The following is a 57,671-nucleotide window of genomic DNA, read 5'->3' as shown; positions in this document are numbered from 1 at the left end:
TACAGCCAATGCCTTGAGCAGCAAGCGGCCGTTAGCGGGCCAGCCTAGGGCAGTGGCATAGAGCGTTTTGCCTTTGACAACGTAGCGGATGTCCTCGGCCCCAAAAGGCTTGCCTTTGCCCTCGTTGAAACCCTGGGCGCTGAGAGCGGCAGCATTCTCCTGGGCGGGGCCTTCGCCGAAAATTTTCCAGGGACGCGTGCCGTAGATGCTTTCACTGTTGACTTGCATCCAGGCGGCGATACCCTCCACGATGGCGCGCTCCTGATCGTCGATGCTGCCGTTGCCACGAATAGGCACGCTCAGGAGCAGGTTGCCGTTTTTGCTCACCACGTCGATGAGGGTATGAATGACCGTCTGAGCACTCTTGTAGCCATGATGATCGTAGATGCGGCGGTCGTAGTGCCACTGGCCCAGGCAGGTGCAGGTTTGCCAGGGCAGGGGCTCGATTTCGTTGCTTTGGCCGCGCTCAATGTCCCAGACCATACACTTGCGCTGCTCGGAGGTCAGGATTTTGCCGGTGATAACGGCCTCATTGCGTCCGCCATGGCGCTGAGTGCTGGTGTTGTACATGTGTGCTGCAATGCGCAGGCCAGCGTCGTTGACGGGCCAAAGCGGCAAAGCCGTATCGTCGAAATACACTAGGTCGGGCTCGTATTTGTCGAGCAGCTCGATGGTGCGGTTGTAGAACTTCTCGCAATACTCTTTGCTGGGTGGCGTCACGCCGTTGCCCCAATCCCACTGCCGATGGATCATGCCATTGTCTTGGCTGTTCTGGCTCAAAGGGTGGTTTTGGGCGTAGAGGGCTTGTGGGTCGTAGCCCTGCCACCACTTACCTTGGCCCTCGGCAGTGGTTATTTTGCCATCGTAGGGTACGCCGGCTAACGGGCCATTTTTGTCGGCGCGCTGGCTGGTTTCCAGCCAGCTCCAGGTATGGGCGGCGTGCACACTCACCCCAAAACGCAAGCCCTGCTTTTTGGCGGCTTTAGCCCAGCCGCCTACCAGGTCTTTTTTGGGCCCTAGGCGGGTTGAGTTCCAAGGCTGGTGAGTGCTAGTGTATAAGTCAAAGTTGTCGTGGTGGTTGGCTAGGCACACGAAGTACTTAGCGCCAGCTTTCTTATACAGCGCCAGTAACTCGTCGGGGTTCCACTCTTCGGCTTTCCACTCGTTTATCACGTCCTTGAAGCCAAATTTGGACGGATGGCCATACTTTTCCACGTGATACTTGTACTGGTCGCTACCCTCTTGGTACATGCCGCGGGCGTACCAGTCGCCGCGCTCGGGTTGGCACTGCGGCCCCCAGTGCGCCCATAACCCAAACTTTGCATCACGATACCACGCGGGAGTTTGGTACTGAGCCAATGAGGTCCAAGTAGGCTGGAAAGTTCCGGCAGCTACCCCACGGGTAGGGGCCAACGGGCTCCAGTTGAGGCCCGCTACTACGCTAGGTAGCCACGCGGCTGGCGCGGCTAGGGCTAGGTTTTTAACCAGCTTTCTTCTATTCATCGTCGGGGAGAGGGAGTAGAAATAAACGTATATGGCTCAGCCAGCACGCCTTGCCTTGTTATGCTGGCAGAAGCTTAGCTGACTAGTGGTCGTTATTAGACCTACGATAAGACAGACCAAACTCCTTAGCGCACGACTGTCGCTTCTCCAACTACGTTGATAACTTGTTAAAACGCAACCCTGACGTAGGTTGCCGTACTCTATCTCTCCGATATGATAGCCGACTGTCCCAGAAGCTGCTCCAACGGCCTCGAAGCTAGCTTGCTTATTATTTATAGGCCATCAATTCAGAAGTAGCTAGCTCCTTGGCATTTACCTGTAGGATTTCTAACGTCAGCGCCCACAGCTCCTCGTAGGGAATAATCTCTATTTCCGCAAAAGCTTCTCCAGGTGGCGGGGTTTCCCGCAAACGAGTGAGCAACGCTTGCCCTTTTTTCTCGCAAGCCTGCACATCAAAGTTTTCCTTAATAGTAAGCATGAGTAGGCGCAGAAAAAGCTGACTACGCAACGTTTCAGCTTCTCGCAAATGGCGCTGCTGGTACTTTCGTAAGCCCTCCATCCGGGTGAGCAGCCCCTCAGCATCGTGGTTGCGCAGGTAGTGCAGAAACTGTAGAATCAGAATGGCAACGTTGTGGCCGCGCTTGTCGCGGCTATAATCCGGTACGGTCAGGACAAACTGCGAGAAATGCAACCGCCGTAGCGGCGACTGTTCGGGCTGCACAAAGTGTAGGTACGTTTCAAATAGCTCCCAACGCTGCTGCGCGGCTACACGCTGCTTGCGATAATACGGATTTTGGCGAGCGAGCTTTAGCAGCTCTTGCGCTCGTGTATAGTTCTTCGCATGAATGGCAAGCAACAGGTAATATTCCAAGAAATAAAACCAGTTGCCTGAGGAAGGGTGAAATTCTTTGAAATACTCCTCAGCCAGCTTCAGGCCTTCCTCCACTTGTCGGCTCCGCAAGTGGGCATAAACCGTCATGAAATGATTGAACCGCTTATCAAAACGCTTTCGGTTGATCTTGCCTTTAGCTGCCAAACGTGCGGCATCCATCGTTAGACGGATGATGCCCGCGTAGTTTCCAATCATACCTTCATACATCAGCTGCGTAGTATAATGGTAGTGGAAAGTAGCGTAGCTTTTTGCTTGCTTATGCAGCGTTTGCAAGCGTTGGAGGTAATCTGGAAGCTTATTGAGAAGATTTCGGCTGCTGCGTACAGTGTGCGTCTGAGTCATTTTTGTTGCCCAGTACAAGTGCCCTGCTTCCTCCTCTAGCTCTAATTGCCGCTGATAGTGCGTAAGCTGTACTGAAGCAGCTTTGTAAAGTGCGGGCTGCCGTTGCTGAGCGTACACATTCCGCAGTAGGCGCGCAGCCATTACGGTATACTGCGTAAACTCACCATCAATAGCGAGCCGCAAGCACTTACGCAGCAAACGCTCAGACATCTTGTACTCTCCTTCACTTTGGAGCACACTTATTTGATGCAGAAGTTCAATGCACTGCAATTCGTACTGCCTGGACACCAAATGCCGGGGGTCCGATTGATCTAGAAAGTATAAGTGATGTAGCAGTTTCTGCTGCACGCGCGATTTCAACTTGCGCAAAGCGGCTTGATTAGCCCCGCTTACCGACCCATACAGCGTTTTTGTCAGTTGCAGTTGGGTGCTATCTGGCGCTTTTTCTAAAAGTCGCACGAGTTCGACTTCCTTGTTGGAAACATTTTTACTTCCAAAATCCAGTAACGGAGTCGCTTTCAGACGACGATCGGTCACAATGCGGGCTAAATTGGCTAGTTCATCCATAACAAGAAGGGCTTTTCAGCATCATAAAACGCATCTTAAAGAGCCTAGGTCTATAATGAATCTATGTCACAAAAAATCAAATTTCTTCCTTTTTATTGATTTTAGCACAGCTCTACTTTGCATCGTGGATAATTGAGTAAATATAGAAATTGTAATGTCACAATTTTAGATAAAAATCATACTATTCATGAGATAAAAAACATTAGTGCTCATGCATAAAAGTGTTCAGTTATCTTAGAATCGTAATAAAGTTTAATAATTTATTCGCATTATACAAGTCATAGAACGAATCAAAGCTTCCTTTACATGAGGTGCGCAATGAGCCAAATTTGTGTCATTCAAACGCCTGAAACACAAACCCAACTCTCATAAATAAATAACATTATGTTCGAGCTCATCGCCCTCGCCCTTTTCCAATTCGCCACCCTTACTGGCAACCCTACTACAACTATCACGCCTGCCCAGCAAACCTCATTGCAAACTGGCGGCGGTGCTGGTGGCTGGGGTGATGGTCACCTCACGAGCGAAACCGGTGGTGGCGCTGGCGGCTGGGGCGATGGTCACCTCACGAGCGAAACCGGCGGCGGTGCTGGCGGCTGGGGCGATGGTCACCTTGTTACAGGTGGCGGCGCTGGCGGCTGGGGCGATGGTCACTAAGCCATAGCGTCTGCTTGATCTGACGACTATTTCAATTATTGCCTAACTTGCCTGGTAGCCGCCGTTTCGTGTGGTTACCAGGCAATGTTGCGAATAGCTAAGTTTATATTCATCCTATTTATTATCACGGAATGCATTGCTTGTTCGGGTCCGAAGAAGCATTCCGGTACTATTCGTATCCGCTGGGCACAAGACCCAGAAACCCTGGACCCGTTGGCAATGGCCAACATTTATGCAGACGAAGGCTTAAATTTGCTGCACACTAGCCTCCTAGCTTTCGATAACCCGAAAGGACAGCTGATTCCGTGGCTAGCGAGCAAGACTCCCGTCGTTCGCTACAAGGATTCGCTGACGCTGATAACATACACCTTGCGTGATGGAGCAACCTGGGATAACGGTCAGCCAGTGCAAGCTCACGATGTGGCCTTTACTTTGAAGGCAATGAATTGTCCGGGGTTACCGAACGAAGGCATAAAAGTTAGGCTCGATTTTATTCGGGATATCCAATTTGATCCACACGATTCACGGCGTTTCACGCTTGTGTGCAAGGGCAAGTCGCCAGACTACATCAGGGAATCCGGCAACTTTTTCATTTTGCCTGAGTACGCCTTGGATAAAGTAGGGACCTTGCGTCCGATTAGCTTAACCTACCTCCAACACAGTGATACGGTTACGCTTGCCCGCAACCCTGTGCTGTCGGCTTTTGTAAGCCGTTATCAGGCCGCCGACCTAGCTCACCACCCCGACCGGCTGCCTGGCTGCGGGCCATATCAGTTAGAGCAGTGGCAAAGCGGACAGTTCCTGCGGTTTCGGCGCAAGTCCAACTGGTGGGCTACTCAGCTACGTCCTTTTCCTATTCAACTGGCAGCTCATCCTAAAGCCATTGAGTACCGGATCATTCCGAACCCAGGCACTTCCCTACTGGCGCTCCGGGAAGGTACGCTTGACGTTTATCCGTTAATTCCGGCCAAAGACTTTAACAGCTTACGCGCGTCGGCAAGTGCTAGGCAGAAGCTAAACTTCTACACGCATCCTTCCTACGAGATTGTAACGCTCGGCTTCAACACCAAGCAACCTTTGCTGGAGGATCGGCTGACGCGGCAAGCACTGAGCCATCTGTTGAACATTCCTGGCTTAATCCAGGCAACTGAGTACGGGTTGGCAGAGCGTACCGTTGGCTTAATCAGCAAACGAAGCCGACCTTACTACAATGATAGCCTACCGCTGCTTTCGTATGATCCGGCCCAAACAGTAGTCCTGCTGCAAAAGGCAGGTTGGCTCCGGCAAGCTGATGGTAATTGGTTCCGGCGTACCGTTAATGGCGCAGCACAGAAGCTAGCTTTTACCATTAACTACCGCGCCAATGACCCCCTGTTCGAACAAATTGGTCTTCAATTTCAAAATGCGGCAAAGGCTATAGGCATTGCAATTAATCTGAAGCCAACAGAAAGCTCGCTCCTATCGGCACGCTTGCGTGAAGGGAGTTACGATGTCTATATCCGGACGATAGCTGGCAACCCGTTCATCTTCAACTTTGCCCCGATCTTGCACACGGCCAGCATTGGTGTACTCAATTACACGCGTTTTGGCACAGCTAACAGCGACAAACTGATTGAAGCAATTTCTGCGGAAGCAGACCAAAAGCGCAAGGTGCTGTTGCTGCGTAAGTTTCAGCTCCTGCTCCAACAAGAAAGCCCCTTAGTACCGCTTTTTTTTCTTCCTTATCGGTTAGTTGCTTCCAATCAAATTGCAAACTTGCAGCCTTCAGGAATAAAACCTGGTTATGAGGTAAAAGCCATTATTACCCAACCAGCCCATAATAGCCAATAGGTTGGTTGATGCTACGTTTATTGCTTACTCGCCTGCTGCGGCTGCTTCCGGTTACCTGGGGCATTGTCTCTGTCTTTTTCTTGCTGAGCCGGGCGCTGCCTGATGATCAATTGCTGGCACGTGCAATCGAAAGTCAGCTTGATACGGGTAGTAGAGCCATTACAGCACCTCAACGCCAAGCTCTAGAGCTACAACTACGCCGACGCTTGGGCCTAGATAAGCCTGTTTTTTATTTCTCCATTCAGCGCTCCGCCACAGGTGGACAGAGCCACTGGCGTTGGCACGGCCTACGGAATCAATATCACCTGTGGTGGCTCGATGTCGTGCGCGGCGAGCTAGGTCGCTCCTATCGCGACAACAAACCCGTAGCTAGCCTACTTATCGAAACCTTGCGCTTCACGTTACCATTTACCGCAGCGGCTGCTTTTCTGGCTATCGGAGCAGCCTTGTGGCTATCGTTGTGGATGACACGGCACTCGCGTTGGCGCTCTTATTTGTTGACTATTTTATATAGCCTTGATGCGTTGCCCTTGTTTGTGGTAGCGCTAGTGTTGCTGTATTTATTGGCCAATCCGGATATGCTGGCGCTATTCCCAGTTTATGGCTTTGATAACCCAGAACCCACCGATACGTGGCTTGCGAACGTAGGAAGCTACTTGCACCACCTAGCTTTGCCTGTCTTTAGCTTAGTGCTGATCACTCTACCAGGCTTGGTTACGCAGCTAGATGCCTCCTTACAGCACGAATTACAGACGGCTTATGCTGTCACGGCGCGCGCGAAAGGGCTAGCGTTTCGGCAGGTGGTACGCCACCACACCCTCCGGAACGCCTTGTTGCCAGTTGTCGCTCTGGTCACAGACTTATTGCCCGCTATGGTTGCCGGCGCGGTCGTTGTAGAAGTAATTTTTGCGTTACCTGGCATGGGGCGGCTTTTAGCAGATGCCGCAGCGGCGCGCGACTACCCAGTGCTACAAGGAAGCGTTTTGCTGATAGCTTCCGTACGCCTGCTCTCTCACATTGTAGCCGACGGGCTTTATTGGCAGCTTGATCCGCGCCTTCGTTCGCAGCTATGAGCTTTTCAAGCTATTTCAGTAATCGCCGGAAGTTAGTTGCGCTCGGCTGGTTGGCTTTTTTGCTTCTCGTAGCTGCGCTGGCAGACTGGCTACCGCTCCCCTATGCTCCCGGCGACTCGGACCTAACGCATCTGTCTGAGCCGCCTTTTACAGCATTAGCTGCGTCAAGGCACTGGCTCGGTACTGACCCCCTAGGTCGTGATTTGCTCGCGGGTTTGGTTTTTGGTGCTCGTACCACGCTAATAATTAGTATACCAGCTGCTTTACTAGCGGTGGGGGTTGGGATACTACTAGGTAGCGCGGCCGGCTTTTGGGGTAACACGAGTCTGCGCGTTTCGCTAGGTCACTGCTTCGGCGTCGGTGGTCTTTTGCTCACGGGTTTTCTCAGCATCTTTCGTCTCTGGCCAGCGCCTGAGCTAGCTTGGCCCCTTACGGCCACGAGCTTTGCTCTTGTTAGCCTCTTAGCTACTAGACACGTGGAGCTATTGCAGCGAGTAACGCTGACCTTTCCCGTCGATCAGCTTGTAATGAGCGCTATTGCTTTGCTGGAGTCGATTCCCCGATTGATACTGGTGCTAGTAATTGCATCTGTGCAGGAGTCATCCGTTTTTACTTTACTACTTGTGCTAAGCCTTACCTACTGGACAGGCCCCGCCCGTCTGATTCGGGCAGAAGTTATGCGGATACGAGCACTGCCATACATAGAGGCTGTGCGGGCAACAGGCCTCACAAATATGTCTATCCTCATCTATCATGTGCTGCCCAACGCTAGCCGAAGTGTCCGTACGGCTTTCCCGCTTAGCATAGCTGCCCTCATTGGCTTAGAAACCACGCTATCCTTCCTAGGTATCGGTTTGCCAACAGAAATAGCGAGTTGGGGACGCCTAATGGCCACTGCCCGCCTGGACTCCGCGGCTTGGTGGCTAATAGTTGAGCCTGGCTTGCTGCTTCTCGGTACAATGCTGGCCCTTCGTCAGCTGGCGCGCCCTGATGAGCACACAGGTAAATAATGAATATTACACGCGTCACAAATCGGGTGAACTTTACCAACGCGTTGATCAATGTATCCTATTCGGATCAGGAATTATCTAAGTTCCTACAAAATTCAATCCTCTGATCATTAGAACTTTACTTATATACGTTGAATTTTGCGACCCTATTTACTATTGATATAATTCTAAATACTCCTTTGTCAGACGAAGTCACAATCCCTCTGTTTATGTCCTTTACATCCCTTCGCGTATGCAGTAATATTGTAATGTAAACTAACAGTTGGCGCTACAACAGCAGGACTTACTACTACTTCAAAAATCGCCAGCTGCTATTTGTTTATGTCTCGTCTTTTACTCAAACGCCGTCAAGGAATCGCGCTACGTTACTTGCTGCTAGAAATGGCCGCTCGGTACAAGGCAACGATGAAGCCGGCTGATTATCAGACAATTTGTGGAGAAATGGTTGCTTACTCAATCGGAGAAGCTGCACTAAAAAATGGTTCAGCGGTGTTAGTAGGTGGGTTGCTCGTCGGAGTACTACCACTTCCATCTGAAATTGACAGAGCATAAATATAGAAATTAAAGTGGAAGATGCTGCCAAAAAGAGCAGCTATCGTGAAGCTTGATAAATGTTGCAAATAGGTGTGTAAAAAACCCGCAGGCATTGCCTCCGGGTTTTTTGCGTTTTGGACATGTCACAAACAACTCATATTAAGTCCCCCTACTCAGTTGACCATCGTCTGCTGATTGAGCAGGGCAATACCTTGGGCAAAAGAATGCGGCTGGAAACCTAGGTCGCGCTGGGCCTTACTGATAATAAATCCCGTGCGCAACGGCCGCTTGGCTGGTTGGCTGAAACTGCTCGCATCTACCCTCGTGATGAGAGAGGTATCTAATCCGAAAAAATCAGCGACCTGAAGCGCCATTTGGTAGGGCGTGAGCATCTCATCACTGCTAATGTGGTAGATGCCAGTTGCGTTGTGCTTAGCTGCTAGCCAGCAGCCCTGAGCTAGGTCTTCGGCCAACGTAGGCGTACGAAATTGGTCATCGACCACGTTGATGGGTCTACCAGCCCGTAGCGAATCTCGTACCCACAGCACAATGTTTGTGCGTCCATAGTCGTGGGCAGTTCCGTACACGAGCACCGTCCGCAAAATTGCCCAAGCACCTTGGCTAGCTTGCACCAAGCGCTCAGCAGCTAGCTTACTTTCCCCGTAGAAGTTAACTGGCCCTGGTTTGGCGTTCTCTGTTAGCGGCCCCTCTTCCCCACTGAAGATGAAATCGGTGCTCACGTGAATGAGGTGTACCTGATGAGCAGCGCAGGCTTCTACCAAGTACTTTACTGCCGTCACATTATGCTGCCAACACTGCTCCTGATTCAGTTCACACTCATCCACGTTGGTCATGGCGGCGGTATGGATGAGGTGGGTCGGCTTTTGGGCAGCAATGACTTCTTGCACCTGCCGTTGGTCACTCGCATCAAGCGGCACAAAGGGTAAGCTTGGGTAGCTACTGGCGAGCTTATTCGGGCCGCGAGAAGTGGCGATGAGCTCAATGTCCGGCTGCTGGGCTAGCAACCCGACCAGTTTCTGGCCTAGTAGTCCATTGGAGCCCGTTATGAGGATGCGCATCTTGTGAGAGCCGATTTGACGAGGGAAGCGTTATTCGTATTTATACCCGTAGAGTGCCGTAATTTTTTTCTTCTTCAGCTTCTCCACTTTCATCGTCATCTTGATGTCGGTTTGCGGACGATCCATCATGTTCTTGGGCTGAGCGGCAATTTTATCAACGACGTCTAAGCCGTTGATCACTTGCCCAAAAACCGTATAAGCGCCATCGAGGTGGGGCGTACCACTGTGGTTTTCAACAATGTAAAATTGCGACCCGCTGCTAGCTTTCGTTGGGTTCACAAAGTCGCCCTGACGGGCGGCTGCTACGGCGCCGTACTTGTGGTATAAATCGGGCCGGATTTCGGCTGGAATGGTCTTTTCGTTGGCAGGGCCCATCCCATCGTTGCCGGGGTCCGCATCTTTGGTATTTGGGTCACCGCCCTGAATCATAAAATTCTGAATGATGCGGTGGAAGGTGGTACCGTTGTAGAAGCCACTTTTGGCTAGCTTCAGAAAGTTTGCCTTATGATTCGGAGTTTGATCGAACAGAATCAGCCTGATGTCGCCGAGCGAAGTATTAATGGTTACAACTTCGTCCTTTTTGCTCTTCTTAGGCTTTTTCGCGGCTTGCCCACTGAAAGCCAGCAACCACAGAACAGCCCACAACAACACAGAAATACGAATACTAGACTTCATTTCGGAGAATAGATTGATAACAAGAAAGCGCGAAAGTAAGCGGGCAAAATGAATTTGGGAGCTAGCTAACGACGACCTAGGCTTCAGTCCGGTGGCTGCGGATTTCGTCGAGAATCTGGCGCCCCCCTCGCTGCAACACAGCTTCGGCTACCCGTACGCCGAGAGCCTCTATCTGCGAGAGGTCGGTCGTGGCTTGTATTTCTTCCACGTACTCCTCACCATCCAAACTAATAAGGCCACCATGCAATTGCAGCACAGCATCGTTGTAAGTAGCTAGAGCGAAAGAAGGAATGCTACAGCCGCCTTCCATCGTGCGTAAGAAGGCCCGCTCGGTTTGCACGCACAAATGGGTAGTGGGGTGGTCGAGGATGCGCTGGAGGCTAGCTTTTAGCGCTGGCTCCAAGCTGCGGACACACTCAATAGCAACGCTGCCTTGCCCAGTGGCCGGCACAAATTTCGTTTCGGGCAGCATGTAGCGGATCAGTGCGTCGTATTCCATGCGGTGTACGCCGGCGTAGGCGAGTACCAGCGCATCGTACTGGCCTTCCTCTAACTTGCGCAGACGCGTTTGCAGGTTGCCACGCGCTTCGGCCGTTGTAGCAGCCGGGTAGTAGCGCTGCAACATAGCCCGCCGACGCGTGCTGCTGGTCCCTAGCACGATGCCCGGCTTGTCGAGCGAAAAGTCGGGGTCGTAGCTAACCAACACATCGTTCACAACCTCGCGCTCCATGAAGGCGAGCAACTCCAAATCCTGCGGAATGGAGCTTTGCACGTCTTTGGCGCTGTGCACGGCAATATCAATGTGCCCCGAGCGCAGGCTTTCTTCCAACTCAATGGTGAAAACGCCCTTGGAGCCGATCTTCGCCAGCGAGCGGTCGAGCACCATGTCACCGGTGGTCGTGATGATGACGATTTCGGTTGTGTATTGCTCACGCTCCAAACAAGCCGCTACGTGATTTGCCTGCCACAAAGCCAGTCGGCTGCCACGGGTGCCAATGCGAATATTCTTCATGTACCAAGTATCCTTTACCAATTAATAACAGGCTTCGACGGCCAACAGCCTAGCTTCTTTTTCTGCTTCGCGAAGCTAGGTTTTAGCAGATACAACAAGCACGAAAGCTTCGTTTCTTGTGCCTGCACAAAGCTAGGATTGTCTGCCGGATCGTGCCAGCTATAGCTCATTTAGCAGTAGCTATAGCAAATTAGCAGATCGTATTTTCTGCTTTTAAACGCTCAGGAAGCCATTTTCAGGTAGTTGGCCACGCGCAAAGAGGTATCCACGAACGTCATGCGCGGATTGGCATTGCGTTCGATGTGATAGTGGGCATCGTTGATTTCGCGGGTGAGTGGATCGGCGTTACGGAGCGTCACGAACCGGCTGAAGCCATTAATAAATTGCTGCTCTGCTGCGGGCAGATGCGGTACAAATTGCGGGTCGATGCCGAAGAGCAGCACCTTACGCAGTAAGCCTAGGGCGTATTGCAGAAACTCCTTCTGGTTTTCGCGGCCCATCTTCTGAAACTCGTCGCTTTGGGCCAGGAGTTTGTCTACTTTGTAGCCGTAGCAATGCCGCATCCACTCCGCAAAAAAAGTGAAGTAGTCGTTGTCGGAAGCGGCTTCGCGGGCGGCCAGGGCAGCACCTAGGTTGCCGTCGGCGACTTGTGCAAGCTGACGCGCTTTCACTTCCGGCACTTGGTAATGATCGCGCAGATATTCCGTTATCTCGTTTTCCGCGAAAGCACGCACCACAACCGGCTGCACGCGGCTCACGATGGTAGGCAGCAACTGCTCGGGTGCGTAGCTTACGAGTAGGAAAACGGTGGCGGCAGGTGGTTCTTCCAGCAGTTTGAGCACCGCATTGGCGGCTGCCGGGTGCATCAGCTCGGGCAGCCAAATGATGACAATCTTGAATTGTCCCTCGAATGCTTTCAGCGATACTAACCGCAACAGCTGCAAGCTCTCTTCTTTTGAGATACTACCTTGCTTGTTGTCGGCGCCGATGTGTTGCATCCAATCGTTCAACCCTTGATAAGGATTCTCGAGCACGAAACTGCGCCATTCCGCCGCAAACTTGCTGCTGACCGCATCCTTCGACACCTGCTTGGTGGTGGTGACGGGCAAAATAAAGTTCAGATCAGGATGGATCAGCTTATCAATTTTCTGGCAGCTAGCACACTGCCCGCACGAATCTTCTGCTTCTAGCCCACGCGCTTCGCAGTTCAAAAAAGCTGCATACGCTAGGGCCAAGGCCAAAGCAGCCGAGCCTTCTGCCCCACGGAAGAGTTGCGCGTGCGCCACGTGCTGCCGCTGCACCGATTGTGCTAAGAGTTTTTTGACGCTGCCTTGACCCGGTATTTCAGAAAAACGCATTGCTCTTCAATGAGCAATGAGCCATGCACAAGGAGCAAGTTTTTAGTACTACTTGCTCCTTGTGCATGGCTCATTGTTAACTATTAATTGATTTCTCCCACACCCGCTCTTCCTTCGTTTCCTCGAAGATATGCGTCATAATAGCCTGCTCTGTGGCATCGTAAGCTAGGCGCCGGCGCGACATAACACGCTCCACCATCTCCCCTACTTTCGGCAGCTTGAAGGTTTCGAAACCGGCCGCACCGCCCCAGCTGAACGATGGAATGAATGTGCGCGGAAAGCCCGCCCCGAAGATATTTGCGGCCACGCCTACCACCGTACCGGTGTTGAACATCGTGTTGATGCCGCATTTGCTGTGGTCGCCCATCATGAGACCGCAGAACTGTAACCCCGTATTCACGAACCGTTTCGCTGTGTGACTCCAGATCTTGACCGGCGCATAGTTGTTCTTCAGGTTCGATGAGTTTGTATCGGCACCTAGGTTGCACCACTCGCCAATGACGGAATTACCGAGGTACCCCTCGTGGCCTTTGTTGGAGAAGCCAAAGAAAATGGTGTTGGCGACTTCCCCACCAATTTTACAGTGGGGCCCTACAGTATTGTCGCCGCGCATCTTTGCACCCGCGTTGATATGTGCGCCTTCGCCGAGCGCCATCGGTCCGCGCAAGATAGCCCCTTCGTGCACCTCGCTATTTTTGCCTAAGTAGATGGGACCGTTCTCGGCGTTCAGGATAGCTGCTCGAATTCGGACACCTTCCTCAATAAAAATATTTTCTGACCCGTACACGATAGTATGCACGTCATTCACCGGCTGCGACTCCCGGCCATGCGTAATCAGCTCAAAGTCTCGGCGGATTTCGGCGCCGTTGTGCAGAAATAACTGCCATACCTGGCGAATGGCCAACACTGGCTCGGCTACTTGCTTTGTAACGGCAAAGCCATTTTGGATGAGTTCGGCTACCGCAGTGGCGTCAGGCAGGTGAGCGGCCACTAGCAGCTCAGCATCCATCAGGGCTTCGCCGGGTTGCAATGCTTGCACTTGCCGCGTTAGCAAATCGTCGGGGCAAATGGCACCATTGATCACCAAGGCAGGACCATCAATTGGGCCTGTTGGGAATTTGGGTTGCAGGTACCCCTCTGTAAGGTAACCAACGGTGGTTCCTAGGCGCTGCTGCCACTTTTCAGCAATGGTCAGGATGCCGCAACGAAGCGCCGCCACGGGGCGGGTAAAGGTAAAAGGCAGCAAATGCGGCCGAATAGCAGGATCATCAAACAATAAAACGTGCATCATACAAGGGATTCAAGTTGCAAGCTACAAGGCTTGCCGTAGAATATACCGGAAAGATTAAGAGAGCTAGGCCGATTAGCCTAGGCCAAAAGTAGAAAACAAAAAAACTCCCACCGGCTATACCAATGGGAGTTTTAAGAAGCAGCTGGCAGCTTGTGGCTACTAGCTTATAACATTACAATTACTTCTTCTTGTAACGGTTCATGAACTTCTCTACGCGGCCAGCCGTGTCGATGAACACGTTTTTACCGGTGTAGAAAGGGTGCGACGCGCTGCTAACTTCAAGCTTGATAACAGGATACGTCTTGCCGTCCTCCATCGTGATGGTCTCGTTAGAGGACATCGTCGAGCGGGTTACGAATTTGAAATCGCTCGAAGTGTCCTGAAACACGACTTCGCGATACTGGGGATGGATGTCTTTTTTCATGGTCTGATGCCGTTTTTACCTTCGGTGCCTGCCGATTTTGCGGAAGGGACTGCAAAAGTACATGTTAGCCTCGAAAATTAAAAATAAGCGCATCTTCTTTTCTACCTAGCTTCCACTAGGCAGGGCGCCCTAGGGTTGAATCGGTCGGCTAGTACCTTTGTGCCACCTAGCCTGCCGACGCCTGTTTGGCTCAGCTAGCACGAGCCGTTGAGCTAGTATCTCAGCTTTGATTTCTGCCACAACTCATTAGCCATCCTTTACTCACCTTTACTATGCGCCTTTGTTTCGCCACGAATAACGAGCACAAGCTAGCTGAAGTGCGCCCGCTGCTGCCAGCGTCCATCGAGCTCCTGAGCTTACAGGAAATCGGCTGCCACGAAGAACTGCCCGAGACCCAGGAAACGCTTGCTGGCAACGCCCGGCAAAAAGCCGAGTACGTGTGGGAACACTACGGCATTCCGTGCTTTGCTGATGATACGGGGCTAGAGGTAGCCGCGCTTAATGGCGCGCCCGGCGTCTACTCGGCCCGGTACGCTGGTCCGCAGCGTAGTGCCGCTGATAACGTGGAGAAGCTGCTGCGCGAGTTGCAAGGTGCCACTGACCGTAGTGCACAGTTTCGCACCGTCGTTGCGCTGTTCTTGCCCAGTGGCGAGTACCACGAGTTTGCGGGCGCCGTAGACGGCAGCATTACGGAAGAAGTACATGGCCACGAAGGCTTTGGCTATGATCCGGTTTTCCGCCCTTCAGGCCACACCCAAACGTTTGCCGAAATGAGCCTGGCGCAGAAAAATACCATGAGCCACCGGTCGCGCGCCGTGGAACAACTCGTTGCTTTTTTGCAAAAGCTAGGGTAATAGGTACTACTTTCCAACGGCAGGAAAAGGCGAGGATAATTTCTTCGCCCCTTAACAGGCCTAATTTGCTAAATTTGCACGGTTGGCCCCGCCGGTACGGGCTGCATTCTTACTCCATGCAACATCCTTTCATCGTCGGTATCACGGGCGGCAGCGCCTCCGGCAAGACGACGTTCTTGCGACGGCTGCTCGCTTCTTTTCCTCCGGAAGACATCTGTCTGATTTCCCAGGATAACTATTATCATCCTCGTGAGACCCAACAAGTCGACTCGAATGGGGTAACGAACTTTGACCTACCCTCTTCTATCGACTCGGCTAGCTACGCGGCCGACGTGCAGCGCATCAGTCAGGGTTTGGAGGTACGACGCCAGGAGTACACCTATAATAACCCCAACATCCAGCCGCAGGACCTTGTGTTTCTACCAGCGCCCATTGTGGTGGTGGAGGGCATTTTCGTTTTCTACTTCGAAGAGGTAGCCAAGCTCCTCGACTTGAAAGTATATATCGACGCCCGCGAGCATGTGAAGCTGCAACGACGCATTGTGCGCGACCGGGATGAGCGCGGCTACGATCTGGAGGACGTGCTGTATCGCTACACCAACCACGTAGCCCCCACGTACGAGAAGTACATCAAGCCGTTCAAGCACGATGCCGACATCATTATCCCGAATAATCACCACTTCGACCGGGGCCTAGAGGTGTTGGTTTCCTTCTTGCGAAGCAAAGTAACGGCTAGCAAGCAGGCTGCAGAGTAGGCTACCGGCCGCCACTAGATACCTAGGGTAGGGCTTGGACCTCGTTTTGAAAGGGCCATTCATTTAGAGTGGCCCTTTTGCATTTGCTTAGGGCCTACTCCTATTAATATGTAGAGTTGGGCAACTAGAGCAGGGGCAATTTGTTTTCTGGCCCGACGTAATTGGTTATCTTTGTAGCCCTTGCTTTTCTAATGCGGCTATTTATCCCTCCCGTTTTGCCTCGTTTGCGTTTTGCGTTGCTCACAGCCACGTTGCTGTTTGTGCTCTCGCTAAACCACCAAGCGGTTGCCACGTTGCGGGTACCGGTTGGGAAGACAGCGCGCGTAGGCGCCACCGCCAAGGCCACGGTTGTCAAGCAGAAAGTAACCTTTGAAGCCACGGCCTCTCTAGGCCCGTGGCTCGTGCCAGCCGCCGATGCGTGGCTGCCCGCAGCTGAGCCGCTGCTAGGTTTGCGGCTGATGAGCCAGTACACGGCGCCGCGCCCTAGGCCCTGCGCCGTCCCGGATTTATTCCGCGTCCGTTTGCTCTTGGCGGCCTTATCGCCGCACGCCCCGTAGCTGATTTGCACATTTTTTGTGGGCTAGTGAGCTATTTTTCCTGGAATAGCTGTTCACGGATTTCCTGATTTGTAGCAGGTTCTGAGATCTTTAAAGCTAGCCTATACGAAGTAAACACACCGGCAAATCACCCGATCAGCACATCAAAAAACTTATCAATTAAATGCGTAATAAAGGACTCATTATTGCCCTCACCCTCATTGTGTCGGTGTTGTGCATCTATTTCCTCACCTTCACCTTCGTGTCGCGGGGGGTGCAGCAGAAGGCCGTGGTATACGGTACCCGCAACGGCAAGCTCGACGAGCGGCTGCGCCAACATTATTTGGATTCGGTATGGCGGGCACCCGTGTTTGGGTCTTATACCTACCGCGACGTGCGTCAGAGTGAGCTAGGCCTAGGGCTAGACCTAAAAGGTGGCATGCACGTAACGCTGGAAGTTTCGCCGGTGGAAATCGTACGTGCTATGTCGGGCAACTCGAAAGATCCGGCATTCAATACCGCGTTGACTCGGGCTCAAGAGTCACAAAAAACAAATCCTTCGACGCCTTTCACGGCACTGTTCGCGCAAGCTTACCGCTCGACTTCGCCCGATGGCAAGCTAGCTCGCATCTTCGCAAACACGACTAACAAGAGCCGTGGCATCGACATCAACTCGTCGAACGATAAAGTAATCGGCGCCATTGATAAGGAAGTAGAAGAAGCTATCGACCGCTCTTTCAACATCCTCCGCACGCGCGTTGACAAGTTCGGCGTAAACCAGCCCAACATTCAGCGCGTGAAAGGCACCGGTCGTATCCAGATCGAATTGCCCGGTGTTGATAACCCCGACCGTGTACGCAAGCTTCTCCAAGGCCAGGCGAAACTAGAGTTCTGGGAAGTATGGCGCCAAGATGAGTTTGGCCCCTTCCTAGCGCAGCTCGATCAGGCCTTGACGGCCAAAGAAGCTTCCGAGAAAACTACCACTACCGGAGCAACCGCTACTACGGCGACCGATACTACTAAAGCTACCACTGCCGCCGCTGCTGGCGACTCTACTTCGCTAGCTAGCCAGCTCGCTAAAAAGAAGAGCGTTACAGACACAGCCAATAAAGCTACTGCCGCTGCTGCAAAGCAAGGTAGCCCGTTGGCTCGTTTGTTCACCATGCCTGGCACCCTAGGTGCCAACGTGCGCGACACGGCTCGCGTGAATGCTTTGATGGCTAGCCAAGAAGCACGCGCAGTACTGCCCCCCAACCTAACGTTCCTGTGGGACGTGAAGCCAAAGGCAATCGATGGCCAAGAATATCTAGAGCTTTATGCTATTCGCAAGAGCCGCGAAGGTGTAGCTCCCATGGGTGGCGAAGTTGTCAGCGATGCTCGTCAGGACTACGACCAAGGTGGTCGCCCTGAGGTATCGATGCAGATGAACCCCACAGGTGGCCGCAAGTGGCAGAAACTCACGGGCGCTAACATTGGCCGTCAGGTAGCCATCGTGCTCGACGACAACGTGTATTCGGCGCCAGTAGTGCAGTCGGAAATTGCTGGCGGCAACTCTAGCATTTCGGGTAACTTCTCCATTGAAGAAGCGCAAGACCTAGCCAACGTCCTGAAGGCAGGCAAGCTACCCGCTCCTACGCGCATCGTGGAAGAAGCGGTAGTAGGTCCATCGCTCGGTCAGGAAGCCATCAACCAAGGCTTATATTCGTCATTGGCTGGCCTGGTTATCATCATGATCTTCATGGCGTTGTACTACGGCAAAGCTGGTCTGGTAGCTGACGTGGCGCTGCTCTTCAACATGTTCTTGATTTTGGGCGTACTCGCTCAGTTTGGTACGGCCCTCACGCTGCCCGGTATTGCTGGCATGGTACTCACCATCGGTATGTCAGTGGATGCCAACGTGTTGATCTTCGAGCGTATTCGGGAAGAACTAAACCACGGGTTGAGCGTGCATGATGCTATCAACAAAGGTTATGCTCGTGCTTTCACGGCTATCTTCGACTCCAACGTGACAACGATGCTCATCGCTGTTATCCTAGGTTTCTTCGGCACGGGTCCGGTACAAAGCTTTGCCATTACCCTCGGCATCGGTGTGCTGACCTCCTTCCTATCGGCCGTGTACGTGTCGCGTCTCATCATTGAGTGGCTCACGAAAGGCAAGGAAACAACGAGCATCTCATTCAGCACGCCACTTTCGCGCGGCTTGTTCCAGAACCTGAACTTCGATATCGTAGGCAAGCGTAAGATTGCTTACATCTTCTCAGCGGTTGTTATTGTACTAGGCTTCGTGCTGATGGCCGTGCAAGGTGGACCGAACCTAGGTGTAGACTTCCGCGGTGGTCGTAGTTACGTAGTCGACTTCAACAAAGCAGAAGTAGCCTCTGATGTACGCGAAGCCTTGGCCGACGACTTTAAAGGTGCTGGTACGGAAGTAAAGACTTTCGGTGCCGACAATCGTCTGCGTATCACTACTGGCTATCTAGCCGAGGATGAGAGCGTAGCCGGTGACAAGCAGGTTGAACAAGCCTTGCTAACGGGCCTGAAACAGTATGGTGCCGACAACCCGCAGATTCGTAGTACTTCGAAAGTAGGCGCTACCATTGCCGACGACATCAAGAAGACGTCGGTGTTGAGCCTAGGTCTCACCCTGCTCGGCATCTTCGTGTACGTGTTGTTCCGCTTTGAGAAGTGGCAGTATTCGATGGCGGCCGTTATTGCGCTGTTCCACGATGCATTGCTCGTTATTGCAGCTTTCCCGATTGCGCGTCTGTTCGGTTTGAACTACGAAATGGACCAGGTATTCGTGGCAGCCGTGCTGACCGTTATCGGTCTGTCGATGAACGACACGGTGGTTATTTACGACCGTATCCGGGAGTACCTACGTGAGAACCCCAACCTAACCTTCGCCCAAGTGGTGAACCCAGCGTTGAACAGCACTTTCTCACGCACCATGATTACGTTCACTACGGTATTCTTGGTCGTGCTCGTGCTTTACATCTTCGGGGGTGAGACGTTGCGTTCGTTCTCGTTCTCGATGATCATCGGTATCATCTTCGGTACGTACTCGTCGCTGTTTATCGCTACACCGATCATCCTCGACACCTACGGTCGCAAGGAGGCTCGCGAGCGGGGCACTACGGCTAGCACTACTATCTCCGACGCCGAAGCTCCTAAGCTGTCGACAGCTGTGAAATAGGTCTCCTATTTTCTTTATTACAAAAAAAGCTAGGTCAGATGACCTAGCTTTTTTTATTTATACGCCTTGTGCTTCTGCACTTTAAGAACGACTACCTTACTACGCAACAACTTTTTTCTTCGACCTAGGCAACCAATTTTGCCTAGCCTCCGAGTTGGCAGATGTAACCCCTCCGAAGCCCGTGTCTCACCTCGACCACACTCGCGAAAGATGCATTGCCTTGCTGGCGGGGTGCCGCCGTGCGCAGCGCGAAAGCCAGCGTCAATTGTATTCGCTCTACTACGGGTATGCGCTAAGTATCTGCTTGCGCTACGTACGCGACCGAGAGCAGGCGATGGAAACCGTAAACGATGGTTTCCTGAAAATCTTCCGGGACCTGCATCGTTTCGATGAAAGCCAGCACCAAGATGTGGAAGGCTCTTTCCGCGGCTGGCTCAAGCGGATCATGGTGCACACCGCCATCGACCACTTCCGCACGACGGAAAAGCACGCTTTTCAGCAAGGTTTGGAGGAAGTGGTAGTGAGCCACCCGGATGCGAGTGGCTCGCCGCTGGATAGCTTGTCGTACGAGGAGCTGTTGCAGCTCATCTACTTGCTGCCACCAGCCTATCGAGCCGTGTTCAACCTGTATGCGCTAGATGGTTTCACTCACGAGGAAATTGCCGAGCAGCTTAAAATTTCGGTCGGAACCTCTAAATCAAACTTGTTTAAAGCTCGGGGCCATCTGAAGGACCTACTAAAAAAAACTAAACACCATGCGTACGCCGGAAATGTCGGATGAGGAGCTAGATGCGCTGTTTCGGCGCGGCGCCGAAGCCTACCCGGATGACGTCCATCTGGGCGCCTGGTCACGCATGGAAGACAAGCTGAACGAAGACCTAATGAGCCGGTTGTTGCGCCGGAAAATCGTGCGCTTCTTCGCCATCGAATTGGCACTGGTTGGACTGGCGCTGTTAGTATGGCAAATTAGCTGGCGTCACCGGTCAAGCGATGACGTATCCGTAAAGGAGCAGCCCGCCGTAGTTACGACGCAAACGCAGTCGCACGTAGGCTTATCACCAAACGTGAGCTTGCCCAAAACAAATAACCCTACACCTAGGCCTGAGCCCCGTGCGTCGTCAGTTAGTGAAGCCGCTTCTTCACCGAAGGCTTCAGCAAGTACCGAACAGACAAACAAGCCTACTTCCGTTACGCCAGCCAGAGGAGTAGCGCCATCTACTCCCCTACACGCCCACCAGCAAGAACTCACACCGACAACGCGACCTAGGTTTATGGGAGCGGCAGCGCCCCGTAAGCGCAAGGCGGCGACAGTCAGTAGTACACATTCCGCTGATGCCAAAACCCATTTGGTGCCCACTACGAAGCAAACAAAATCTGTTCCCAGCTTGGCCGGCCAAGAGCAAGCTAGCATAAGCACTGAGCGACCAAGCTCGCAATCTTTGGCAACTGCCGCAACATTAGTTGATACTACTTCTGCCGCTAGTCTGCCGGCCATTGCACCGGTTGCGTTGGCACCGGATACGACAAGCCAGAAGCTAGCCCTGCCAGAGCCAGCGGTTGACTCTACGATCATTAAAAAGCAAGAAAAGCCTACGTATCGGTTGCTTGTCGGAGCCTTGGGCGCGCCTTCCTTAAGTGCCGTGCGCACCATCCAAACAGCGCGTATGGGCGGCGACCTAGGCTTGAGTTTGGAGTATCGCCTGACCAACAGACTGCGCGTACGAGCTAGCCTCATCAGGAGCGTGAAGCGTTATAAAGCAGCCAGCGAATACTACACAGCTCCACCCGCATGGGGTTGGCGCGCCGGCGACTACGAAGTAAATGGCAACTGCCGCATCACGGAAATACCCGTTGACTTTCGCTACGACCTACTCAGCCGCCCCACGCACCTGGTCTTTTTCAGCGCGGGCATGAACTCGCTTCTCATGCGCAACGAGCGCTACAGCTACGATTACTACGTAAACGGCACTCCCCGCACCGCTGCAGTACGCGTAGAAAACGGCGCCAACTTCGTGCTCAGCGTGGTCAACTTATCCGTGGGCGTTGAACGGCAACTAAATACTCATTTGTCGTTTCAAGCAGAACCTTTCGTGCAATTACCCTTGGGCAATGTAGGCGCCGGCCAAGTAAGGCTGAGCAGCGCGGGCCTCTTATTTTCGCTTAAATACGGCTTCTTGCCATCTCGCCGGGCTATTGCCCCTTAGCCTACCCTAGGCACTTTCCTCCTTGCTTTTGCTGGTCTCGCTCGCGACGAGGCCTTTGTTTCCGGTTGCCTTTTTCGCACCCGCTGGGCCCTGCGTGTGCCTTAAGCTAGGCTATCCTTGCTTTTCTACCTCCCTCACTATCAAACCAGCACAACCATGTTTCAGCCTTACCATGCCCGCGTCGCTTGGCGCTTTTCATTTCTGCTGAGCGCCTTATTACTCCTGATGGTCGCCTGTAATAACGATGATGACGACCAGGTTCCGGAACAAGTGTTTTCCGTGAAGCTTACGTCCAATACCACCTTCGGCAATATCCTGACGGATGGCGCGGGCAATACGCTTTATTACTTCACCCGCGACGTGGCGGGCACCAGCGCTTGCAGCGGTAACTGCGCCGCCGTGTGGCCGATCTTCTACACCACTCCGGCCGATATGAAGCTAGGTACTGGGTTAAAAGCCGATGACTTTGCAACCATCACCCGCGCCGATGGCAGCCTCCAAACTACGTACCGGGGTTGGCCACTCTATTATTACGCGCCGGCAAACAGCGCCGGGCAGAACGTGCGGGAGAAACCAGGTGAAACCCTCGGTGACCAAGTAGCCAACAAAACCTGGTTTGTCGTGAAGCCTGACTACACGGTGATGCTTGCCACGACGTCGGTACTCGACAAAAGCACGAACCAAACTTCCACGCAAAACTTCTTGGTTGATCCGCAGGCGCGCACACTCTACATCTTCGACCGCGACAATCGCCTGCCCACCACCTTACCCACTAACTGCACAGGGGGTTGCATCAACGCATGGCCTGTGTTCTACACCGATAAGCTCGTGCTACCTTCCTCGCTTAAAGCATCCGATTTCGGCGCCATCACCCGCACCGATGGACCCAACGGTACGACGCGCCAACACACTACTTATAAAGGTATTCCGCTTTACTACTACACGCCCGATGGTACCACGCGTGGCAAGGTGGAAGGACATGGCGTGAAAACCGGCCAAGATCCTTGGTACGTCGCCAACCCATAAAGAAGTCTCTGTACTCTGAGTCATCTAAAAGTTTGAACGCTATGCGCCCTCTACTTTCTACTCTGTGGCTGCTGAGCCTAGCTTGGCTGAGCAGCTGCACCTACGACAACGCGGAAGACCTTGCGGCGGAGGAACCCACGCCGACACCCACCTGCGACGTGCGCAGCGTGACGTACACGGCTTCCATCTCCCCTATTCTGGCGCAAAGCTGCCGGGGCTGCCACAACGCGGGGGCACCTGCCGGCGGCATCAACCTAGTGGATTATGCCCAAGTGAAACGCTACGCAGATAACGGCCGCCTGCTCGGTTCGATTTCGCACGCCGCCGGCTACCGAGCAATGCCCCTGAATGGCGCGAAACTGAGTGACTGCGACATTGCCCGTTTCCAAGCTTGGATTACTGCCGGAGCTCCCAACAACTAACCTAGCCTACCAGATGATGAAGTATTTGCTAGTTGCCTTGTCGTTGCTGGGGTGTAACCTCGCCAGCGCCCAAACCAAGTATTCCACCCGAGCGGGCAGCATCAGCTTCTTTTCCAGCACGCCCATGGAGGACATCGATGCGCGCAGCAGCCAAGTAGGAGCTGTGCTCGACATGAGCAGTGGCCAGATGGCCTTCACGGTACCCATGAAGAGCTTCCAATTTAAGCGCAGCTTGATGCAGGAGCACTTCAACGAGAACTACGTGGAATCGGAGAAGTTTCCGCGGGCAACGTTTGCGGGCCAAGTGGTTAACTTTCAATCGGCAGCCTTAAGCAAGCCAGGGGCGCAGCAGGTGCAGGTAGAGGGCGACCTCACCATCCACGGCGTGAAGCGCCATATCCGAGTGCCCGGCACGCTAGAGCTGAAAGACAACCAGCTGCTAGCCAAGTCCAAGTTCACCATCGCGCCGGCCGACTACAACATTGAGATTCCAGCCCTCGTGCGGGAGCATATTGCCAAAACGGTGGAAGTGAGCGTGTCTTTATTGTGCAACCCACCCACGGTGGCCCAACCCTAGCTTCTACCTTATGAGACTACCTTTCTCTTTTGGCCGCGGCAGTTGGTTGGCGGCAGCTCTGCTTTCGGTATCGGTTAGCGCCCACGCGCAGGATGATTTGCTAAAAACGCTGGAAACGCAAGTCACCGACAGTGCCCGCGCCGAATACGTGCAGGCCACCTTCAAGGGAACCCGCATCATCAACGGCCAGTCGGTGGAAACGCCGGGCGCGGGCACCATGGTGTTTCTGATTTCGCACCGCTTCGGCATGCTCAACAGCGGCGCATACAACTTCTTCGGCCTCGACCAAGCCACCATCCGGCTAGGTCTGGAGTACGGTATCAATGACCGCCTCACGGTGGGCGTAGGCCGGAGCTCGCTGGAAAAAACGTATGATGGTTTTCTGAAATACCGTGCTTTGCGCCAAAGCACTGGTGCGCGGGCCATGCCGGTGTCGGTTACGCTCTTTGCGAGCTCGGCGCTTACCAGCCTCAAGTTTCCGGACCAGGAGCGCCCCGACGGCTCGCGGCTCACGTACACGTACCAAGCGTTGATTGCGCGGAAATTCAGCCCTTCGCTTTCCGTGCAGCTGATGCCCACGCTCGTGCACCGCAACTTTGTGGACACCCGCGCCGAGCAAAATGACGTGTACGCCCTCGGTATTGCTGGTCGGCAGAAGCTCACAAAGCGCGTGGCCCTCACCGCCGAGTATTACTACTTGCTGCCTGGCGCCACCGCCGACCGCTTCCGCAACTCGCTCGCTGTCGGCTTCGACATCGAAACGGGCGGGCACGTGTTTCAGCTGCACTTTACCAACAGTCAAGGCATGATCGAGAAGTTCTTCGTTCCCCAAACAACCGGCCGCTGGCTCGACGGTGACATCTACTTTGGGTTCAACATCTCCCGCGTCTTCACCCTGAAATCGAAGAACGACTAGCACCTAGCTTTTGCCGGTTGCCACAGTCCAAGATCTTCTCCGTTTGTCCATAAAAAAAGCCTGACTGGTTCGGTCAGGCCTTTTTTGGTTTAAGGAGTCGTCACGCTAAGCTTTGCGAAGCATGACGACCTGGGTTTATTAGGTTGTGCTTAGTAAGCTGTTATGCCTTCCGCAACAACTTCTTTTACTTCTGGTACCATGCGCTTCAGTAGGTTTTCGATACCCGACTTCAGCGTAACAGTAGCCGAGGGGCAGCCCGAGCACGAGCCTTGCAGGTTCACCGTTACGATGCCATCCTGGTAGCTGCGGAAGGTGATGTTGCCACCATCTTGCTCCACGGCAGGGCGCACGTAGTTGTCGAGCAGGTCGATAATTTTTTGGCTGGTTTGCTGATCCTGCTCCGAGCTATTGCCGGCCGCAGCTTCTTGAGCAGCCTTTTGCTCAGCAGCGGGGTCTACGGTGAAAATGGGGCCACCAGCCTCCACGTACGACTTCAGGAAGGTGCGCAACTCCGGGATGAGGTGCGTCCACTGCAAGTCAGTGGTTTTGGTGATGGTCACAAAATTGGCCGCAATAAACACCCGACCAACATAGTCGAAGTTGAAAAGCTCCTGGGCTAGGGGCGAATTGGCCGCAGCCTCCAGGTTCGGATAATCCACGCTCACCCCGTCGCTGAGCAACGTGGTATTGAGCACGAACTTCATGGATTCGGGGTTGGGGCTAGCCTCGGCGTAGATAGACACCGGTGTGGCGGGGGAAATAGTATGTTCAGCCATCGTCAAAAAGACTTAAGAGACAAAATGAGGTGCGATACGCCTGGTCTCAGGATGCCGCAATCAATAGCTAAACATCACAGCAGCCAAGAAGTTGCAAAGCTACACAACTCCCCTCTCTTTTGGTGTACTACGTAGGCGTAGGTTGCCATTTCTACTTTTTCACTTCTCAAAGAAAGGACAGGTACTAAATATAATAAATCCCGATTTGTTATTAATATTTCAACAAAACATGTAACATTGTAGTAATGATCTACACACCTATTTATCCCCTTTTTGGCAATTGCTAAAAAGGGGATTTTGCTTTTTAGAGCTACGGCCGTTCGATGAAGGACATCCTACTTCTCGCGCCTACCGTGCGTAGCTCCTACCTAGCGTTGATTTTTCGACAACCAGAAACAGCCGCTTAGCACGAACCACAAGCCTCCTTTTTACGCTAAAAGTACGCTGGTTCTCTTTCCGTTATTGCGCGCCGTGCTACGCCGTCTAACTGCCTTCCTTTTTCGTCCGATTGATATTGCCTGGCTTGTGGTTTTTCGCATCGGGGCCGGCGTATTACTGGCATTGGAACAAGCAGGCAGCCTAGCTTTGGGCTACAGCCGGGAGTACACAGAGCCGCGCTTTCATTTTTCGTACCTGTTCACGCAGTGGCTGCCAGTACCCTCGCCGGCGGGTATGTATGGCTTGCACTTGCTAGCCATTCTGGGAGGCATTGGGGTGGCGGTAGGGTGGCGCTACCGCTTTAGTGCGGCTGTGTTGTGGCTAGCCTATACGTGGCTGTTCTTGGTGGAGCAGACGCGCTACATCAATCACTTTTACCTCTATTGTCTTGTAGCGGGGTGGCTGTTCTTCATTCCTGCGCACCAGGCTGCTTCCGCTGATGTTCGTGCCGGCCGAGTCCGTTACGCCCCTAGTGTCCCGAACTGGACGCGCCTTGTGCTGCTATTTCAGTTGAGCGTCGTATATCTGTACGCGGGCGTGGCCAAGTTGAACACCGATTGGCTCACCAACTCGCCCCTGGCATTATGGCTGCAAGCAAAAAGCACCCGCCCTGTTATTGGCCCGCTCTTAGCGCAGCCTTGGCTGCCGCCCGCCATGAGCTACGCAGGCCTAGCTTTCGACTTGTTGGTGGTACCTGCCTTGCTGTGGCGCCGCTCGCGCCCCTGGGCTTTCGGCGCGGCTACCTTCTTCCACCTCTCCAACGTGGCAATTTTTGGCCTAGGTACCTTTCCTTGGTTTTCTTTGCTCATGACGGCGGCCGTTTTTTTCCCTCCGAGCTGGCCACGGCACCTAGGTATCCGGAGTGTTCGGCAGTGGTTTGAGCAGCGCTTACCTTCAACTTCAGCTCCCGTAACTCTCCCGAGCCAACCAGCCCACACTTGGGGGTTAGCGGCCGTATTAGCTAGTTATGCACTGATCCAACTCTTGGTGCCGCTGCGCCACTTTCTGTATCCTGGCAGCGTGCACTGGACGGAGGAAGGGCACCATTTTGCGTGGCACATGATGTTACGTACCAAAGCAGGTAGTGTGTCGTACCGGGTTCGTTGCCCCGATGGCCATGTGGAGGTGGTGCAGCCAGCCACGTATCTTACGCCGCGCCAATGTCATAAGCTGCTTGCCCAGCCTGATGCGATTCTGCAGTTCGCGCACTTTCTAGCTGCTGAGTACGCGCGGCGCGGCATTACCCCCGTAGCCGTGTACGCCGACTCGTGGGTACAACTGAATCATCGGGCACCCCGCCCCATAGTGCGACCCGACGTTGACCTAGCTATGCAGCCGCGCACGCTAGGTCATTACGCTTGGATTACGGACGAGCATAACTGACCATCCATTTTGGATCTAAGTAGGGCAGCCAGTTGCGGGAGCCAAACCTAGGTATGAACTACTATACCTTATTGGCTCGGGCCCGCAACAGCATATCCGCTAGCACGAGGTTGGTCATGGCATCAACGATGGGCACCGCGCGCGGCAGCACACAAGGGTCATGACGGCCACGTCCGGCGAGGCTGATTTCCTCGCCCTGGTCGTTGATGGTTGCTTGGGCTTGCAGAATGGTAGCTACAGGCTTAAACGCCACCCGGAAGTAAATATCCTGTCCATTGCTGATACCGCCCTGAATACCGCCCGAGTGATTTGTACGGGTACGCACCGCGCCATTTTCGTCGGTATAAAACGCATCGTTGTGCTCCGAGCCAAACAGCAACGTTCCGGCAAAGCCCGAGCCGTACTCAAAGCCTTTCACGGCGTTGATGCTTAACATAGCCTTGCCTAGCTCGGCGTGCAGCTTATCGAACACAGGCTCACCCAACCCAACCGGCACTCCTTGCACGACACCCGTTACGAGGCCGCCCACCGTGTCGTGCCGGTCGCGGGTCTGGCGGATGAGCTCAGCCATTCGCTCGGCCGTTTCGGGGTGTGGGCAGCGGACCAGGTTGCTGTCGATCAGACCTAGGTCGAGTTGCTCATAGCCTACGGGCACGGCAATGGCCCCTACCTGCGACACGTAGCTTTGGGCGCGGACGCCATATTGAGCCAGCAACTTACCGGCTACTACGCCAGCCGCTACCCGCGCTGCCGTTTCGCGGGCCGAGCTGCGGCCGCCGCCCCGGTAGTCGCGCCGACCATACTTAACGTCGTAAGTGTAGTCGGCGTGCGAAGGCCGGTAGGCGTGTTCAATGTGAGAATAATCGTGACTAGCTTGGTCTTTGTTGCGAATCAGCAGGCTAATGGGCGTACCCGTCGTCTCGTCGCGAAACACACCCGAGAGTACTTCCACCTGATCGGCTTCCTTACGCGGCGTCGTGAGGTCCGATTGGCCCGGCCGCCGCCGATCGAGGGCTACCTGAATTTCCTCCGTTGTGATAGGCAACCCCGCAGGGCAACCGTCGATGATAACCCCAATCCCCACCCCATGTGACTCGCCGAAGGTGGTAATGCGCAACAGCGTACCGAAAGAACTAGACATTTTTCAATTATCAGTTAACAGCTTCCAGCTAGCAGGAAGCCATGCAAAAACGCAGCACCGGCAAAGGTACTATCAGTTGCCAGTTAACATCTATCAGTTACCAGCGCTTACTTACCAGTTCCCAGTTCGAGGCTTGATTCAGGACCTAGGGTGAACCTTGTGAGTACTCATCCAGCCCCACTATGAGGTGCCGTGCTCACGCTACAAAATTGATAACTGCTACGTGGTAGCTGTCAACTGCAATTACTTTTTCTTCCCTAGCCACCAACCAAAGCTAGCTACCCCAAGCAGAACGAGCAAAACCAGATTCGCATAGCGGCGCACGTCCCGATACTCATCAAGAGGTTGTAGGGTAGCATCGGCTGAGGCTATTGCTTCAGCATAAAAGGTATCATCTGGATGCAGCCCGAAAGAAGACGCGGTGCGAACGGGCCCTTTTACCTCTGGTTTTAGCTCAGAACGCAGCGTGTCGTAGTGTGCCGTCGTCGGATTGAACACGATTAACTGAAAGAGGCTATCGAGCGGCAGGGTACCGGGGCGCTGGGCTACTAATCGGTACACAAAGCTTTTACGGCCGCCCACCCGGCCGTTTTGCCTAGTAAGCTCCTGCTGTATATCGGGGCCATAGGCTTCTAGATTAGGCCGTGCTATTAGCCCTGGGCCGTTCAGAGCAGCTAGGTTGCCTTCGCCCTCTATCGTAAAGGTATACTTAAATGCCTGACCCGTTCGAAAAAGGGTACGGTCAACGGCCTCGCGCAAGCGGTAGTCGCCCACTGGCACTTGGTCGCGCAACGGGTGAGGCGGCAAGGGCCGTACAGCAATCAGCCGCACGTTCGTATGATACGTTTTGTAGCCTTCCAAGCGGTTATCCAGGCCCTCAGTTGGTTTCTTTGCCAGGCGGTATTTCACCATCTGCAACGACACCTCCGGGAACATCAGCGGCGTAGTGTTGAGTGGGTAAAACACGGCCTCGTAAAGCCGGTAACGCAAGTATGGTTTGCCACCCATAGTCACGTTTTCCGGCAGAATTTCCTGCTCATCGAAGGGTTCTTCCCAGGCCGTGCGCTGGCGTAGCTGGCGCAGAATAGCTGGCAACTGCTCCGGGAAATTATGAAAGTCTAGCAAGCCCTGGTCCGAGGGAGCTAGGTAGAAGTACAAGCCTACGTGCACGCCTTCGCCCACGTACACCGACGTTTTGTCGGGCAGCAAGAGCAGAAAAGCGTTGTCTTTGGGCTCCACGTAGTCTTGGGGCTTCGGCTTACCAAAGAGCTGATCCAGAGAACCCACGCCTTGCAAGGGGTTGCTGCCAACCAAGGGGGCGGGGGCCGGTGCCTGCGGTCCTACCGTTAGCGTGGCCCCAGTTGAGCGCACCGTTTGGCCATTGACGGTGATGCTAAACGGCTTCACCACGTACTCGCCCTCGTCGTAGGCGGCGTAGCGCTGCGTGATGGTCAGCTCCACGGACGTGCGCCCGTTGACGATGCGCGTGGTAGTGGTGCTCAGCTTACCGCTTTTCTTGAAGCCTTCCAAATCCGGAAAAGCAGAATAGCGTTCTAACGGCGCCCCCCGCAACCGAAAACTAATTGTGTAATAATCGCTGAGTGCAAACGAATTAGGGCCTAGTACAATGTCGGCTTCAGCCTTGGAGGTTACGGTCTGCGCCATAACAGTCTCAGCTTGCCCCAGTACCCAGGCTAGGCCAAAAAAAAATAAGAGGCGAGCGAAAAAAGGCATGCGAGAAATTTAGCCAATACCAAAACTAGCGAAAAAGGGCTTGTAGGCTACAGAGCAGCTTGTTACCTAACATTCTGTAGCCCTTGCATGCTGTTCAGATTTGGGGATATAGTACAAAATATCGATCCGTTGCAATCCGGTTACAAGGCACCGTCGTAAGTGCTGTCAAACCCGGAGAGATAATTGCCCCTGCAAGCTAGCAAACGATTGCTGCTTTGTCGGAGCCTCGTTGCCTCTTTATTCCTTTTACCCATCTTCACTAAAACGCAATTATCAAAAATGTCCAAAAATCCTCAAGCTATTAAGGAGGAAGCGGAGTTCACCAAACCGCTTCTCGTGCCGATCAAGCGCCGCTCGTTTTTTATGTATGCGGGTGCTACGGCTGGGGCCACAGCGCTGTTACTATCAGGCTGCGACGATGACGACAACAATAGCAGCGATCCTGCTATGGTGAATGTGGGTAGCGGCGACGTGGGCGTGCTAAACTACGCATACGCTCTAGAGCAACTAGAAGCCGCTTTTTATACGAAGCTACGCGATGGGGCTTACTACAAAGGCCTCACAGCCACTAGCGCTGAAAAGCAGATTTTAGACGACCTGTACTATCACGAGGTTATTCACCGGGAGTTCTTCAAGGCCGCCATTACGGCTGCCCCTGCTACGCCCATTAAGGACCTTACGCCCGACTTTAGCACCATCAACTTCGACAACAAAGCAAGTGTGCTAGGTGCTGCCAAGGCTTTTGAAGACCTCGGAGTAGCTGCCTACAATGGCGCTGGCAAGTACATCACCACGCCTTTGTATTTAGTAATTGCAGGCAAAATTGTGTCGGTAGAAGCGCGGCATGCGGCCCTGATTCGTGATTTGGTAACGGAAGGATCCTTCGTCGACAGCGACGTGGTAACGATTGCCACTTCCAGCATCGAAATATCGAAGGAGCCTTCTGTCGTAGCGATGACAGCTAATACCTACCTCGCGGCGGGCTCCAAGATTGACGTTTCCGGTATCAAATAGGCAGCGCTTCTAGCCTGCCCTCCTCCTCAAATCTCATATTAGACATGAATATCTTCCAAATCCTCTCCGAGCTCGAAAAAGTAGACCCTGAGGTATACGAGCGTTTTGATTCGCGTCGCCGGGTGTTCAAACACATTTCTGGCCTGGGAAAGAACTTAGCTGCTGCTGCTGTACCGTTGGCTTTCACGGCTATTTTCAACAAAGCCTACGGTCAAACCAGCACGAGCGCTCCTAGCGCAACCGATGTGCTGGCTTTTGCTCTGAAGCTAGAGTATCTAGAGTCTTATTTCTATAATGCTGGCCTTGGTGCTCCGGGTGCTACAGCTACTGCGGCACAGACCACGTTCCGTAACCTATTCAGCGCGACCAACCTATCTTCGCTCGACAAGATCCGCCTCGACGAGTCGAACCACGTGAAAGCGCTGGTAGCTGCCCTGCCCGCCAACACCGTTCCGGTGCCTGCTACGAACATATTTGACTTTACGGGTGGTAAGGGCTCAAACGCAGGTCCATTTGCTGGTGTTTTCGTGAACCCTGCTATTTTCCTTGCCGTAGCTCAGTCGTTAGAAGATACCGGAGTGCGCGCGTATAAAGGCGGAGCTCCTTACTTGATGAGCACAACCACCGCTGGCCGCTCGATTTTGGAAACGGCACTGAATATTCACTCAGTAGAAGCGCGCCATGCCTCCCGCTTGCGCACTATGCGCCGGGCTGGCGCCAGCAATAACACAGCCTCTGCTGTGGCACCTACGGCAGGCAACAATGAAAGTGACCGCAGCGCATCACCAAAGAGCTGGGTTTCCTTCAAAGACGGTGGTGGTGCTTCCCCTGCGCAAACTGCGGGCATCTACGGCGCCGGTACATCTCCTTCGTACACGCCCGCAAGCATCACTTTCCCGGCTGAAGATAACGTAACGCAAGGCGGTGTGAACTTACAGTCGGCATTAGCTAGCCTCAACTTCCCAGCGTCTGCTTTCAGCGAAGCTTTCGATGAGCCGTTGCCAGTGCCCACCGTCCTGTCAATTGCCAGCACATTCACAGTAACAGGCAATACCTTCTTCGGATAAGAATTTCCTTTTTGTAATTTCCTGATTGATAAAGGGCGACCCAGTGGGTTGCCCTTTTTTTGTTTGGGCTAGGGCCTTCCAGTTTTATTAGTCACTCCATTAGGCCATGGCATCTCGTTAACATACCCACCCGAAGCTAGCATAACGTACATGATTTTGAGCTTCACAGTCTTTATAAGCCTCTAACCGTTGAGCTACGTTGCTAGCTTTTATCGGCTATATGGCTCAGCAGCCAGTGTTTATGATTTTAGCCTATGCTATTGTAGTATTCCTTTACGCTGCGACCAATCAACATTCTCCTTAGCCCACCGTAAGTAGCTGGAGCACTCCGCTCTATTTCTGCTCGCTCATACCAGCTGATTACTTATTGTTAGCCAGCTATTTACCTTTTGCTCTTCTTCTAGCCACTCAAAAAAACTTTACCGATGTCCCAAAAAACTCACACGCCCGAGGACGAACTGGAAGTCGCAAAGCCGCTTCTGGTACCCATCAAGCGCCGTTCCTTTTTCATGTATGCTGGGGCAACCGCTGGGGCCACGGCGTTGCTGCTCTCTGGCTGCGACGATGATGATAACAACGGTTCCAACTCTAATCTTATCGACGTAGGATCAGGCGACAATGGCGTGCTGAACTACGCCTATGCACTAGAGCAGCTCGAAGCCGCTTTCTACACCCAAGTGCTGGGTGGTGGGTACTACGCTGGTGCCAACGCCGCAGAAAAACAAATCTTTCTGGATATAGCTCTGCACGAAAAAATTCACGCCGATTTCTTCAAAACGGCGCTAGGCAATAATGCCATTCCTGCGCTTACTCCTGATTTTTCGGCTATCAACTTTGCCGATCGCACCAGCGTGCTCAATTACGCAAAGGCGTTTGAAGACCTAGGAGTAGCTGCGTATAATGGTGCAGGCCGATTCATCGAAAACCCAGCTTACTTGACCCTAGCTGGCAAAATTGTGTCAGTCGAGGCTCGTCATGCTGCGCTTGTGCGCGACTTGCTATCCTTTAACTCCTTCATTACGGAAGACATCGTAGACTTCAGCACGACCAGTGCCACTGCACGCCAAGAGAAGTCGAAAACACCTGCGCAGGTTCTAGAGTCTGCCAACCTGTACTTGGCTTCTGGCTCAAAACTGAGCGCTAACAGCTTGAAATAATCCGGTCGTACTCCTCATAATCTCTTCAGCTTTTCCCATGGATTTGTTTAAAATATTCTCCGAGATTGAAAAAGTAGACCCCGAGGTTTACGAACGGTTTGACACGCGTCGTCGGGCTTTCAAGCATATGGCAGGCCTAGGTAAGAAAGTTACTGCTGCTACGCTACCTGGCTTGTTGGGAGCAATGTTCCAGAAGGCCTATGGTCAAACGACCACCCTGCCTGCTGAAATTGTGTCCACGTTGAACTTAGCTCTCCAGCTAGAATACCTAGAGCGTAACTACTATGCCACAGGCTTGAGCACTGCTGGTACCGTCCCATCGGCTGATACCCCTGCTATCACGATCATTCGTGATGATGAAGTAGGCCATATCGCTGCTCTAAAGCTTGTATTGGGCAGCCAAGCATTTAATGGTAATGGCACTGCTTCTACCGACATAGACGCTACCTATTTTGACTATACTGCTGGTGGCAAATTACCTAACCCTTTTGGCACTGGTAACACAGCTAACTTTTACGCTACCGCACAAGGTTTCGTAGATACTGGGGTACGTGCCTATAAAGGCGGTGCAAAGAATCTGATGGGCAATAAGGATATTCTCCAAGCTGCTCTGAATATTCACTCGGTGGAAGCACGTCACTCGTCGCACATTCGCTTACTCCGCCGCGGTGGCGTAGCAGTAGCTGGCGACTTGAGTAACCTAAGTGCTAGACCTAAGAGCTGGATTTCTGGTACCGATGGTGGTGGTCCTGTACCAGCTGTTACTGCGCCAGTATATGGTGCTGGTAGCCCTGCTGCTGATTACCCAGCGGAGGACAACGTTACCCAAGCAACCATCAACGTTCAATCGAACACCACTCCGCCTACCGGACAAACCATCACGGCCGCTGCTGCTTCCGAAGCGTTTGATGAACCCCTGGATGCTGCTACTGTGAAAACCATCGCCCGCAACTTCATCTCGCAGAAAGGCAGAAACTTCGGTTTGTTTGCTTAACGCGTTATTCATGTTCTGCATAAGAAAAAAGGCTGCTCAGTGAGCAGCCTTTTTTCTTGTATGTGCATTCGCACAACTAACGCCTGTTTGTTAGCGACCTGCATCCTTTCTTTAAAGCATTCGTATAAAAGGCGTTCCACCCCCATTTTTCCCACCCACCTTGAAAACAGATTGCTGAGATGTTGGAGTATGCGAAGACCATCCTTGTAAAAGTAAGCTTTGATAAGATACTCTTTGAGAAAGAGTTACGCAAAGCTTTGCGCCAGCTTGTTCCCGACGAACTTTTCCAGTTCAAAGCATGGTGCTACGAACAATTTGCTAAAAGCTACCGACGTATTCTAAACCGAGTGTTTACCCAATTAGCGTAGCTTTTATTTCCAGACCCTTTACGAACAACGGCCGCCACGAATGTGGTGGCCGTTGTTCGTAAAGGGTCTTTATAGGTCGGGAGGTTGCGCGAGCGGCGCACCTTCCGTTACAAACTGAATATTGCGCGTAAGCCCGGCATAACCCGTCCGCTTCACCGCTGATTGCCGGAATAGCTCCGAGAACAGCTCGTGTGTGATTTCCTCCCAGTCGGCGCGACCTAGGTTTTTCAGTTCTGGGTGCGGATTAAATTGCGGCTCTTGGTGCGCTTTGGCAAAGCGGTTCCAGGGGCATACATCTTGGCAGATGTCGCAGCCGAAGACCCAGTTTCCTAACTTACCATCTACTTCTCTCGGAATTTGGTCCTTTAGCTCGATGGTGAAGTAACTAATGCACTTGCTGCCGTCGACCACGTAGGGTGCCGAAATGGCATCGGTGGGGCAAGCATCCATACACTTGGTGCAAGTGCCACAGTAGTCTTTAATGGGACCATCGTACTCTAGATCTACGTCTACAATTAACTCGGCAATAAAGAAGAAGCTACCGGTGCCGGGTCGGATGAGGTTGGAGTTTTTTCCTACCCAACCTAGGCCGCTTTTCTTGGCCCATACCTTATCCATCACCGGCGCCGAATCGACAAACACGCGGCCGCCTACCTCCCCTATTTCCGCCTGCATATCAGCTAGCAACGTTTTTAGCTTGTCTTTGATGACGAAGTGGTAATCCTTGCCGTAGGCGTACTTACTGATCTTCAAGGTGTCGTCGGGCTGCTGGCTTTCTTCCGGCGGATAATAGTTGAGCAGCAACGAAATTACCGACCTAGCTCCTTCCACCAACAGGCGCGGGTCGAGGCGCTTGTCGAAGTGGTTGGCCATGTAGGCCATCTTGCCGTGCATGTTCTGGTTGAGCCAGTTTTCGAGGCGAGGCGCTTCTTCTTCCAAGAACTCCGCCTTCGAGATGCCGCAGTACATGAAGCCTAGCTCCGCCGCCCGGCGCTTGATGAAGGCAGTATAATGAGCAGTAGGAAGCATTGTAATTGCATGGCTAGACGCGCACAAAGTACGTCTGAAAAGCCCGAACGCTCCGCCGGTGGCAGAGCGTTCCAACTATTGCTAGCAATTGCTGGCTTTTCCGGCCTAGGTACTACCGCCTGCAGCTAGCGCACTCGTGCGCATGACGCTTGTTTTTTTAGGTGAGCATTTAAAGCAGAAGTGCGGCAAAATTGCTCTTTATGAAGAGTTGGACGTCACTTGGCAGCGCAGAAAAAAGTCTATCGTCTTTACCCTTATTCCCGCTTGTCTTATCCATTATATCTTCTCCAAATCCGCTGAAGAAATAATGAATCTTGGGCGATGCCTCCTCAGTAATGTGGTATTCTCCTAACGCTAGATTAACATGGTAGTTTTTCCCGCCGAAGTCCCAGGAAACACACCTGGTTCCTCGTACGCGTGAGTTCAAAGCTGCCGTCCACTTTCTATTCTGTTCTGCCTGATCAGCTCTGGTTGACTTATATCTTCCCATTTGCTCCTTCTCGGCATCATCCATCCAATCATATTCTGCCTCTGGAACGGAAGCCCATTCTTGCAACTCATTTGCTGTCAGCACGCGCTGAATTGTCCCTTTAGGCTGAGCACCTTTGGCAACTACCTTCTGCTCATTTTTCAACTGCATAGTTTGCCGCCTGCTATTGGTTATCTCTTGCAGTTTCCTTTGCACGATTGCTTCAGGACGGTTATTCACAAGATGAGCAGTAGTCCTGTCACCACTTTTTCTCTGCGAAACAGCATGTGCCGCCGGTTGGCTCTTGCTTTTTTGTGTTTTGTTAACGTGAGTACTCATAATTCTTCTTTTAAAATAGGGTCTCTTATTTGTAACATTCGTGTTTGCGCTACCATTAGTAGCATAGCGCTACTTTCTGCGCGCTGTTTGGTAGCATTGTTCTATTCAATTTAAAGCAGACATTATTAAAAACCTAGCTTTTAACTTACTAATAGTCAGAATGGTTATTCGAAAAACAAAGCGGCGTCAAGCAGATAATTCTGCTTGACGCCGCTTGCATAATCGGCTGTAAATTCGAAAACCTAGCTAAACAGCTCGCCGGTGGCCGTGTTGCCACGCAGGTGCTGGGGCATCGTCTTACCTAGGTGCTGATAAGCGGCTTCCGTCGCCTCACGGCCGCGGGAAGTACGCTTAAGGTAGCCCTCCTGAATCAGGAACGGCTCGTACACTTCCTCAATGGTTTCGGCTTCTTCGCCGCAAGCCGTGGCAATGGTACTGATACCCACCGGACCACCTTTGAACTTGTCTATGATGGTGGTCAGGATGCGTTTGTCCATGTCGTCGAGGCCGTGGTGGTCGACGTCGAGGGCGTTCAGGGCAAACTGCGCAATATCAACCGTGATGGTGCCGGTGCCCCGAATCTGGGCAAAGTCACGGGTGCGGCGCAGCAGGTTGTTGGCGATACGCGGTGTGCCCCGCGAGCGGCGTGCGATTTCAAAGGCGGCATCTTCGTAAATCGGCGTGCCTAGGATTTCCGACGAACGCTGCACAATGTCAGTGAGCAGTTTCGAATCGTAGTACTCCAAGCGTGCATTGATGCCGAAGCGCGCCCGCAATGGCGAGGTCAGCAAGCCGGAGCGTGTGGTAGCGCCAATAAGCGTGAAAGGGCTCAGGTTAATCTGCACTGAGCGCGCATTCGGACCCGAGTCGAGCATGATGTCGATGCGATAGTCCTCCATGGCCGAGTACAAGTATTCTTCCACCACGGGGTTCAGGCGGTGAATCTCGTCGATGAACAGTACGTCGTGCGGATCGAGGTTGGTGAGCAAGCCAGCTAGGTCAGAAGGCTTATCCAGTACCGGGCCGCTGGTCATCTTAATGCCAGCACCTAGCTCGTTGGCAATAATATGTGAAAGCGTGGTTTTGCCGAGGCCGGGAGGCCCGTGCAGTAGAACGTGGTCGAGGGCATCGCCGCGCTGCTTGGCTGCCGCTACGAACACCTTCAGGTTGTCTACAATTTTGGCCTGACCCGCAAAGTCATCGAAGCTTAGCGGGCGGAGCGCCTTGTCAATCTCCTTTTCGGAGGGATTCATATGGTCGTCGCCGCCAGTCAGAAAAGGTTCGCGCATGAGTCTATATTCAGATAGGACGTTGGATAAAGGTAACGCTTTTGCTTAGGAAAAAGCTCCGTTTTTTTAGCAAAATTATCCGCTCAAAGTCACCTTATCCGTTATTTGCTAACAAAATTAGCATAGACCAGTTACTAATAGTTCATATAGTATTCGCAGCAAAGCGAAGAACCTGTGTTGCTAACTGTAGTAATGCATTCAAGTTTCTCATTCGCTTCAGATATCATATGCAAGCTAAGTACACAACATTTAAGGCTGTGCTCGCTCTTTGCAACTTGATTTCCGACCTTTGCGGCCATGTTTTCCGCTAACAACCCAGAAGCTTCTCTCCAGCAGCTTCCTGCCGACGCTTATTCGCACCTAGCACCGTGCATGTCGCTACTTGGCATGGCTTGCACGCATTTGTTCAGCCATCCGACCGATGTGGTAGCCCAGCACGTAACGGCGCTTACCGGTCTGGACGCTGCCGCTGTTCAGGAGCTTAACGCCATTGACTCGACGCCGGCCTTGCAGCGCCTGCTCATCGAGCGCCCACTGCGCCTGTTCGATTTTGTTGTGGTAGGGCAGCTCTGCCTCGAAAGCCCCCTAGCTACGCCGGTGCTAGCTTTTGTGCAGCACCAAATGCAGATCGACGAGGTACAGCTGCGCACGTTGCTGGAGTATTGCCAAGCCCTCGGTCAGCAGCTACGGCAGGCTCTTGAGCAACATCTGGTCGGCCCGAGTGGGGCAGCAGCCTTGGCGCCTCTGCACCGGCGGGCACAGCAGTTGCGCACTGTGTTCGAGCAACATGCTGATTCGCTCCGCCCACAGCTCCCAGCGGTAGTCAGCCTAGGTTTCGATGATGGGCACTTGCAACTGCTTCGCTTGGCGTTGCTGCTGGTACATGAGTTGCGACACACGCAATCGAGCCACCCGTTCTTACAAGCGCTGCCGCGCCTCACTGCCTTGCCCGCCGATGAGGCTGATGCCCTGACCACGCGCCTTGCTGCTGTGCAGCCTACCGAGCGCCTACCGCTAACGCTGCCTGAACTGGTATTGCTCTACCAAGCCATGCACGTTTGCGCACTAGCTTTCGTGTCTGATGTGCTCGGCACGCTTGGCATGGAAGCCGCTTTTCCCACTACGCAGGCCCCTTCCGCTTCCTCGTCAGATGGCAGCAGCCGGCAAGCGGTAGTCACGCTAATTGTAGGCTTCACGCGGTGGGTAGAAAAGGAGTTTGGGCAAGAGCCAGCGGTGCAAACTGCGCGGCAGGAAATAACGGAGCTAGCCGAAACGCTAGGTTAGCCAACGCAACCCTTCATCAGTATGTATAGCAAAGCGGAGGTTTCGCAGTTGCGCCAAGCGTTCTGGACGACGTTTGGGCAGTACATGGCCCCGGTACCATCGGCGGAAGGCATGCCGACCAACTGGATCAATTATAAGACTGGCCTCAAACACGTGTATTTTCGGATGCAGGCTGATGGCCGGCGTGCGACCATCGGCATCGAGCTGACCCACCCTGACGCGGACATCCGGGCGTTGTTCTTCGAGCAGTTTGTGGCTCTAAGGAGTATGCTACACGAAAGTCTGGGCGAAAATTGGCAGTGGGAGCCAGAGGCCACAGACGCTAATGGTCAGCCCCTGGCTCGTATCTACAAAGCCCTAGAGCCCGTCAACTTATTCAGCCGCGACGACTGGCCGCAGTTGATTTCTTTTTTCAAACCACGTATGATCGCGCTGGATGAATTTTGGAGCAATGCCCAGTACGCGTTCGATGAATTGCGGTGATACTCGTTGCCGCCTAGCTTTTAGCATGCTTACCAAAGCTAGGCGGCAGCAAATCCTACACTCCCTGCGGCTCGATTAACTCTTTAATGGAGTCGTGGAGCATGTGGTGCAGCTGGTTATATTGTCCTTCGGTTAGCAGCTCCTGCAAGGCGTGCATCACGGCTGAGAAGGACTTTTGCGCTTCGTCGTCGGAGGGGAAATCAACCACGTTTGCGCGGTTGTCATAGGTGCGGATGAAATCCAGCCACTCTTGCCGCGTGCGGATGTTGATGGGCACAGGCCGGATCTTGAACCCGTCGAAGTAAATGCCCTTCCAGATAATGGGCAGTTGCGAACCTAGGTGCACCGCTTCTTCGGCCGGGATTCGGTCGCGCAAGGCGTGCAGTACAGCCCGAAAAATACGTCCAGCCGGCTCACGCTCCATTACGAGGTGCCGGGCTACTGTCTTCAACCAATTATTAGCGTCGCGCTGGTAATCATCAAAATTGAGTGACATAACAAAGCTGATTAGGAAACAACAATCACGAAAGCACCTAGCGTGTTTTCTGCGGAATAAGCTGGCAAAACCTGCACGTTAGGCTAGGTCTCTACTTACCCTAGCCTGAGCGTTTAGGTTGTTATCAGATTTTGGCGTTCCTGCCAACCGTCTGAACTTTATAGTCCGGGCTATGCCGCTTAAGGTACCAGCGCAAACTTGCCTTCCAGCCGAATATCATCGGAGGTGCTGCCGATCATCAGATTGAAGTCGCCGGGTTCGGCCACCCACGCTAGTTGCTGGTTGTAGAAAGCTAGCTTCTCCTTACTGATGGTGAAGGTGATGATTTTGCTTTCGCCAGGCTTCAGCATCACTTTCTGGAAGTCTTTCAGCTCTTTCAGTGGGCGCACAACGGATGCCACTAGGTCGCGTAGGTAAAGCTGCACCACTTCCTCACCCGCCGCTTTGCCGGTATTCGTCAGCGTGAATTGTACCTGAATAGACTCAGCGGCTGTCATCGTTGGGCGGCTAATTTTCAGGTCGGCGTAGCGAAAGGTAGTGTAGCTCAGCCCGTAGCCGAAGGCGTAGCGCGGCGTGTTCAGCTCATCGATGTAAGCCGACTTATACTTAATCTGGCCGGGTTTGGTGACGGGGCGGCCGGTACTGTATTGGGTGTACGGAATCGGAATTTGGCCCACCGCGCGTGGAAACGACGCGGGCAGCTTACCGGCGGGGTTATAGTCGCCGTAGAGCACGTTGGCCAGGGCATTGCCGCCTTCTGAGCCGGGCCACCACGCGTACAGAATAGCATCGGCCGAATCGGCAATGGTGTTGAAAATCAGTGGCCGGCCCGCTAGCACCACTACCACCACAGGCTTGCCAGTTGCCTTCAGGGCTTTGAACAGCTCTTCCTGCACGCCCGGCAGATGAATATCGGTCCTCGACTTCGCCTCGCCGGTCATCTCCCATGTTTCGCCCACAGTCAGCACCACCACGTCGGCTTGCTTGGCGGCTTCCACGGCCGCGACAAAGCCCTGGCGCGAGTCGCCGGTCACGGCGCAGCCTTTTACGTAGCTTACTTGCGTGTTTGTACCGGCCCGCTTGGTCAAGCCTTCGTAGATGGAGACGATTTCGGTGGTGTCGGCCAGCACCGTCCAACCGCCATCTAGGTCGCGCTTCGATTGCGCTAGCGGACCAATGAGGGCAATTTTGCGTAGCTGCTTGCTGAGAGGCAGCGCGTTCTTTTCATTCTTTAGCAGCACCATCGACTTCTGCGCCATCTGCCGGGCGGCCACGCGGTTCTGTGGGTCGTTCAGCACCTTCTGCTCGCGCTTAAGGTCCGAAAACTTGTAGGGGTCGTCGAACAGGCCTAGCTCAAACTTCTTGCGCAGAATGCGGCGTACGGCGTCGTCTACTTGAGCTACTTCTACCTTGCTCGCTTTCACGCTCTGCGCTAAATTCTGATGATACGCGTCGCTTTCCATGTCCATGTCGCTGCCGGCGGTAATGGCTTTTTGCGCGGCGTCAGCTGGGTTTTGGGCGTATCCCCACGGTACCATCTCCCCGATCGAGCCCCAGTCAGACACCACGAAGCCCGAGAACTGCCACTGGCCTTTCAGAATGTCGCGCTGCAAGTAGCTATTACCCGTGGCGGGGATGCCATTCAGGGTGTTAAACGAGTTCATGAAGGTGGCCGCGCCGGCTTCTACAGCGGCTTTGAAGGGCGGCAGGTACGTTTCCCAAAGCTGCTGTGGGCTTAGGTCGACTGCGTTGTAGTCGCGGCCGGCAATGGCGGCGCCGTAGGCTGCGAAGTGCTTGGCGCAGGCTAGTACCGCATCCGTCCCCCCTAGCTTCTCGCCCTGAAAACCGAGCACCCTAGCTTTGGCAATTTGCGAACCTAGGTAGGTATCCTCCCCTGCTCCTTCCATCACGCGGCCCCAGCGCGGGTCGCGGCCCACATCCACCATTGGCGCAAACGTCCAGTGGATGCCCGAGGCGGCGGCTTCCTTGGCCGCTACGTGCGCGCTGAGCCGAATAGCAGCCATGTCCCAGCTAGCGGCTTCGGCCAGCGGCACTGGAAAAACCGTTTTGTAGCCGTGAATAACATCGAGACTGAACAGCAGCGGAATCTTCAAGCGCGACTTCAAGGCTTCCGCCTGGATGTCACGCGTATCCTTCACGCCCTTCACGTTCAACATAGAACCCACTTGCCCGCTCCGAATGCTGTTGAGCAGATCGTTCTTACGGTTGCTCGCCGGCCCAGTCAGCTCGCGGCCGGAGTACTGGTTCAGCTGCCCTACCTTTTCTTCCAGCGTCATTTGCTGCAGCAAGGTCGTTACCTTTTGCTCGATGGCCGCAGAGCTAGGTTGCTGTTGCGCGAAAGCAGAGGCGCTGACCGAGAGTAGCAAGAAAGAAAAGAATAGGCGTTTAGAAGAAGGCAAAGGCATTCGAGTAGAAGTTAGAAAGCAAAAAGGCACGTCATGCTGAGCTTGTCGAAGCATCTCGCTCGCTCCGCAGCAGAAGTCAGGAAGCGAGATGCTTCGACAAGCTCAGCATGGCGTGCTTTATATCTGTGTCAATGCACTGGAAGTATTACTGCAAGGCCTCCACGATGCCGTCGTAGGCGGGCTTGCGCTGATAGTTGTCGTCGAAGGGCAAAGGCCAGTCGGAGCAGCTGCAAAAGCCGCGGATCCAGGTGTCGGCGTCGCCTACGTTCCAGGTAGTGATACCGAAGCGCTGGGCGGCAGGTAAGGCTTTGAAGGCTTGTACAATGGCTTTGTACTTTGCTTTCTGCGCAGCAGCCAGCGCCGGCGTGAAGGTGAGGCCAGCCGTTTTATCCGGGTTTAGGGCAATATCCAGTTCGGCAATGTGCACTTTCAGCCCCGTTTGGCCGGCCGTGCTGATGGCCGTAGCTAGGTTCGTATCGGCGCGGTTGATGTTGGTGTGCATCTGCAAGCCGATGCCGTGGATCGGGATGCCGCGGTTTTTCAGGCCGTTCACTAGGTTCAGAATGGCGGTGCGCTTGGTGGGGCCCCACTCGTGACCGTAGTCGTTGTAGAAGAGCAGAGCGGCGGGGTCCGCCTCGTGCGCATACTGAAAGGCGCGGGCAATGAAATCGGCACCTAGGTGCTGGCGCCATACGCTGTTGCGCAGGGTGCCATTGTCCTCAAAGGCCTCGTTCACCACGTCCCAGGAGGCTACTTTGCCTTTGAAGTGCGCGACGACGGTTTGAATGTGCGTCTTCATCAGGTTTTCCCACGCCGCCGAATCGCCTTGGAAACTAGTCACCCAGCTCGGCAGCGACTTGTACCAGATCAGCGTGTGGCCGTGCACCCTAGCGTTGTGCTGCTGGGCGTAGGTCACGATATAGTCGGCGTCGCTCCAGGTGTAGGTCGTCTGGCTCGGGTGAAGGGAGGCGAACTTCATGGCGTTTTCACCGGTCAGGCTGTTGTACTCGGTGGCTACCGTCTGCTCGTAAGCGGATCGGTTTTTCAACAGACTTACGTTCACCGCCGCGCCCATCGGAAACGGGGCGAGCTGCTTCAAGCCTGTCACGGCAGGCGTTGTGGGACCAGGATTATCCTCACCCGTTTGCTGGTTGGGAATGCAATACGTCAGCAGACCTAGGCTGAGCATGCTCAAGAAAAGTTGTGTTTTCATGTGCGGTGGGGTTTTAAGCGTGGTTTGTGGTCAAGGTTAAAGTAGCGCGTGCGCTGTCGTCCGCGCGCTTGTGGCTGGTGCATCCGCACGCGCGGACGACAGCGTCCGCGCTACTTGCCGTCGTACTTTTTCGCTTGCTGGCGGTAGTATTCTTGCAGCACGTAGAAGGCCTTTTTCTTCTGGCCCGAGCTTGAAATCAAGCCTTTGCGGTTGAAGCCGTTTTGGTACACCGGGTGCTGACGGCGGGTGGCGCGGAAATCCGTGAGAATCCAGGGCGTCATGCCGCGTAGGTTCCCGATGGTGCTCAGCATTTTGAGCTGGTTCTGGTAGAGCGCCTCTTGGTACTCTTCGCTCCAGCGTGTTTCGGCCGTACCGTGGTAGCCGGCCAGCGCATCGCCACCGAACTCACTGATAAACACCGGCTTGTTGTACTTGATATTGAAGGTGTACTTCGTGATTTCGCTCGGCTTGCCGCCCCAATACCAGCCCGCGTACTCGTTGATGCTGGTTAGGTCGAGGTACTCGCCCAGCGGGTCATCTACGATGACGTTGGAACCTTCGCGATGCAGCTCCAGGGCAGCCGAAATCAGGCGGGTGTCGTCTAGCTCGCGGGCTTTCTTGGCCAGGCTGCTCATGAACTTCAGGCGCGGCTCGCTCAGCGGCGTTTCGTTGCCCACCGACCACACCACGATGCCCGCCCGGTTTTTCCCCATCGAAATGAGGTCAGAAAGCTGGGTTTCGGCGTTTTGGTAGGTGGCGGCGTTTTGCCACGAAATCGTCCAGTACACCGGCACCTCGGCCCACACCATCAGCCCTAGCTCGTCGGCTAGCTTTAGCATGGTTTCATTGTGCGGATAATGCGCTAGGCGCACGAAGTTGCAACCTAGCTCCTTGGCCCAAGTGAGCAGCATGCGCAAGTCGCCTTCGCCGCGGGCCCGGCCCGGAATCAGCGGGTTCTCATCATGAATGGAAATACCACGCAGAAAGGTCGATTTGCCATTGAGCATCACATCAGCGCCGCGGGTTTGAATGGTGCGGAAGCCGATGCGGTCCTGCACGGCGTCGCTGCCGCTGCTCAGGCTTACGGCGTACAGCTTGGGGTTCTGCGGCGACCAGTAGGTGAGCTTCTTCGCGGGGAAGCTGAAGCTAGCCTTCCCATCGGCATCCGTCTTAAGTTGCTGACGAACTTTGGCTTCGGCAATGTCGAGCGTCACTGTTTGGCCGGCTTTGTTAGCGCCGCCGAGCTGCACGTATCCGGTGAGCGTGTTTAAGTCGCTCTTCGCCAGCTGCACCTTGTAATCAGTGATGTAGGTCTCGGGCGTTTCGGCAATGAAAGCATTGCGCGTGATGCCGCCGTAGTTCCACCAGTCGGTGTTGATGGTCGGTACTTCGTCTTGGCGGCGGGTGTTGTCGGCTTTCACCACCACGAAGTTGTCTCCGTTGGGGCTGAGGCGGTCGGTGATGTCGTACTGAATCGGCGTGAAGCCACCCTTGTGCATGCCTAGCTTTTTGCCGTTCAAGTAGATATGCGACTCGTAGTTGATGGCGCCGAAGTACAGGAAGTAGCGCTTGCCGGCTTTCGGTGTCAAGTTGAAGCTCTTCTTGTACCAGATGGTGCCTTCGTAGTACAGCAGCTTGGGGTCCTGCGAGTTCCAGTCGCCGGGCACTTGCAGGGTGGCTGAGTGGTCGAAGTCGTACTCAATCAGCTCGGGCTCGTCCTTGGAGCTAGGTTTCTGGTTATCGTAGTAGCCACCTTTGCCCGATTTCGACTGGTCGAATGGCTCCCGGCGGTAGTCGTAGAAGCCGTTTTCGTAGGGGTCGATGATGTAGTTCCAGTTGCCGTCGAGGCTGAGTACACTCCGCGCCGGCATATTTTGAATCAGGATGGATTGCGCCCGAAGCGGCTGATTAGCAAACGAGCCTAGCACAAGCAACACAGCCAGCAGCGCCCGCCGTAAAAGTTGGTTTTTCATGAAAGAGGTTGTGGTGGTAAGACAGCGCAATGCTAGCCTTATTTCCGAATCGGAACCTAGGTGTAGCGGCACTTAGTACCCCGGATTCTGCGTCAGGACAGGATTAGTTTGGATTTCCTGAATCGGCACCGGGAACAACAGGTCGTGGTTGTCGATGGTATTAGTGGAGGCGTTGCGAGCGAAGTAGGCGTTCATTACCTGGATAGCGCGGTTCGTACCGTTGCGCTCGGTGCGCACGAGGTCGAACCAGCGGTGGCCTTCCATGTTCAGCTCCAAGCGGCGCTCCAGCTCTATTCGGTCGCGCAGGGTGGCTTGAGTGGTCGAAGTAGGCAGATCGACGGTGGCGTTGGCGGTAGCCACGGGCAGGTTGCGCGAGCGGCGAATCACGCGGTTCACGGCGTCGAGGGCCTGGGCAGTGGGGCCACCACGCTCATTAATGGCTTCGGCATACATGAGCAGCACGTCGGCATAGCGGAGCACAATCCAGTCGTTTTCGGCGTCGGTGGAACTGGTGGGCGTGTCGATGTACTTTCTGGTGTAGTACACCGTCCGGTTCTGACTATCGGTGCCGGTTCCGTAGGAAGCGGCGGCGCGCACGTCGGTGTTGCCACTAGCGGTAAAGGCCGCTACCAAGTCAGGATCAACAGAGTTGAACTGCTGCGGGCTCCCAGAGCCGCCGTTTATGGCCGTCACAGCAATGGGTAGAAACCAGTTGGTAAACGGACTGCCAATCCCGAGCCCGCCTTTACTGTAGCGCACCGCAAACAGAATCTCGCTGTTCATCTCGTTGGCAGTCGTGAAGATGTTCGCGTAGCTAGCTTGCAACGTATAGGTGGTACCCGTCACGAGCGGCTGAAGCTTGTCGGCGGCTTGCTGGTACTTCTTCTGCGTGAGATACACCTTGCCGAGCAAGCCCGTAGCGGCTCCTTTCGTAGCCCGACCTAGGTTGGCCGCAGTTTGCGTGACGGGCAGGTTGTTCTCGGCAAAAGCTAGGTCCTCTTCAATCAGCGCGTACACCTGCTCGGCCGGTACGCGCCCAAATTGGTAGGCGTCGGGGATGGAAGCAATTTCGCCGGTCACCAGCGGCACATCGCCCCAAATGCGCACAGCGTTGAAGTACGTCAGGGCCCGGATGAAGCGCGCTTCCGCGTAGAGGCGGTTGCGTGTGGCATCCGTCAGCTTCACGGCGCCGGCCCGGCTCAGCACAATGTTGCAGCGGGCAATGGCGCGGTAGGTGGCTAGCCAGTGGCTTTGTAGGTGCGTGTTGTCGCTGACGAGGGTGAAGTCGTTGAACTCGTTGAGCCGCTCGCCCGAAGTCAGCGCGAAGCTGTTGTCGGAAGTCACTTCGGCGTACAGAAAAATGCCCCGGTTGCTGGGCGACGACTTGCCGTAGAGTTCCTGCAAAGAAGAGTAAGCGGCCGTCACGGCGGTCAGGATGCTCAGCGAATCGTTGTAGCCTTCGGTGGTCGGCACCCGCGTCGGGTCATTCAAGTCGATGAACTCTTTGTTGCACGAGGTAGTGCCCAGCGCACCCAAGCCAAGCAGCGCCGCTACGCTGATGCTGGCGAGTATATTCTTGTAGTGGAAAGTCATGGGAGGGAGAGGGAATTTTGATGCGCTGTTTAGAAGCCAACCTGGACGCCCAGCGTGAGGGTGCGGTTCATGGGGTAGGAACCCTGATCTACCCCGTAGGTGGGGTTGGTCGAGTTGCCGTAGTTGTTCGCTTCGGGGTTGTAGCCGATGTACTTGGTGAAAGTGTACACGTTCTGAGCCGAGGCGTAGACGTTGGCGCTTTGCAGGCCGACTTTCTTAGACCAGCTATCGGGCAGGTTGTAGCGCAACGTGATGTTGCGGATGCGCAGGAACGAAGCGTCTTGGATGAAGTAGGAGTTGAACTGCGTGCGCAACGACGAAGCCGTGGTAGCGCGAGGCGTTTTGCCGTCGCCGGGGTTTTCGGGGTTGCGCCACCGGTCGAGCATTGCCGTGCGGCCGTTCACTTGGCCGGGGAAGTTGAACGTGTACCGGTCGCCGCCGTAGAGCACGTCGTTGCCCAAGGAGCCTTGCAGCGTCACGCCCAGCGACAACGCTTTGTAGCCGAAGGTGTTCTGCAAGCCGTAGGTGAAATTCGGAAACGGATTGCCAATGACACCAATATCCGCCGTGTTGATCTGGCCGTCGCCGTTCTTATCGACAAACTTGAAGTCGCCGGGCTGCACGGCTAGGTTGCTAGCCGTCCACTTGGGGCTGTTGTCCACGTCGTTCTGGTCGCGGTACACGCCGGCCTGCTCGTAGCCGTAGAACACGCCCAGCGGTTGCCCCGGCACCACCCGAATCGAGCTGGTGTAGCCAAATATGGCATCAAAGGTGATTTGCTCGTTGATGCCCGCCAGCGCTATCACCTTGTTGCGGTTGAGGGTGAAGTTGGCCGCCGTGCTCCAGGTAAAGTCGCCTTTCACGATGTTGGCCGTGTTCAGCTGAATTTCTAGGCCGCGGTTGCGCACTTCGCCCACGTTGGCCAACGCCCGCGTTGAGAAACCGAGCACCGCCGGAATGTTGCGGTTGAGCAGCAAGTCGGTGGTGTTGCGCTGGTAAGCGGCCACCGTCAGGTACACTCGGTCGCGGAACAAACCTAGGTCGAAGCCGGCGTCAAACTGCGTGTTGGTTTCCCACCCTAGGTCGCGGATGGCCACGCCGTTGGGCGAGAAGCCGTAGGCGCGGGTGCCGGTACCAGCGCCGAATGCGTAGTTGGTCGCCGTCTGGTAGCTCTGGTAGTTGTAGTCGCCGATGTTGTTGTTGCCCGTCACACCGTAGGAAGCGCGCAGCTTCAGCTCACTGATGGCCGGAACAGACTTAATAAAGTTTTCCTCGCCCACGCGCCAGGCCAGCGCCAACGACGGGAACGTGGCAAACCGATTATCAGGACCAAAGCGCGAGGAGCCGTCGGTGCGCAGGGCTGCCGTCAGGATGTAACGTTCCTTAAAAGCGTAGTCGAGGCGGCCGAACACCGATGTCAGCGAGTTGGCCGCGTACGACGCCTGGCCGAAAATCTGGCCGGCGGCGGTTACGTACTCTAGGTCGGTGTTGGTGTAGGTGCCGGTCTGGCCGAGCACTGTGCTGCCCTCGTTGGTGTTGCGCTGAGCCGAGTAGCCCGCCAGCAGCGTCACGCTGTGGTCCGTGGCAAAAGTGCGGTTGTAAGTCGCCGTATTTTCCCACACCCAGTTCAGGTTCGTGCTGTTTAGCTGCCGAGCATCGATGTTGTTCAGCGTAGGGTTCGAAAGGTTGGCGAGCTGGTTGCTGGCGGTGCCTAGGGTCGCCGGCACGTAAATACCGCGGCGGGTGTTCAGCAGCTCCGCCCCGAAGTTGGTGTGCAGCGTTAGTCCTTTCGCCACCTCATAATCGAGCGTGACTGTACCTAGGCCGCGCACGGCGTTGGCCCGGTCCTTATACAAGTCGATGGTGGATACGGGGTTCAGGAGGTCGAGCGGCTGTGACAGCGCACCACCCACGCCGTTGCGCACGTTGGCGTAGTCACCGTTGGGCAGGCGCACTGGCACAATGGGCGGCATAATAAGCGCCGACGTGATGATGGCCGTTTCGCCGCCCGGACCGCCACCCGAGATGTTGCCGCCGTTGTAGCTCCCCGAAATAGGTTTCACATCGGTGCGAGTGAAATTAGGGGCTAGGCTCAGACCTAGCTTCACCTTTTTGCTTAGCTGGGCGTCGTAGTTGGCGCGCAACGAAAAGCGCTCAAAGCCGGTATTGCGCACCACGCCGGTTTGCTTGAAGTAACCGCCCGAGATGTAAAAGCGCGAGTTGTTGGTGCCGCCGCTGGCCGACAGTTGGTATTGCTGCTGCACGCCGGTACGAAAAATCTCGTCCTGCCAATCGGTGTCGGGTAAGGCGGGTGCGCCGGCTTGCAGGCTAGCCGGTACGGCCCGGTTGGTCGCCGAAAACGAGTCGCGCAGGTAGTCCAGGAATTCGTCGCGGTTCATCAAGTCGATGCGCTTGGCTACCTGGATAATGCCGCTGTTGGCGGTAAAGTTGAAGCGCGTTTTGCCGTCGTCGCGTCCGCGCTTGGTGGTCACGATAACGATGCCGTTGCCCCCGCGCGAGCCGTAAATAGCGCAAGCCGCCGCATCCTTCAGAATTTGAATAGATTGAATATCACCGGGCGGAATCTGGTAGTAGCTGTCGGGGCTGTTGAGCGGGTAGCCATCCACCACGTACAGCGGACTGTTACCTGCCGAAATAGAACCTAGCCCCCGAATGCGAATCACCGCACCCGCACCCGGCTCCCCCGACGGTTCCGTGATTTGCGCGCCCGCCACCAAGCCCACCAACGCCTCCGACGGAGAAGCGACGGGCAGCAGCTCCACATCCTTGGCCGCCACCGACGAAATAGACGTAGCCAGCAGCTTTTTCTCCTGCACGCCGTAGCCGACCACTACTACTTCGCCCAGGGCTTTGGTGTCCTCCGCGAGTGTCACGCTCAAGTTGCTAGTAGCGCCTGTGAGCGGGACTTCTTTGCGCGTGTAGCCTACAAAGCTGAAAACCAGCGTGCTATTTTCCGGCACGTTGAGGGTGAAGCTGCCGTCGGGGCCAGTGCCGGTGCCTATGGCGGCGCCTTTTACTACCACCGTCACGCCCGGCAGCCCCTCCCCTTTTGCATCTACCACCCTCCCCGATACCGGCACATCGGCCGTCGATTTGCCCGAGCTAGAGCTAGGTTGGCTTAGAATGATGCGGTTGTTGCGTACCTCATACTGAATCTTGCGCGGGGCGAGTAGTTCATCTAATACTTGCGTGAGGGGTTTGTTTTCTACCTGCAACGTCACGCGGCGGTCGGAGCCGATAAGCGACGGGCTGTACACGAAGCGCACGTTCAGTTGCTTTTCAAGCTGGTTGAGGACCGACTCAATCGTTTGCGCCTCTGCCTTAAACGAAACTTTTTGCTCTAACAAGACCTGGGAGAGCACCGGGCTAGGTGCAGCTACACTGGAAGCTAGCGGAGTAGCCAGCGTTAAGCTCAACGCAACTAATCTGACGGGGTACCAGCGTCGGAAGGAAGGTACGCGGTTGTTCATAGGCCGAAATCGTTTGCAGTGGGAATAGAACAGGTTTGGGAAGAGCAAAAGGAACCTAGCACGCTCAGTAAAAGCGCGTTATCGTGGTAAGTATGATTGACTTTCTAGCAGAAGCTAGCGTGCCGTTGGGCGGAAGCGGAAGCCGGCGAGGCGCAAAAGCTAGCTACCGCAGGAGAATAGCATTAAGACTTAATGGACTGCTTACAGCCCGTACTCTCAAAGATTATTTGTGCGTCATCTGCTCGTTTATAACTCGCGTTCAATGCTTTGCAAAGAATATCAAGCTGCTCGAACAAGGGTTCATTATCAAAGGCAATGGTGATGGTGCATTCGCGCAGCTTTGCGGGGTCATACACAATGTTGACGCCGTACACCTTTTCCAGCGCCGCTAGCACTTCTGCTACTGGCCGTTTTTTGAAGTCGAGCGGTTGCGAGGTAAGCGCCGCCGGCTTCGCAACTAGCTCTTTATCGAGGTGGTTGCCCTCCGCAGAATACACTACTTGCTGATTGGGCAGAAGCACCACACCCTTGAATGTGGGCTGCGCCGGTGTGGCATCTAGCTGAGCTCCCTGGCGCGGTTGCACAGCTACTTTGCCTTCGCGCACGGCTACTTTCGCTTCTTTGTTGGCGTATGCCGTTACCAAGAAGCTGGTACCTAGCACCGTCGTGACGACTTTATCAGTGTACACCAAGAAGGGCCGCGCGGGATTTTTGGTCACGTTGAAAAAAGCCTGCCCCGTGAGGTACACCTCGCGGCGGGTGCCAGCTAGTCCTTCTTTGTATTGCAGGCGGCTGCCCGGATATAGCAGTACGTGGCTGCCATCTTGCAGCGTGATATCCTGCTCGTATTGCAGCTTATTGATTTGGCGCACCCACTTCACGGAAGCTAGGTCAGCTTTCTGTTGATGGCGCTGGAGCAGCCACCAACCCAGCCCAAGGCTAAGCACCAGCACGGCCGCGGCAGCCCAGCGGCTTGCTTGACCTTGCCAGAAGGAAAGTGGCCGTGCGATAACAGGCATCTCCTCTACAGGCTCAGCAATTTCTTCGTCGGCGGTAAGCTGCATGATGCGCTGCCACATGGCCGTGCGCACTTCCTCGTGCATGCTGCGGTCGAGCACCAGGTTTTCTTCCTGCCCTAGCTGCTCGCTCCATTTCTCCACCAATTGCCGCTCACCCGGCCGACTACGGCCATCGAGGTAGCGCTGGAGCAAGGCTTCAAATTCAGCTTGGGTCATCATACAGGAGACAGAAAGGCTTCTATTGAGGAAGACGCACAACGGCTATCAACCCCTAAGCTCCCGCTAAACTTTTTTCAAGTTTTCTTTTCCAAACCTAGCTTCACAAACACCGAAACATTGATCATCAACACTTTATGCAACAAATAAAATATTTTTAGAAACGCGCTCCTGTCGCTATCATGTTTCGGCCAGCTCAACCTAACAGCCGAAAGTGTGCTTAAGCAGAATCTGAGACGAGCGGATAGCTGTAGCTCTTAACGCACAAACAGAAAGAGCACAGCCATTAGCGTGAAGTCGCGCAGGTACACGCGCAGCAGCTTCAGCGACTTGGTAAGGTGATATTCCACCGCCTTAGGCGACAGATTGAGCCGCAGGGCAATTTCTGCGACTGGAATATGCTCTAGTCGGCTCAAACGGAAAATTTCGCGCGATTGCTCGGGCAAGCGCAGCAACGCCTTGGCAAATGCCTCCGACAGATCGGAGGCAGCTAAGTCGTGCTCGGTTTCTTGGCTGGCTTCCGTCTGAGAGCGGCGACAGTAGTCGGCGTAGGCAGCCCGTACTTGGTGCGCCCGCAAGTACCCAATAACCCGCCGGTTGATAGCAGCTAGCAGATAGTACTCGAGTTGCTGAATGGCCTGCTCGGCGCGCTTGTGCCAGAGCGTAGCAAACAGGTCCTGCACTAGTTCCTCAGCTATTTCGCGCGATTTCAGCTTACGGTACGCTACGGCAAACACGCGGTACCAATACCGCTCATATAGCTCCGCGAAAGCCGTTCGGTCGTTGGTGGCCAGCGCTTGAAGCAAGGCATCGTCGGTCCAGGAAACGTAGGTTCGCAGCGGCAAAGACTTCACTAAACGGCAAAAGTGCGGATTGGTACGAAAGCAGCTTCTAGTAAATATACAAGCGGGCGTTTACAAACTACTACTCAAAACAACCTAGCCTATCGGCTGCTCTTGCTAGCCACAAACGAGTAAGTTTCCTGCTTCTAGTCGATAGTGGTGCTACTACCAACGAGCTGAACCTAGCCACCCCAAAAACAAAACCGCATTAGCTTAGGTGCTAATGCGGTTTTTATCTTTGTACGTGCTACTGGTGTATAGCTGAATTTTATCGAAGGCAGAAGCTAGGCTCGCCACCTTACGATGCGTCTTTTCTAAGCCGCGTTCGGCAGTTGCGTACTCATCGATTGCAATACTATTTGGAATGGCACGCACTGGGCCGTCATGCAGCCGCTGCTGACTAGCGGATCGGCGTTCATTACGGCCTCCGCCATCGCCGAAGATTCTGCTTCGAACAGTACCATACCAAAATTAGCCTGCCCACCGACGCCGGCGAGCTTCAGCAGATGCCCAACTTGCAGGCGCTGTAAGTGCCGAAAATGAGCGGCTAAAATTTCGGCTTCTGCCTGTGCAGCTTCAGGGCAAGAAAGGGTCCCACCCGCGGGTTGGAGCAAATAAGCGAAGAGCGACATAAGAGACTGTAGTAGGTAAAATAATAGAGTTAAAACTAGGGGTTGATCTGGTGTGGACAGAAACACACAATATGCCATCAGCATAAAATATATATTAAATACTATACTTAGTAGCTAGGGTAATATTTTCAACTGTTTTTCGTCTTCAGCTATACACTCAATTGCCCTTTGCTTATCCAATATGAGACCCAGGGGCTCCAATACTTGGAATACGTCTGTGGCTTTTGGCGCCTGGCCTAGCTTCGCGTGGCCGCACGCTCCGCAATAGGGGCGCGGTATTTACAGTTTTAGTTGATATTCTCTCTACCTCACCTTCTCTACTTCTATGACAAAGCTGCTTTCCGTAACCAGCTTGTTTCTTCTTATTTGCGTTGCACCTAGCTACGCTCAGAAAGTACCTACTTCACAATACTTGATGTTAGTACGTGAGCTTGATAGCGAGCCTATCTCAGGGCCCAAACCTTCCTTAACGCTTATCGAACCTAATGGCTCTTTTAAAACGGTAGAGCTGCCGAAGCTCTATAGTGCAAGCGTTTCTAGGCAAGATCTAAACACGGCTCTTAGGCAAGGCAGGGTTGATTCAACGTCTACTGCGATGCGCCGGGCACGCTACCTCCGTAACTACGTTTACCAAGCGGAGGTGAAAAAGCTCAACGAGCTAGGCGCGCAAGGCTGGGTGCTGGTGAATACCTTACAGGAAGGCACCACCGTGCGGTATTTGCTTCGAAAAGATGGCTTGAGCCAACCGTAAGTTGCGGTTACTCTCCCAGCAACAGCACTTCCATCTCCAGGTACAGCCAGTCATCTTCCCAGGCTTTGTGCGTGAGGCGGCCACCCAGCTTAAACCCAGCATCGAGCAGGCGGGCAATGGTTTCGTTGCGGCCCTCAGGTAGGTAGCCTAGCCACATGGCATCGGCATCAGCCGTGTAGACGCGCACGGCCCAGTCGTCGTAGGTGCTGTCGGCTTCGCGGCTCAGGGTTAAGGCTTGGTCTATCTGCAAATTAGGCTCGTAAGGTTTCAAGCCTTCGCGGTGAGAGGTACCGGCAATAAGACATTCAAGCAAAACCAAAGGCGAAGAAGCGGAAGGCGTAGCAGCCATAACAGCGCGTTGAGAAAGCTAGGTTAGAAATCGGTGGCTAATATAGGATTGCTGGGGGAAGTAATGGAAACTAAGCACCGTTAGCTTCTTGCTTACCTAATAACTACACATCCCAATTTCTAAGACGCTTGATGATTATCCACTTATTATTCCTACGCTGAACCACTAAAGTTTCGCTTCCGCCACATGTACCACCGCACATAAAAGTCGTTTCAATAATAGCCGTATTGTAATCGGCAGAGAATAAAGGCAAACTGATACTATTGAAATATTTACTCTTATAACGCGCTTGTAATTTCGGCCAGAAATCCCACGTCCTTTGCTTCTGATCAAGCGCTTGCATTAAAGAAACCAAGGTATCCATTGAGACAAGCACTTTAATTGACAACCTGTTTTTCTGCCAAACGAAAACAGTATCTGTAGCGGCCTGCTGCTTGATAAAAGTAGCATCAGTGGGACTCAAGATCTTCTCGGCGACCAACTTCTGTAACCTACCATCTTGCAGATATGGCTGTGAGTTGCCTTGCTTTTTTGATAAGCTGAATTTCCGATCTAACAAAATTCCGTCTGGTAAGAACTTCTCCTCCGAACCTAAATCATTATCTGTTTTTACAGGGTGATCTGCTATGTAATTTATCAAGGAATATACAGCTGTATCTGGCACTAACACAGCTTGTTGGATTCCCTTGGCTTTATATGTACTTTTTTCATTATTAGTTATCACAAGTAGGCTAGCAAAAAACCCTGATAAAATAAACGCTATGCTCAGGCTCCACTGCCATACTTTATGCTTAGTTATTCTCACGGCAGCGTTTGGCTATTTGGCTATAAGCACAAAAGACGGCCATCCATCTCAGAATGACCGTCTCTTGCGTGTAGAACAATTAACTACTTAAATGCCTGAATTCCCGTAATATCCGCCCCAGTTATCAACAGATGAATATCGTGCGTGCCTTCATAGGTGATTACCGACTCTAGGTTCATCATGTGGCGCATGATGGGATACTCGCCGGTGATGCCCATACCGCCGTGAATCTGACGGGCTTCGCGAGCTATTTCTAGTGCCATGGCTACCGAGTTGCGCTTAGCCATGCTGATTTGCGCAGTGGTGGCTTTGCCTTCATTTTTGAGGGTACCTAGGCGCCAGGCCATCAGTTGGGCCTTTGTGATTTCGGTAATCATTTCGGCTAGCTTGCGCTGCTGAAGCTGATAGCTAGCAATGGGCTTCCCGAACTGTTCCCGCTGCAAGCTGTATTTCAAAGCTGATTCATAGCAGTCGATGGCGGCCCCGATGGCACCCCAGGCAATGCCGTAGCGGGCCGAGTCGAGGCAGGAGAGCGGACCACGCAGGCCTTCTACGTTGGGCAGCACGTTCTCCTTGGGAATGCGCACGTTGTCGAACACCAGCTCACCGGTAATGCTAGCGCGCAGGCTCCACTTGTTGTGGATTTCGGGGGTAGTGAAGCCTTCCATGCCGCGCTCTACGATGACGCCTTTGATGCGACCTTCCTCATTTTTGGCCCATACCACGGCTACTTGGCACTCGGGCGAGTTCGAAATCCAGAGCTTGGCGCCGTTTAGCAGGTAGTAGTCGCCTTTGTCTTCAAGCTTAGTGACCATGCCGCCGGGGTTGGAGCCGTGGTCGGGCTCGGTGAGGCCGAAGCAACCGAGCCACTCGCCGGAAGCTAGCTTGGGCAGAAACTTGCGGCGCTGCTCCTCCGAACCGTATTGGTAGATCGGGAACATCACCAAGGAGCCCTGCACCGAGGCCGTGGAGCGCATGCCGGAGTCGCCGCGCTCGATTTCCTGCATAATCAGGCCGTAGCTGATGTAATCGAGGCCACCCCCGCCGTATTCCGTCGGGATGGTCGGGCCGAAAGCACCCACTTCGCCAAACTTCCGCACAATTTCCGAGGGGAAGTGCGCTTCCTGCGCCCACCGTTCGATGTTGGGCGAAATCTCCTTCTTCACAAAGTCGCGCATGCTTTGCCGAATGAGCTTGTGCTCCTCGGTCAACAGGCCGTCGAGGTCAAAATAATCGGTGAAGCCGGCGGCGTTGGTAGAGCCGCGTTGCGCACTGTGGGCCTTAGCGTTTGGGGAGAGAATATCGGCTTGGGAAGACATAGCAAAGTAGTTAGGGGTGGTTTTCAAAGATAGGAAGTTACCAGACTAGGCAGGAATTAAAACGTCTGTCATCCTGAGCTTGCCCAACGACCTTACCACGTTAGAACGACGTCCTAACAACGGTTCGTTCACGCACAGTGATGTCCTTGGCAAGCTCAGGATGACAGACGGCTTTTACGTTGTTTTCCGAACGCTAAAACTTCACCCCTACCGATGCTAGCACGTTACGAGTTGCTTGTGGAAAATACCAGTTGAAGGTATCGAGGCCGCCGCTGGCACCTAGGTAGCTGTAGGTGTAACCGTTGGCCACGTACTTACGGTTCAACACATTGTTAACCAGCAGGCCTAGCTCAATCTCCTTCACAAACGTGGGATGAATGGCGTAGCGCACCCGGAAATCCATCACCTGATACGGCATGATACGGCGGCCGTAGTTGGCCGAGTTGTCGAGGTACTGGCGGCTGACGGTTTTGTAGAGCAGCGCCACGCGCAGGCCTTTCAGTGGCTGACCTTCCAGCGTGTGCGCCGAAACTACCGAGGGCGAGTACGAAATGGTAGAGGTGCGCGCTTCCGCTACCACGGGGTTGTAGTCGGCATCGTAGGTCACGTCGCGGTAGCCGAGGATGCGATTGCGACTCACCGTGATGGTGCTGCTCAGGCTGATTTTATCATTGGCCGAAGCAGAGCCGGTCAATTCTAAACCAGTACGGTAGCTGCGCGCCACGTTGGTGCGCAAGGCCGTGCCTACGTCATTGAGTTGGCCTGTGGCTACTAGCTGGTTGCGATAGTGCATGTAGAAGTAATTAGCTTCTAAGCGTAAGGCAGTACGCGGACCGAGCAAATTCGCATTG

Annotated in this window: 51 protein-coding genes (2 of these 51 only partly in view); 24 read left to right on the top strand and 27 right to left on the bottom strand. The window is 54.0% G+C overall.

Going from position 1 to position 57,671, the window contains the following annotated elements:
• Together BXP70_RS04780 and BXP70_RS04775 are read right to left on the bottom strand one after the other, a co-directional pair.
• Positions 1 to 1,503, bottom strand: partial view of an alpha-L-fucosidase gene (locus tag BXP70_RS04780; RefSeq protein ID WP_086592882.1) — the 5' portion only. Its footprint begins 156 nt before the window's first position; 1,503 of the gene's 1,659 nt are visible here — the first part of the coding sequence; its start codon is at positions 1,501 to 1,503; its stop codon lies beyond the left edge, outside the window.
• 268 nt (positions 1,504 to 1,771) lie between these two features.
• Positions 1,772 to 3,304 (bottom strand): hypothetical protein, encoded by a 1,533-nt coding sequence (locus BXP70_RS04775; RefSeq protein WP_086592881.1) that lies wholly within the window; start codon positions 3,302 to 3,304, stop codon positions 1,772 to 1,774.
• Positions 3,305 to 3,688: 384 nt separating this feature from the next.
• Here BXP70_RS04775 and BXP70_RS04770 point away from each other — a divergent pair, with 384 nt between their 5' ends.
• The 5 genes from BXP70_RS04770 to BXP70_RS29365 all read left to right on the top strand — a co-directional run bounded on the left by BXP70_RS04770 (position 3,689) and on the right by BXP70_RS29365 (position 8,426).
• Positions 3,689 to 3,961, top strand: a complete 273-nt coding sequence (locus BXP70_RS04770) for a hypothetical protein (RefSeq protein ID WP_086592880.1) — start codon at positions 3,689 to 3,691, stop codon at positions 3,959 to 3,961.
• Between the two features lie 219 nt (positions 3,962 to 4,180).
• Entirely contained in the window at positions 4,181 to 5,791 is a 1,611-nt protein-coding gene (locus BXP70_RS04765) for an ABC transporter substrate-binding protein (protein ID WP_179197592.1), read from the top strand.
• Positions 5,792 to 5,799: 8 nt separating this feature from the next.
• Positions 5,800 to 6,864 carry an ABC transporter permease gene (locus BXP70_RS04760; protein ID WP_086592878.1) on the top strand — a complete coding sequence of 355 codons (1,065 nt, stop codon included), beginning with the start codon at positions 5,800 to 5,802 and terminating at the stop codon, positions 6,862 to 6,864.
• A gap of 59 nt (positions 6,865 to 6,923) precedes the next feature.
• The gene (locus BXP70_RS04755; RefSeq protein WP_179197591.1) at positions 6,924 to 7,874 is read left to right on the top strand and encodes an ABC transporter permease; all 951 of its coding nucleotides are present in this window, start codon (positions 6,924 to 6,926) and stop codon (positions 7,872 to 7,874) included.
• 321 nt (positions 7,875 to 8,195) lie between these two features.
• Positions 8,196 to 8,426 carry a hypothetical protein gene (locus BXP70_RS29365; RefSeq protein ID WP_143436368.1) on the top strand — a complete coding sequence of 77 codons (231 nt, stop codon included), beginning with the start codon at positions 8,196 to 8,198 and terminating at the stop codon, positions 8,424 to 8,426.
• Positions 8,427 to 8,581: 155 nt separating this feature from the next.
• On the opposite strand, the gene BXP70_RS04750 is transcribed toward BXP70_RS29365, so the two are convergent.
• The 6 genes from BXP70_RS04750 to BXP70_RS04725 all read right to left on the bottom strand — a co-directional run bounded on the left by BXP70_RS04750 (position 8,582) and on the right by BXP70_RS04725 (position 14,247).
• Positions 8,582 to 9,487 (bottom strand): SDR family oxidoreductase, encoded by a 906-nt coding sequence (locus BXP70_RS04750; RefSeq protein WP_086592876.1) that lies wholly within the window; start codon positions 9,485 to 9,487, stop codon positions 8,582 to 8,584.
• A 30-nt stretch (positions 9,488 to 9,517) separates the two neighbouring features.
• Entirely contained in the window at positions 9,518 to 10,162 is a 645-nt protein-coding gene (locus BXP70_RS04745; RefSeq protein WP_086592875.1) for a peptidylprolyl isomerase, read from the bottom strand.
• Between the two features lie 76 nt (positions 10,163 to 10,238).
• Complete coding sequence (gene hemC, locus BXP70_RS04740) at positions 10,239 to 11,174, bottom strand: hydroxymethylbilane synthase (protein WP_086592874.1); 936 nt, start codon at positions 11,172 to 11,174, stop codon at positions 10,239 to 10,241.
• A gap of 221 nt (positions 11,175 to 11,395) precedes the next feature.
• A complete protein-coding gene (locus tag BXP70_RS04735; protein WP_086592873.1) occupies positions 11,396 to 12,532 on the bottom strand; it encodes a DNA polymerase III subunit in 1,137 nt (378 codons plus the stop codon).
• Between the two features lie 76 nt (positions 12,533 to 12,608).
• A complete protein-coding gene (locus tag BXP70_RS04730) occupies positions 12,609 to 13,820 on the bottom strand; it encodes a GlmU family protein (protein ID WP_179197607.1) in 1,212 nt (403 codons plus the stop codon).
• A gap of 181 nt (positions 13,821 to 14,001) precedes the next feature.
• Entirely contained in the window at positions 14,002 to 14,247 is a 246-nt protein-coding gene (locus BXP70_RS04725; protein WP_086592871.1) for a type B 50S ribosomal protein L31, read from the bottom strand.
• 272 nt (positions 14,248 to 14,519) lie between these two features.
• Between BXP70_RS04725 and BXP70_RS04720 the strand changes: the two genes are divergently transcribed.
• From BXP70_RS04720 to BXP70_RS04675, 10 genes are all read left to right on the top strand, one after another.
• Positions 14,520 to 15,101: a non-canonical purine NTP diphosphatase gene (locus tag BXP70_RS04720; protein ID WP_086592870.1), complete on the top strand. Its 582-nt coding sequence runs from the start codon at positions 14,520 to 14,522 to the stop codon at positions 15,099 to 15,101.
• 116 nt (positions 15,102 to 15,217) lie between these two features.
• Positions 15,218 to 15,856 carry a uridine kinase family protein gene (locus BXP70_RS04715; protein WP_086592869.1) on the top strand — a complete coding sequence of 213 codons (639 nt, stop codon included), beginning with the start codon at positions 15,218 to 15,220 and terminating at the stop codon, positions 15,854 to 15,856.
• Positions 15,857 to 16,071: 215 nt separating this feature from the next.
• Complete coding sequence (locus BXP70_RS04710) at positions 16,072 to 16,413, top strand: hypothetical protein (protein ID WP_143436367.1); 342 nt, start codon at positions 16,072 to 16,074, stop codon at positions 16,411 to 16,413.
• Between the two features lie 163 nt (positions 16,414 to 16,576).
• Complete coding sequence (secDF, locus tag BXP70_RS04705) at positions 16,577 to 19,585, top strand: protein translocase subunit SecDF (protein WP_086592867.1); 3,009 nt, start codon at positions 16,577 to 16,579, stop codon at positions 19,583 to 19,585.
• A gap of 181 nt (positions 19,586 to 19,766) precedes the next feature.
• A complete protein-coding gene (locus tag BXP70_RS04700; protein WP_245849505.1) occupies positions 19,767 to 20,366 on the top strand; it encodes an RNA polymerase sigma factor in 600 nt (199 codons plus the stop codon).
• Positions 20,341 to 21,789: a hypothetical protein gene (locus BXP70_RS04695; protein WP_143436366.1), complete on the top strand. Its 1,449-nt coding sequence runs from the start codon at positions 20,341 to 20,343 to the stop codon at positions 21,787 to 21,789. Before BXP70_RS04700 ends, BXP70_RS04695 begins: the two co-directional genes overlap by 26 nt.
• Positions 21,790 to 21,945: 156 nt before the next feature.
• Positions 21,946 to 22,815 carry a hypothetical protein gene (locus BXP70_RS04690; RefSeq protein ID WP_086592865.1) on the top strand — a complete coding sequence of 290 codons (870 nt, stop codon included), beginning with the start codon at positions 21,946 to 21,948 and terminating at the stop codon, positions 22,813 to 22,815.
• A 41-nt stretch (positions 22,816 to 22,856) separates the two neighbouring features.
• On the top strand, positions 22,857 to 23,237 hold the full coding sequence (locus BXP70_RS04685; RefSeq protein WP_086592864.1) for a c-type cytochrome: 381 nt from the start codon (positions 22,857 to 22,859) through the stop codon (positions 23,235 to 23,237).
• 13 nt (positions 23,238 to 23,250) lie between these two features.
• Positions 23,251 to 23,814, top strand: coding sequence for a YceI family protein (locus BXP70_RS04680; RefSeq protein WP_245849504.1), 564 nt, complete (start codon positions 23,251 to 23,253; stop codon positions 23,812 to 23,814).
• Positions 23,815 to 23,824: 10 nt separating this feature from the next.
• A complete protein-coding gene (locus BXP70_RS04675; RefSeq protein WP_218779741.1) occupies positions 23,825 to 24,730 on the top strand; it encodes a DUF5777 family beta-barrel protein in 906 nt (301 codons plus the stop codon).
• A 149-nt stretch (positions 24,731 to 24,879) separates the two neighbouring features.
• Here the strand turns inward: BXP70_RS04675 and BXP70_RS04670 are convergent, their stop codons facing one another.
• Positions 24,880 to 25,506, bottom strand: a complete 627-nt coding sequence (locus tag BXP70_RS04670) for a NifU family protein (RefSeq protein WP_086592863.1) — start codon at positions 25,504 to 25,506, stop codon at positions 24,880 to 24,882.
• Between the two features lie 471 nt (positions 25,507 to 25,977).
• Between BXP70_RS04670 and BXP70_RS04665 the strand changes: the two genes are divergently transcribed.
• Positions 25,978 to 27,327, top strand: coding sequence for an HTTM domain-containing protein (locus BXP70_RS04665; RefSeq protein WP_179197590.1), 1,350 nt, complete (start codon positions 25,978 to 25,980; stop codon positions 27,325 to 27,327).
• 61 nt (positions 27,328 to 27,388) lie between these two features.
• Here BXP70_RS04665 and aroC read toward each other — a convergent pair whose 3' ends face one another.
• Positions 27,389 to 28,468: a chorismate synthase gene (gene aroC / locus BXP70_RS04660; protein WP_086592861.1), complete on the bottom strand. Its 1,080-nt coding sequence runs from the start codon at positions 28,466 to 28,468 to the stop codon at positions 27,389 to 27,391.
• Between the two features lie 243 nt (positions 28,469 to 28,711).
• Positions 28,712 to 30,133: a BatD family protein gene (locus BXP70_RS04655; RefSeq protein ID WP_179197589.1), complete on the bottom strand. Its 1,422-nt coding sequence runs from the start codon at positions 30,131 to 30,133 to the stop codon at positions 28,712 to 28,714.
• Positions 30,134 to 30,481: 348 nt separating this feature from the next.
• Here BXP70_RS04655 and BXP70_RS04650 point away from each other — a divergent pair, with 348 nt between their 5' ends.
• The 5 genes from BXP70_RS04650 to BXP70_RS30510 all read left to right on the top strand — a co-directional run bounded on the left by BXP70_RS04650 (position 30,482) and on the right by BXP70_RS30510 (position 34,802).
• Positions 30,482 to 31,216, top strand: coding sequence for a ferritin-like domain-containing protein (locus BXP70_RS04650; RefSeq protein WP_086592859.1), 735 nt, complete (start codon positions 30,482 to 30,484; stop codon positions 31,214 to 31,216).
• A 44-nt stretch (positions 31,217 to 31,260) separates the two neighbouring features.
• A complete protein-coding gene (locus BXP70_RS04645) occupies positions 31,261 to 32,283 on the top strand; it encodes a ferritin-like domain-containing protein (protein WP_086592858.1) in 1,023 nt (340 codons plus the stop codon).
• 425 nt (positions 32,284 to 32,708) lie between these two features.
• Positions 32,709 to 33,440 (top strand): ferritin-like domain-containing protein, encoded by a 732-nt coding sequence (locus BXP70_RS04640; protein ID WP_086592857.1) that lies wholly within the window; start codon positions 32,709 to 32,711, stop codon positions 33,438 to 33,440.
• Between the two features lie 37 nt (positions 33,441 to 33,477).
• On the top strand, positions 33,478 to 34,434 hold the full coding sequence (locus BXP70_RS04635) for a ferritin-like domain-containing protein (RefSeq protein ID WP_086592856.1): 957 nt from the start codon (positions 33,478 to 33,480) through the stop codon (positions 34,432 to 34,434).
• 179 nt (positions 34,435 to 34,613) lie between these two features.
• Positions 34,614 to 34,802 carry a hypothetical protein gene (locus tag BXP70_RS30510; protein WP_086592855.1) on the top strand — a complete coding sequence of 63 codons (189 nt, stop codon included), beginning with the start codon at positions 34,614 to 34,616 and terminating at the stop codon, positions 34,800 to 34,802.
• A 69-nt stretch (positions 34,803 to 34,871) separates the two neighbouring features.
• On the opposite strand, the gene queG is transcribed toward BXP70_RS30510, so the two are convergent.
• The 3 genes from queG to ruvB all read right to left on the bottom strand — a co-directional run bounded on the left by queG (position 34,872) and on the right by ruvB (position 37,928).
• The gene (gene queG / locus BXP70_RS04625; RefSeq protein ID WP_086592854.1) at positions 34,872 to 35,831 is read right to left on the bottom strand and encodes a tRNA epoxyqueuosine(34) reductase QueG; all 960 of its coding nucleotides are present in this window, start codon (positions 35,829 to 35,831) and stop codon (positions 34,872 to 34,874) included.
• Positions 35,832 to 36,000: 169 nt separating this feature from the next.
• Positions 36,001 to 36,639, bottom strand: a complete 639-nt coding sequence (locus tag BXP70_RS04620; RefSeq protein WP_086592853.1) for a hypothetical protein — start codon at positions 36,637 to 36,639, stop codon at positions 36,001 to 36,003.
• 242 nt (positions 36,640 to 36,881) lie between these two features.
• Complete coding sequence (gene ruvB, locus BXP70_RS04615; protein WP_086592852.1) at positions 36,882 to 37,928, bottom strand: Holliday junction branch migration DNA helicase RuvB; 1,047 nt, start codon at positions 37,926 to 37,928, stop codon at positions 36,882 to 36,884.
• Between the two features lie 297 nt (positions 37,929 to 38,225).
• On the opposite strand from ruvB, the gene BXP70_RS04610 reads away from it, so the two are divergent.
• Both BXP70_RS04610 and BXP70_RS04605 read left to right on the top strand, forming a co-directional pair.
• Complete coding sequence (locus BXP70_RS04610; protein ID WP_086592851.1) at positions 38,226 to 39,212, top strand: hypothetical protein; 987 nt, start codon at positions 38,226 to 38,228, stop codon at positions 39,210 to 39,212.
• Positions 39,213 to 39,233: 21 nt separating this feature from the next.
• Entirely contained in the window at positions 39,234 to 39,695 is a 462-nt protein-coding gene (locus tag BXP70_RS04605) for a DUF4268 domain-containing protein (RefSeq protein ID WP_086592850.1), read from the top strand.
• A 55-nt stretch (positions 39,696 to 39,750) separates the two neighbouring features.
• Here BXP70_RS04605 and BXP70_RS04600 read toward each other — a convergent pair whose 3' ends face one another.
• The 9 genes from BXP70_RS04600 to BXP70_RS04560 all read right to left on the bottom strand — a co-directional run bounded on the left by BXP70_RS04600 (position 39,751) and on the right by BXP70_RS04560 (position 53,596).
• A complete protein-coding gene (locus tag BXP70_RS04600; RefSeq protein WP_086592849.1) occupies positions 39,751 to 40,191 on the bottom strand; it encodes a DUF2267 domain-containing protein in 441 nt (146 codons plus the stop codon).
• A gap of 179 nt (positions 40,192 to 40,370) precedes the next feature.
• Positions 40,371 to 42,617 carry a beta-glucosidase BglX gene (gene bglX, locus BXP70_RS04595; protein ID WP_086592848.1) on the bottom strand — a complete coding sequence of 749 codons (2,247 nt, stop codon included), beginning with the start codon at positions 42,615 to 42,617 and terminating at the stop codon, positions 40,371 to 40,373.
• A gap of 145 nt (positions 42,618 to 42,762) precedes the next feature.
• A complete protein-coding gene (locus tag BXP70_RS04590; protein ID WP_086592847.1) occupies positions 42,763 to 43,830 on the bottom strand; it encodes an endo-1,4-beta-xylanase in 1,068 nt (355 codons plus the stop codon).
• 110 nt (positions 43,831 to 43,940) lie between these two features.
• Positions 43,941 to 45,803 (bottom strand): glycoside hydrolase family 2 protein, encoded by a 1,863-nt coding sequence (locus tag BXP70_RS04585; RefSeq protein WP_086592846.1) that lies wholly within the window; start codon positions 45,801 to 45,803, stop codon positions 43,941 to 43,943.
• 72 nt (positions 45,804 to 45,875) lie between these two features.
• Positions 45,876 to 47,396 (bottom strand): RagB/SusD family nutrient uptake outer membrane protein, encoded by a 1,521-nt coding sequence (locus BXP70_RS04580; protein ID WP_086592845.1) that lies wholly within the window; start codon positions 47,394 to 47,396, stop codon positions 45,876 to 45,878.
• A 29-nt stretch (positions 47,397 to 47,425) separates the two neighbouring features.
• Positions 47,426 to 50,887 (bottom strand): TonB-dependent receptor, encoded by a 3,462-nt coding sequence (locus BXP70_RS04575; protein ID WP_086592844.1) that lies wholly within the window; start codon positions 50,885 to 50,887, stop codon positions 47,426 to 47,428.
• A gap of 182 nt (positions 50,888 to 51,069) precedes the next feature.
• Positions 51,070 to 52,125 carry a FecR family protein gene (locus BXP70_RS04570; protein ID WP_086592843.1) on the bottom strand — a complete coding sequence of 352 codons (1,056 nt, stop codon included), beginning with the start codon at positions 52,123 to 52,125 and terminating at the stop codon, positions 51,070 to 51,072.
• Positions 52,126 to 52,379: 254 nt separating this feature from the next.
• Positions 52,380 to 52,976 carry an RNA polymerase sigma-70 factor gene (locus BXP70_RS04565; RefSeq protein ID WP_179197588.1) on the bottom strand — a complete coding sequence of 199 codons (597 nt, stop codon included), beginning with the start codon at positions 52,974 to 52,976 and terminating at the stop codon, positions 52,380 to 52,382.
• 302 nt (positions 52,977 to 53,278) lie between these two features.
• The gene (locus tag BXP70_RS04560) at positions 53,279 to 53,596 is read right to left on the bottom strand and encodes a YciI family protein (protein ID WP_179197587.1); all 318 of its coding nucleotides are present in this window, start codon (positions 53,594 to 53,596) and stop codon (positions 53,279 to 53,281) included.
• Between the two features lie 595 nt (positions 53,597 to 54,191).
• Between BXP70_RS04560 and BXP70_RS29835 the strand changes: the two genes are divergently transcribed.
• A complete protein-coding gene (locus tag BXP70_RS29835) occupies positions 54,192 to 54,347 on the top strand; it encodes a hypothetical protein (protein ID WP_179197586.1) in 156 nt (51 codons plus the stop codon).
• Positions 54,348 to 54,354: 7 nt separating this feature from the next.
• On the opposite strand, the gene BXP70_RS04555 is transcribed toward BXP70_RS29835, so the two are convergent.
• From BXP70_RS04555 to BXP70_RS04540, 4 genes are all read right to left on the bottom strand, one after another.
• On the bottom strand, positions 54,355 to 54,696 hold the full coding sequence (locus BXP70_RS04555; protein WP_086592840.1) for an HIRAN domain-containing protein: 342 nt from the start codon (positions 54,694 to 54,696) through the stop codon (positions 54,355 to 54,357).
• Positions 54,697 to 54,799: 103 nt separating this feature from the next.
• The gene (locus tag BXP70_RS04550; protein ID WP_086592839.1) at positions 54,800 to 55,501 is read right to left on the bottom strand and encodes a hypothetical protein; all 702 of its coding nucleotides are present in this window, start codon (positions 55,499 to 55,501) and stop codon (positions 54,800 to 54,802) included.
• A gap of 83 nt (positions 55,502 to 55,584) precedes the next feature.
• Positions 55,585 to 56,820, bottom strand: a complete 1,236-nt coding sequence (locus BXP70_RS04545) for an acyl-CoA dehydrogenase family protein (RefSeq protein WP_245849502.1) — start codon at positions 56,818 to 56,820, stop codon at positions 55,585 to 55,587.
• A 193-nt stretch (positions 56,821 to 57,013) separates the two neighbouring features.
• Positions 57,014 to 57,671, bottom strand: partial view of a TonB-dependent receptor gene (locus BXP70_RS04540; RefSeq protein WP_086593183.1) — the final stretch only. 1,829 nt of this gene lie beyond the right edge of the window; 658 of the gene's 2,487 nt are visible here — the last part of the coding sequence; its start codon lies off the right edge, out of view — the gene reads right to left on this strand; the stop codon is at positions 57,014 to 57,016.

Source organism: Hymenobacter crusticola, from assembly GCF_002154225.1.
GTDB classification, from domain to species: Bacteria; Bacteroidota; Bacteroidia; order Cytophagales; family Hymenobacteraceae; genus Hymenobacter; species Hymenobacter crusticola.
Note: the sequence above shows the minus strand (reverse complement) of the source record. Positions and strands in the feature narration are given on the sequence as shown.

Coding starts and splice junctions, on each gene's coding strand:
- BXP70_RS04775 (WP_086592881.1), bottom strand. CDS start 3,304: ATGGATGAACTAGCCAATTTAGCCCGCATTGTGACCGATCGTCGTCTG.
- BXP70_RS04770 (WP_086592880.1), top strand. CDS start 3,689: ATGTTCGAGCTCATCGCCCTCGCCCTTTTCCAATTCGCCACCCTTACT.
- BXP70_RS04765 (WP_179197592.1), top strand. CDS start 4,181: ATGGCCAACATTTATGCAGACGAAGGCTTAAATTTGCTGCACACTAGC.
- BXP70_RS04760 (WP_086592878.1), top strand. CDS start 5,800: ATGCTACGTTTATTGCTTACTCGCCTGCTGCGGCTGCTTCCGGTTACC.
- BXP70_RS29365 (WP_143436368.1), top strand. CDS start 8,196: ATGTCTCGTCTTTTACTCAAACGCCGTCAAGGAATCGCGCTACGTTAC.
- BXP70_RS04750 (WP_086592876.1), bottom strand. CDS start 9,487: ATGCGCATCCTCATAACGGGCTCCAATGGACTACTAGGCCAGAAACTG.
- BXP70_RS04745 (WP_086592875.1), bottom strand. CDS start 10,162: ATGAAGTCTAGTATTCGTATTTCTGTGTTGTTGTGGGCTGTTCTGTGG.
- hemC (WP_086592874.1), bottom strand. CDS start 11,174: ATGAAGAATATTCGCATTGGCACCCGTGGCAGCCGACTGGCTTTGTGG.
- BXP70_RS04735 (WP_086592873.1), bottom strand. CDS start 12,532: ATGCGTTTTTCTGAAATACCGGGTCAAGGCAGCGTCAAAAAACTCTTA.
- BXP70_RS04730 (WP_179197607.1), bottom strand. CDS start 13,820: ATGCACGTTTTATTGTTTGATGATCCTGCTATTCGGCCGCATTTGCTG.
- BXP70_RS04725 (WP_086592871.1), bottom strand. CDS start 14,247: ATGAAAAAAGACATCCATCCCCAGTATCGCGAAGTCGTGTTTCAGGAC.
- BXP70_RS04720 (WP_086592870.1), top strand. CDS start 14,520: ATGCGCCTTTGTTTCGCCACGAATAACGAGCACAAGCTAGCTGAAGTG.
- BXP70_RS04715 (WP_086592869.1), top strand. CDS start 15,218: ATGCAACATCCTTTCATCGTCGGTATCACGGGCGGCAGCGCCTCCGGC.
- secDF (WP_086592867.1), top strand. CDS start 16,577: ATGCGTAATAAAGGACTCATTATTGCCCTCACCCTCATTGTGTCGGTG.
- BXP70_RS04695 (WP_143436366.1), top strand. CDS start 20,341: ATGCGTACGCCGGAAATGTCGGATGAGGAGCTAGATGCGCTGTTTCGG.
- BXP70_RS04690 (WP_086592865.1), top strand. CDS start 21,946: ATGTTTCAGCCTTACCATGCCCGCGTCGCTTGGCGCTTTTCATTTCTG.
- BXP70_RS04685 (WP_086592864.1), top strand. CDS start 22,857: ATGCGCCCTCTACTTTCTACTCTGTGGCTGCTGAGCCTAGCTTGGCTG.
- BXP70_RS04680 (WP_245849504.1), top strand. CDS start 23,251: ATGATGAAGTATTTGCTAGTTGCCTTGTCGTTGCTGGGGTGTAACCTC.
- BXP70_RS04675 (WP_218779741.1), top strand. CDS start 23,825: ATGAGACTACCTTTCTCTTTTGGCCGCGGCAGTTGGTTGGCGGCAGCT.
- BXP70_RS04670 (WP_086592863.1), bottom strand. CDS start 25,506: ATGGCTGAACATACTATTTCCCCCGCCACACCGGTGTCTATCTACGCC.
- aroC (WP_086592861.1), bottom strand. CDS start 28,468: ATGTCTAGTTCTTTCGGTACGCTGTTGCGCATTACCACCTTCGGCGAG.
- BXP70_RS04655 (WP_179197589.1), bottom strand. CDS start 30,133: ATGGCGCAGACCGTAACCTCCAAGGCTGAAGCCGACATTGTACTAGGC.
- BXP70_RS04650 (WP_086592859.1), top strand. CDS start 30,482: ATGTCCAAAAATCCTCAAGCTATTAAGGAGGAAGCGGAGTTCACCAAA.
- BXP70_RS04645 (WP_086592858.1), top strand. CDS start 31,261: ATGAATATCTTCCAAATCCTCTCCGAGCTCGAAAAAGTAGACCCTGAG.
- BXP70_RS04640 (WP_086592857.1), top strand. CDS start 32,709: ATGTCCCAAAAAACTCACACGCCCGAGGACGAACTGGAAGTCGCAAAG.
- BXP70_RS04635 (WP_086592856.1), top strand. CDS start 33,478: ATGGATTTGTTTAAAATATTCTCCGAGATTGAAAAAGTAGACCCCGAG.
- BXP70_RS30510 (WP_086592855.1), top strand. CDS start 34,614: ATGTTGGAGTATGCGAAGACCATCCTTGTAAAAGTAAGCTTTGATAAG.
- queG (WP_086592854.1), bottom strand. CDS start 35,831: ATGCTTCCTACTGCTCATTATACTGCCTTCATCAAGCGCCGGGCGGCG.
- BXP70_RS04620 (WP_086592853.1), bottom strand. CDS start 36,639: ATGAGTACTCACGTTAACAAAACACAAAAAAGCAAGAGCCAACCGGCG.
- ruvB (WP_086592852.1), bottom strand. CDS start 37,928: ATGCGCGAACCTTTTCTGACTGGCGGCGACGACCATATGAATCCCTCC.
- BXP70_RS04610 (WP_086592851.1), top strand. CDS start 38,226: ATGTTTTCCGCTAACAACCCAGAAGCTTCTCTCCAGCAGCTTCCTGCC.
- BXP70_RS04605 (WP_086592850.1), top strand. CDS start 39,234: ATGTATAGCAAAGCGGAGGTTTCGCAGTTGCGCCAAGCGTTCTGGACG.
- BXP70_RS04600 (WP_086592849.1), bottom strand. CDS start 40,191: ATGTCACTCAATTTTGATGATTACCAGCGCGACGCTAATAATTGGTTG.
- bglX (WP_086592848.1), bottom strand. CDS start 42,617: ATGCCTTTGCCTTCTTCTAAACGCCTATTCTTTTCTTTCTTGCTACTC.
- BXP70_RS04590 (WP_086592847.1), bottom strand. CDS start 43,830: ATGAAAACACAACTTTTCTTGAGCATGCTCAGCCTAGGTCTGCTGACG.
- BXP70_RS04585 (WP_086592846.1), bottom strand. CDS start 45,803: ATGAAAAACCAACTTTTACGGCGGGCGCTGCTGGCTGTGTTGCTTGTG.
- BXP70_RS04580 (WP_086592845.1), bottom strand. CDS start 47,396: ATGACTTTCCACTACAAGAATATACTCGCCAGCATCAGCGTAGCGGCG.
- BXP70_RS04575 (WP_086592844.1), bottom strand. CDS start 50,887: ATGAACAACCGCGTACCTTCCTTCCGACGCTGGTACCCCGTCAGATTA.
- BXP70_RS04570 (WP_086592843.1), bottom strand. CDS start 52,125: ATGATGACCCAAGCTGAATTTGAAGCCTTGCTCCAGCGCTACCTCGAT.
- BXP70_RS04560 (WP_179197587.1), bottom strand. CDS start 53,596: ATGTCGCTCTTCGCTTATTTGCTCCAACCCGCGGGTGGGACCCTTTCT.
- BXP70_RS29835 (WP_179197586.1), top strand. CDS start 54,192: ATGCGCCGGGCACGCTACCTCCGTAACTACGTTTACCAAGCGGAGGTG.
- BXP70_RS04555 (WP_086592840.1), bottom strand. CDS start 54,696: ATGGCTGCTACGCCTTCCGCTTCTTCGCCTTTGGTTTTGCTTGAATGT.
- BXP70_RS04545 (WP_245849502.1), bottom strand. CDS start 56,820: ATGTCTTCCCAAGCCGATATTCTCTCCCCAAACGCTAAGGCCCACAGT.